Annotated in this window: 56 protein-coding genes, 3 tRNA genes and 3 pseudogenes; 26 read left to right on the forward strand and 36 right to left on the reverse strand. The window is 55.3% G+C overall.

What is annotated here, in order from left to right; genetic code table 11:
• A partial coding sequence (locus RT613_RS11270) for a dihydrofolate reductase family protein (RefSeq protein ID WP_313615387.1) occupies positions 1 to 772 on the forward strand: 772 nt, incomplete at its 5' end.
• On the forward strand, positions 772 to 1,392 hold the full coding sequence (locus tag RT613_RS11275; RefSeq protein ID WP_313615388.1) for a riboflavin synthase: 621 nt from the start codon (positions 772 to 774) through the stop codon (positions 1,390 to 1,392). The genes RT613_RS11270 and RT613_RS11275, both read left to right, overlap by 1 nt.
• Here RT613_RS11275 and RT613_RS11280 read toward each other — a convergent pair.
• A complete protein-coding gene (locus RT613_RS11280) occupies positions 1,355 to 1,888 on the reverse strand; it encodes a GNAT family N-acetyltransferase (RefSeq protein ID WP_313615389.1) in 534 nt (177 codons plus the stop codon). The two genes, RT613_RS11275 and RT613_RS11280, sit on opposite strands and share 38 nt — an antisense overlap.
• 160 nt (positions 1,889 to 2,048) lie before the next feature.
• Here RT613_RS11280 and RT613_RS11285 point away from each other — a divergent pair, with 160 nt between their 5' ends.
• The 5 genes from RT613_RS11285 to RT613_RS11305 all read left to right on the forward strand — a co-directional run bounded on the left by RT613_RS11285 (position 2,049) and on the right by RT613_RS11305 (position 7,703).
• Entirely contained in the window at positions 2,049 to 2,681 is a 633-nt protein-coding gene (locus RT613_RS11285) for a LysE family translocator (protein WP_313615391.1), read from the forward strand.
• A gap of 153 nt (positions 2,682 to 2,834) precedes the next feature.
• A complete protein-coding gene (ribH, locus tag RT613_RS11290; RefSeq protein WP_313615393.1) occupies positions 2,835 to 3,281 on the forward strand; it encodes a 6,7-dimethyl-8-ribityllumazine synthase in 447 nt (148 codons plus the stop codon).
• 3 nt (positions 3,282 to 3,284) lie between these two features.
• A complete protein-coding gene (nusB, locus tag RT613_RS11295) occupies positions 3,285 to 3,785 on the forward strand; it encodes a transcription antitermination factor NusB (RefSeq protein WP_313615394.1) in 501 nt (166 codons plus the stop codon).
• A gap of 24 nt (positions 3,786 to 3,809) precedes the next feature.
• The gene (locus RT613_RS11300) at positions 3,810 to 5,042 is read left to right on the forward strand and encodes an MFS transporter (RefSeq protein ID WP_313615396.1); all 1,233 of its coding nucleotides are present in this window, start codon (positions 3,810 to 3,812) and stop codon (positions 5,040 to 5,042) included.
• 522 nt (positions 5,043 to 5,564) lie between these two features.
• A complete protein-coding gene (locus RT613_RS11305; RefSeq protein ID WP_313615398.1) occupies positions 5,565 to 7,703 on the forward strand; it encodes a sodium-translocating pyrophosphatase in 2,139 nt (712 codons plus the stop codon).
• A 72-nt stretch (positions 7,704 to 7,775) separates the two neighbouring features.
• Here the strand turns inward: RT613_RS11305 and RT613_RS11310 are convergent, their stop codons facing one another.
• On the reverse strand, positions 7,776 to 8,312 hold the full coding sequence (locus RT613_RS11310) for an outer membrane protein assembly factor BamE (protein ID WP_313615400.1): 537 nt from the start codon (positions 8,310 to 8,312) through the stop codon (positions 7,776 to 7,778).
• 267 nt (positions 8,313 to 8,579) lie between these two features.
• On the opposite strand from RT613_RS11310, the gene RT613_RS11315 reads away from it, so the two are divergent.
• The 8 genes from RT613_RS11315 (at position 8,580) to RT613_RS11350 (ending at position 14,066) form a co-directional block, all read left to right on the forward strand.
• Positions 8,580 to 9,119 carry a ubiquinol-cytochrome C chaperone family protein gene (locus tag RT613_RS11315; protein WP_313615401.1) on the forward strand — a complete coding sequence of 180 codons (540 nt, stop codon included), beginning with the start codon at positions 8,580 to 8,582 and terminating at the stop codon, positions 9,117 to 9,119.
• Positions 9,120 to 9,127: 8 nt separating this feature from the next.
• Positions 9,128 to 9,691, forward strand: a complete 564-nt coding sequence (locus tag RT613_RS11320) for a DUF177 domain-containing protein (protein ID WP_313615403.1) — start codon at positions 9,128 to 9,130, stop codon at positions 9,689 to 9,691.
• Between the two features lie 99 nt (positions 9,692 to 9,790).
• Entirely contained in the window at positions 9,791 to 10,852 is a 1,062-nt protein-coding gene (gene plsX, locus RT613_RS11325; RefSeq protein WP_313615405.1) for a phosphate acyltransferase PlsX, read from the forward strand.
• Between the two features lie 4 nt (positions 10,853 to 10,856).
• Positions 10,857 to 11,828, forward strand: coding sequence for a beta-ketoacyl-ACP synthase III (locus RT613_RS11330; RefSeq protein WP_313615406.1), 972 nt, complete (start codon positions 10,857 to 10,859; stop codon positions 11,826 to 11,828).
• A gap of 163 nt (positions 11,829 to 11,991) precedes the next feature.
• Entirely contained in the window at positions 11,992 to 12,330 is a 339-nt protein-coding gene (locus tag RT613_RS11335) for an integration host factor subunit alpha (protein WP_192487499.1), read from the forward strand.
• Between the two features lie 248 nt (positions 12,331 to 12,578).
• On the forward strand, positions 12,579 to 13,118 hold the full coding sequence (locus tag RT613_RS11340; RefSeq protein ID WP_313615407.1) for a MerR family transcriptional regulator: 540 nt from the start codon (positions 12,579 to 12,581) through the stop codon (positions 13,116 to 13,118).
• Positions 13,119 to 13,211: 93 nt separating this feature from the next.
• Complete coding sequence (locus tag RT613_RS11345; protein ID WP_313615409.1) at positions 13,212 to 13,931, forward strand: nuclease; 720 nt, start codon at positions 13,212 to 13,214, stop codon at positions 13,929 to 13,931.
• 49 nt (positions 13,932 to 13,980) lie between these two features.
• A tRNA-Leu gene (locus tag RT613_RS11350) sits at positions 13,981 to 14,066 on the forward strand.
• Positions 14,067 to 14,140: 74 nt separating this feature from the next.
• Here RT613_RS11350 and RT613_RS11355 read toward each other — a convergent pair.
• Together RT613_RS11355 and RT613_RS11360 are read right to left on the reverse strand one after the other, a co-directional pair.
• The gene (locus RT613_RS11355) at positions 14,141 to 14,560 is read right to left on the reverse strand and encodes a hypothetical protein (protein WP_313615411.1); all 420 of its coding nucleotides are present in this window, start codon (positions 14,558 to 14,560) and stop codon (positions 14,141 to 14,143) included.
• 143 nt (positions 14,561 to 14,703) lie between these two features.
• A complete protein-coding gene (locus RT613_RS11360; RefSeq protein WP_313615413.1) occupies positions 14,704 to 16,161 on the reverse strand; it encodes a TrkH family potassium uptake protein in 1,458 nt (485 codons plus the stop codon).
• 75 nt (positions 16,162 to 16,236) lie between these two features.
• Between RT613_RS11360 and ilvA the strand changes: the two genes are divergently transcribed.
• From ilvA to RT613_RS11375, 3 genes are all read left to right on the forward strand, one after another.
• The gene (ilvA, locus tag RT613_RS11365) at positions 16,237 to 17,517 is read left to right on the forward strand and encodes a threonine ammonia-lyase (protein ID WP_409558810.1); all 1,281 of its coding nucleotides are present in this window, start codon (positions 16,237 to 16,239) and stop codon (positions 17,515 to 17,517) included.
• Between the two features lie 64 nt (positions 17,518 to 17,581).
• The gene (locus RT613_RS11370) at positions 17,582 to 17,899 is read left to right on the forward strand and encodes an HlyU family transcriptional regulator (RefSeq protein ID WP_313615415.1); all 318 of its coding nucleotides are present in this window, start codon (positions 17,582 to 17,584) and stop codon (positions 17,897 to 17,899) included.
• Between the two features lie 131 nt (positions 17,900 to 18,030).
• Positions 18,031 to 19,296 (forward strand): GGDEF domain-containing protein, encoded by a 1,266-nt coding sequence (locus RT613_RS11375; protein ID WP_313615416.1) that lies wholly within the window; start codon positions 18,031 to 18,033, stop codon positions 19,294 to 19,296.
• A gap of 72 nt (positions 19,297 to 19,368) precedes the next feature.
• Here the strand turns inward: RT613_RS11375 and RT613_RS11380 are convergent, their stop codons facing one another.
• The gene (locus RT613_RS11380; protein ID WP_313615418.1) at positions 19,369 to 19,983 is read right to left on the reverse strand and encodes an FMN-dependent NADH-azoreductase; all 615 of its coding nucleotides are present in this window, start codon (positions 19,981 to 19,983) and stop codon (positions 19,369 to 19,371) included.
• A gap of 137 nt (positions 19,984 to 20,120) precedes the next feature.
• On the opposite strand from RT613_RS11380, the gene RT613_RS11385 reads away from it, so the two are divergent.
• Complete coding sequence (locus RT613_RS11385; RefSeq protein WP_313615420.1) at positions 20,121 to 21,095, forward strand: LysR family transcriptional regulator; 975 nt, start codon at positions 20,121 to 20,123, stop codon at positions 21,093 to 21,095.
• Between the two features lie 108 nt (positions 21,096 to 21,203).
• Here the strand turns inward: RT613_RS11385 and RT613_RS11390 are convergent, their stop codons facing one another.
• From RT613_RS11390 to RT613_RS11400, 3 genes are all read right to left on the reverse strand, one after another.
• The gene (locus RT613_RS11390; protein WP_313615422.1) at positions 21,204 to 23,195 is read right to left on the reverse strand and encodes a bifunctional 2',3'-cyclic-nucleotide 2'-phosphodiesterase/3'-nucleotidase; all 1,992 of its coding nucleotides are present in this window, start codon (positions 23,193 to 23,195) and stop codon (positions 21,204 to 21,206) included.
• Between the two features lie 134 nt (positions 23,196 to 23,329).
• Complete coding sequence (locus RT613_RS11395; protein WP_313615424.1) at positions 23,330 to 23,665, reverse strand: PilZ domain-containing protein; 336 nt, start codon at positions 23,663 to 23,665, stop codon at positions 23,330 to 23,332.
• 85 nt (positions 23,666 to 23,750) lie between these two features.
• Entirely contained in the window at positions 23,751 to 24,218 is a 468-nt protein-coding gene (locus RT613_RS11400; protein ID WP_313615425.1) for a DUF1203 domain-containing protein, read from the reverse strand.
• A gap of 159 nt (positions 24,219 to 24,377) precedes the next feature.
• Between RT613_RS11400 and RT613_RS11405 the strand changes: the two genes are divergently transcribed.
• Positions 24,378 to 25,277 (forward strand): DUF4344 domain-containing metallopeptidase, encoded by a 900-nt coding sequence (locus tag RT613_RS11405; RefSeq protein ID WP_313615426.1) that lies wholly within the window; start codon positions 24,378 to 24,380, stop codon positions 25,275 to 25,277.
• 55 nt (positions 25,278 to 25,332) lie between these two features.
• Here the strand turns inward: RT613_RS11405 and RT613_RS11410 are convergent.
• The 9 genes and pseudogenes from RT613_RS11410 to RT613_RS11450 all read right to left on the reverse strand — a co-directional run bounded on the left by RT613_RS11410 (position 25,333) and on the right by RT613_RS11450 (position 32,289).
• Positions 25,333 to 25,867 (reverse strand): annotated as a pseudogene (locus RT613_RS11410) (OmpA family protein).
• Positions 25,868 to 25,984: 117 nt separating this feature from the next.
• A complete protein-coding gene (gene sseA / locus RT613_RS11415) occupies positions 25,985 to 27,406 on the reverse strand; it encodes a 3-mercaptopyruvate sulfurtransferase (RefSeq protein ID WP_313615428.1) in 1,422 nt (473 codons plus the stop codon).
• 19 nt (positions 27,407 to 27,425) lie between these two features.
• Positions 27,426 to 28,163, reverse strand: coding sequence for an alanyl-tRNA editing protein (locus RT613_RS11420; protein WP_313615430.1), 738 nt, complete (start codon positions 28,161 to 28,163; stop codon positions 27,426 to 27,428).
• 12 nt (positions 28,164 to 28,175) lie between these two features.
• Positions 28,176 to 29,213, reverse strand: a complete 1,038-nt coding sequence (locus RT613_RS11425; protein WP_313615431.1) for a cysteine synthase A — start codon at positions 29,211 to 29,213, stop codon at positions 28,176 to 28,178.
• A 195-nt stretch (positions 29,214 to 29,408) separates the two neighbouring features.
• A pseudogene (locus RT613_RS11430) lies at positions 29,409 to 29,711 on the reverse strand (flagellin); the annotation flags it as partial.
• A 999-nt stretch (positions 29,712 to 30,710) separates the two neighbouring features.
• A pseudogene (locus tag RT613_RS11435) lies at positions 30,711 to 31,370 on the reverse strand (hypothetical protein); the annotation flags it as partial.
• Positions 31,371 to 31,485: 115 nt separating this feature from the next.
• A complete protein-coding gene (locus RT613_RS11440; RefSeq protein WP_313615433.1) occupies positions 31,486 to 31,689 on the reverse strand; it encodes a hypothetical protein in 204 nt (67 codons plus the stop codon).
• Positions 31,690 to 31,722: 33 nt separating this feature from the next.
• The gene (locus RT613_RS11445; protein WP_313615435.1) at positions 31,723 to 31,986 is read right to left on the reverse strand and encodes a hypothetical protein; all 264 of its coding nucleotides are present in this window, start codon (positions 31,984 to 31,986) and stop codon (positions 31,723 to 31,725) included.
• 228 nt (positions 31,987 to 32,214) lie between these two features.
• A tRNA-Asn gene (locus RT613_RS11450) sits at positions 32,215 to 32,289 on the reverse strand.
• Positions 32,290 to 32,475: 186 nt separating this feature from the next.
• On the opposite strand from RT613_RS11450, the gene RT613_RS11455 reads away from it, so the two are divergent.
• Positions 32,476 to 32,790 (forward strand): hypothetical protein, encoded by a 315-nt coding sequence (locus RT613_RS11455; protein ID WP_313615437.1) that lies wholly within the window; start codon positions 32,476 to 32,478, stop codon positions 32,788 to 32,790.
• Here the strand turns inward: RT613_RS11455 and RT613_RS11460 are convergent.
• Entirely contained in the window at positions 32,750 to 33,397 is a 648-nt protein-coding gene (locus tag RT613_RS11460; RefSeq protein WP_313615438.1) for an exopolysaccharide biosynthesis protein, read from the reverse strand. The two genes, RT613_RS11455 and RT613_RS11460, sit on opposite strands and share 41 nt — an antisense overlap.
• 497 nt (positions 33,398 to 33,894) lie before the next feature.
• On the opposite strand from RT613_RS11460, the gene RT613_RS11465 reads away from it, so the two are divergent.
• Together RT613_RS11465 and RT613_RS11470 are read left to right on the forward strand one after the other, a co-directional pair.
• Positions 33,895 to 34,482, forward strand: a complete 588-nt coding sequence (locus RT613_RS11465; RefSeq protein WP_313615440.1) for a YqaA family protein — start codon at positions 33,895 to 33,897, stop codon at positions 34,480 to 34,482.
• Positions 34,483 to 34,615: 133 nt separating this feature from the next.
• Positions 34,616 to 34,692: transfer RNA gene (locus RT613_RS11470), tRNA-Pro, on the forward strand.
• A gap of 67 nt (positions 34,693 to 34,759) precedes the next feature.
• Here the strand turns inward: RT613_RS11470 and RT613_RS11475 are convergent.
• The 9 genes from RT613_RS11475 to RT613_RS11515 all read right to left on the reverse strand — a co-directional run bounded on the left by RT613_RS11475 (position 34,760) and on the right by RT613_RS11515 (position 43,812).
• A complete protein-coding gene (locus RT613_RS11475; protein WP_313615441.1) occupies positions 34,760 to 35,782 on the reverse strand; it encodes a glycine betaine/L-proline ABC transporter ATP-binding protein in 1,023 nt (340 codons plus the stop codon).
• Positions 35,775 to 36,662 carry a proline/glycine betaine ABC transporter permease gene (locus RT613_RS11480; RefSeq protein ID WP_313615443.1) on the reverse strand — a complete coding sequence of 296 codons (888 nt, stop codon included), beginning with the start codon at positions 36,660 to 36,662 and terminating at the stop codon, positions 35,775 to 35,777. Before RT613_RS11480 ends, RT613_RS11475 begins: the two co-directional genes overlap by 8 nt.
• Before the next feature lie 146 nt (positions 36,663 to 36,808).
• Positions 36,809 to 37,807, reverse strand: a complete 999-nt coding sequence (locus tag RT613_RS11485) for an ABC transporter substrate-binding protein (protein ID WP_313615445.1) — start codon at positions 37,805 to 37,807, stop codon at positions 36,809 to 36,811.
• A 291-nt stretch (positions 37,808 to 38,098) separates the two neighbouring features.
• Positions 38,099 to 38,797, reverse strand: coding sequence for a hypothetical protein (locus RT613_RS11490; protein WP_313615447.1), 699 nt, complete (start codon positions 38,795 to 38,797; stop codon positions 38,099 to 38,101).
• A 132-nt stretch (positions 38,798 to 38,929) separates the two neighbouring features.
• Positions 38,930 to 39,079 carry a hypothetical protein gene (locus RT613_RS11495; protein ID WP_313615448.1) on the reverse strand — a complete coding sequence of 50 codons (150 nt, stop codon included), beginning with the start codon at positions 39,077 to 39,079 and terminating at the stop codon, positions 38,930 to 38,932.
• Positions 39,080 to 39,160: 81 nt separating this feature from the next.
• Positions 39,161 to 40,339, reverse strand: coding sequence for an O-antigen ligase family protein (locus RT613_RS11500; RefSeq protein ID WP_313615503.1), 1,179 nt, complete (start codon positions 40,337 to 40,339; stop codon positions 39,161 to 39,163).
• A 50-nt stretch (positions 40,340 to 40,389) separates the two neighbouring features.
• Complete coding sequence (locus tag RT613_RS11505; protein ID WP_313615449.1) at positions 40,390 to 41,943, reverse strand: undecaprenyl-phosphate glucose phosphotransferase; 1,554 nt, start codon at positions 41,941 to 41,943, stop codon at positions 40,390 to 40,392.
• Positions 41,944 to 42,078: 135 nt separating this feature from the next.
• Positions 42,079 to 43,221, reverse strand: coding sequence for a glycosyltransferase family 4 protein (locus RT613_RS11510; RefSeq protein WP_313615451.1), 1,143 nt, complete (start codon positions 43,219 to 43,221; stop codon positions 42,079 to 42,081).
• Positions 43,222 to 43,239: 18 nt separating this feature from the next.
• A complete protein-coding gene (locus RT613_RS11515; protein WP_313615453.1) occupies positions 43,240 to 43,812 on the reverse strand; it encodes a polysaccharide biosynthesis/export family protein in 573 nt (190 codons plus the stop codon).
• 237 nt (positions 43,813 to 44,049) lie between these two features.
• Here RT613_RS11515 and RT613_RS11520 point away from each other — a divergent pair, with 237 nt between their 5' ends.
• Positions 44,050 to 46,290 carry an exopolysaccharide transport family protein gene (locus tag RT613_RS11520; RefSeq protein WP_313615455.1) on the forward strand — a complete coding sequence of 747 codons (2,241 nt, stop codon included), beginning with the start codon at positions 44,050 to 44,052 and terminating at the stop codon, positions 46,288 to 46,290.
• A gap of 14 nt (positions 46,291 to 46,304) precedes the next feature.
• Here the strand turns inward: RT613_RS11520 and RT613_RS11525 are convergent, their stop codons facing one another.
• Together RT613_RS11525 and RT613_RS11530 are read right to left on the reverse strand one after the other, a co-directional pair.
• Positions 46,305 to 47,540, reverse strand: coding sequence for a GNAT family N-acetyltransferase (locus RT613_RS11525; protein ID WP_313615457.1), 1,236 nt, complete (start codon positions 47,538 to 47,540; stop codon positions 46,305 to 46,307).
• Between the two features lie 102 nt (positions 47,541 to 47,642).
• On the reverse strand, positions 47,643 to 47,855 hold the full coding sequence (locus RT613_RS11530; protein WP_313615459.1) for a DUF2842 domain-containing protein: 213 nt from the start codon (positions 47,853 to 47,855) through the stop codon (positions 47,643 to 47,645).
• Between the two features lie 193 nt (positions 47,856 to 48,048).
• On the opposite strand from RT613_RS11530, the gene RT613_RS11535 reads away from it, so the two are divergent.
• Complete coding sequence (locus tag RT613_RS11535; protein WP_313615460.1) at positions 48,049 to 49,167, forward strand: COX15/CtaA family protein; 1,119 nt, start codon at positions 48,049 to 48,051, stop codon at positions 49,165 to 49,167.
• On the opposite strand, the gene RT613_RS11540 is transcribed toward RT613_RS11535, so the two are convergent.
• The 7 genes from RT613_RS11540 to RT613_RS11570 form a co-directional block, all read right to left on the reverse strand.
• On the reverse strand, positions 49,164 to 50,030 hold the full coding sequence (locus RT613_RS11540) for an aminoglycoside phosphotransferase family protein (protein ID WP_313615462.1): 867 nt from the start codon (positions 50,028 to 50,030) through the stop codon (positions 49,164 to 49,166). The two genes, RT613_RS11535 and RT613_RS11540, sit on opposite strands and share 4 nt — an antisense overlap.
• Positions 50,027 to 50,959, reverse strand: coding sequence for an N-acetyl-gamma-glutamyl-phosphate reductase (gene argC / locus RT613_RS11545; RefSeq protein ID WP_313615464.1), 933 nt, complete (start codon positions 50,957 to 50,959; stop codon positions 50,027 to 50,029). Before argC ends, RT613_RS11540 begins: the two co-directional genes overlap by 4 nt.
• A 72-nt stretch (positions 50,960 to 51,031) precedes the next feature.
• On the reverse strand, positions 51,032 to 51,985 hold the full coding sequence (speB, locus tag RT613_RS11550) for an agmatinase (RefSeq protein WP_313615466.1): 954 nt from the start codon (positions 51,983 to 51,985) through the stop codon (positions 51,032 to 51,034).
• A gap of 201 nt (positions 51,986 to 52,186) precedes the next feature.
• Positions 52,187 to 52,654, reverse strand: a complete 468-nt coding sequence (gene rpsI / locus RT613_RS11555) for a 30S ribosomal protein S9 (RefSeq protein ID WP_313615468.1) — start codon at positions 52,652 to 52,654, stop codon at positions 52,187 to 52,189.
• A gap of 2 nt (positions 52,655 to 52,656) precedes the next feature.
• The gene (gene rplM, locus RT613_RS11560; RefSeq protein ID WP_192487535.1) at positions 52,657 to 53,121 is read right to left on the reverse strand and encodes a 50S ribosomal protein L13; all 465 of its coding nucleotides are present in this window, start codon (positions 53,119 to 53,121) and stop codon (positions 52,657 to 52,659) included.
• Positions 53,122 to 53,349: 228 nt separating this feature from the next.
• Positions 53,350 to 54,186 (reverse strand): DMT family transporter, encoded by an 837-nt coding sequence (locus RT613_RS11565; protein WP_313615469.1) that lies wholly within the window; start codon positions 54,184 to 54,186, stop codon positions 53,350 to 53,352.
• Between the two features lie 559 nt (positions 54,187 to 54,745).
• A complete protein-coding gene (locus RT613_RS11570) occupies positions 54,746 to 55,078 on the reverse strand; it encodes a hypothetical protein (RefSeq protein WP_313615471.1) in 333 nt (110 codons plus the stop codon).
• A gap of 95 nt (positions 55,079 to 55,173) precedes the next feature.
• On the opposite strand from RT613_RS11570, the gene RT613_RS11575 reads away from it, so the two are divergent.
• Complete coding sequence (locus RT613_RS11575; RefSeq protein ID WP_313615473.1) at positions 55,174 to 55,605, forward strand: CoA-binding protein; 432 nt, start codon at positions 55,174 to 55,176, stop codon at positions 55,603 to 55,605.
• Positions 55,606 to 55,675 lie beyond the last annotated feature (70 nt).

Consider the following 55,675-nt stretch of genomic DNA (forward strand, 5'->3'; position numbering starts at 1 on the left):
ACGGGTTTCTGGCCGTGGTTACCAGATCCTGCGTGACGCGGGCATTGAGGTGGAAACCGGATTGCTGCGTGACGAGGCGCGGCGCGGACTGGCCGGTTATCTCATCCGGAAAACGAAAAAACGCCCGCAGGTGATTCTGAAACTTGCAGTTTCCTCCGACGGCAAGATTGGCCGGATGGGTGAGGGGCAGATTGCCATCACCGGGGCAGAGGCACGTCAGGTCGTGCAGAGATTGCGTGCGGAATGTGATGCCATCCTTGTCGGTATTCGCACCGTGCTGGCGGATGATCCTGAGTTGACGGTACGTATTCCAGGGCAGGAACATCGTTCTCCGGTCCGCATCGTCATGGACCGTAATCTGCAAATTCCGCTGTCCTCGAAGCTGGTTCGTACAGCGCGTGAGGTACCTGTCATCGTGGTGACAAGCAACCAGACCGCACGGGCAGATGAAGCCTGGCACCTGATGCAGGGCGGGCTTTTGGCCGGTGTTGGTGTTGAGCTTCTCGATGCTGCCGGTCCTGCCAGCCTGCTACAGACGTTGGGTGATCGCGGCATGTCCAATCTTTTGGTCGAAGGTGGCGCCGTTGTTGCCCGCTCTTTCCTGGAAGCCGGTTTGGTTGATCGCATTTTGCTGTTTGAAGGGCCTGACGCGATTGGTGACGGTGGGGTTGAAACACCGGTGTCGCGCAACGATATGCCCAAGGAATTTACGTTCGTCGGCGAGACGGCCTTTGGGGCCGACCGCTGCTTTGAATATGAAAGGCCGCTTTGATGTTTACCGGAATTGTCACGGATGTTGGAACCGTCGCTGAACTGTCGGAACTGCCGGAAGGCGTTCGTCTGCGCGTGGCAACCAATTACGATCCCAAAACCATCGACATGGGTGCCTCCATTTCCCATGGCGGCGTGTGCCTGACCGTGACCAAGCTGCCTGAAGATGGCAGCAATGAACGCTGGTATGAGGTGGAAGCCTGGGAAGAGGCCTTGCGTCTGACCACCATTGCCAGTTGGCAGAAGGGCACGCAGGTCAACCTTGAGCGCGCCTTGAAGATTGGTGATGAATTGGGCGGCCACATCGTGTCTGGCCATGTCGATGGCAAGGCTGAAATCCTGTCCGTCGAATCGGAAGGCGAAGCTGTCCGCATCCGTTTGCGGGCACCGGAAAACCTTGCCCGCTTCGTCGCGCCCAAGGGCTCGGTTGCGCTGGATGGCACATCACTGACGGTAAATGCCGTTGATGGTACGGATTTCGACGTTCTGCTCATTCGCCACACACTTGCCGTCACCACATGGGGTGAACGCAAGGCCGGTGACTTCGTGAATTTCGAAGTCGATACCATGGCGCGTTATGCCGCTAGGCTGGCAGAGTTCCCTTCCGGGAAAGCACAATAACCTCTCCGTGGTATTCGGCTCTGGCGCGTTCCTGAAAACCGAGTTTGGCCGCCAGTTTTAAGGATGGCCCATTTTCCGGATGGATGATGGCCGTCATCGTCATCGCGGGAAAGGTCAGATCGCCCCAATCGACAAGCGCTTTTACCGCTTCAAACGCATAACCCTTGCCGTGATAGGCAGGGGAGACAAGCCAGCCGGTTTCCAGCGTGCCCTCGATAGAGGGTTTCATGTCGCGCTTGGCCTCATGAAAACCGGTCTCGCCAATCATACGGCCGCTTGCCTTTTCCTCGATTGCCAGAAAACCGTAACCGAGATGGTGCCAGTGGCCTGCGGCACGCAACAGCCGTGCCCATGTCTGTTCAGGCGTCGAGGTGGAGCCGCCGATGTAACGCACGACATCGTCATTGCCCCAAAGTGCAGCATAGGTTTCGAAATCATCGAGACGGTGAGGGCGCAGGATGAGGCGCGGTGTTTCGATGGTCGGGAATTCTATCATGGTATCTGCGCCTGCAATGTTGGTTTCATGGGGCTTGCTCTTTAGAGCGGGTTCTGTGCGCCGTGACAAAATAAAAAACACTTGCCCCTTTTGCCAAACGGGTATTTTTGTTTCGGTCGCAAAATGAAGAGCGCTGCGCTTGCCGGTCGAGGGAAAACTCATGCCGTCCTATGAACTGCTGATCACCTTTTTCATAACGACTGTTGTGTTCGCCTATATTCCAGGGCCGGCCATGCTTTATGCCGCAGCGCAAACCATGGCACGGGGGCGTTCTTCCGGGCTGATGTCGGTTCTCGGTATTCATGTCGGTTGCTACGTCCACATCATTGCCGCCGCTGCCGGCATGTCCGTGCTGTTTCAGGCCGTGCCTTGGCTTTATATGGCCGTCAAACTGTGCGGCGCGGCCTATCTGATCTGGCTTGGGTTTTCCATGTTGCGCAGCAAGGTTGCCGGTGTTGAGGTCAATCTGGCCATTGCACCGAAATCCGCCAAGCGTGCCTTTTTCGACAGCATCATCGTTGATGTGCTGAACCCCAAGACAGCGCTGTTCTTTCTGGCATTTCTGCCGCAATTCGTGGACCCGTCAGCGGCCTTTCCGGTCTGGCTGCAGTTCCTGATCCTCGGCTTTCTGGTCAATGTCATTTTTTCATCTGCCGATCTGGTCTGTGTGCTTTTGGCCGGAGCGATGTTGGGTAAGTTGCAGCATTCCGGCGCCATGCAGCGGCTGGCGCGCCGTGCCGCTGGCACGGTGTTGATGGGACTTGGTGTGCATCTGGCCCTGCAAAGAAGCTGATTTGAATTTGCATTTTTGCAGATAAGATAGAGCACCGCTGAGGCGGCTAGTTAGAGTTTCGCATACGAAAATGCTTGCTAAACCACGCAAGCCATGGTTTGACCGCGCAAAAAGCCGGAATGTTTTCGGCAGAACCTTTTCAGGAAATCTCCCATGTCCAACCCACACCTTCTGATCGTCGAAGCCCGTTTTTACGACGATATGGCAGATGCGCTTCTCGAAGGCGCGAAATTCGCACTCGATGAAGCCGGTGCGACCTACGATATCATCACCGTTCCAGGCGCGCTCGAAATCCCGCCGGCAATTGCCATGGCGCTGGATGGTGCAGACAATGACGGCACTGAATATGACGGTTTCGTTGCCCTTGGCATGGTTATCCGTGGTGAAACCTACCACTTCGATATCGTCTCCAACGAATCGTCGCGCGCTCTGATGGATCTCGCGGTCAGTGAATCGCTTCCAATCGGCAACGGCATCATGACCGTTGAGAATGAAGAGCAGGCCTGGGCCCGCGTTCGCCGCTCGGACAAGGACAAGGGCGGTTTTGCTGCCCGTGCAGCCCTGACCATGATTGAACTTAAAAAGAAGCTGGGTGGCTGAGGCATGTCGAACACTGAAAACAGTTCCGAGCCGCGCCAGCCATCGACCAAGCCTGTCAACCAGCGTGGCGCAGCCCGTCTCGCGGCCGTTCAGGCTCTTTACCAGATGGATGTTGGCGGCACCGGCGTTATGGAAGTTGTTGCCGAATATGAAGCCCACCGCTTGGGTCAGGAAGTGGACGGCGACACCTATCTGAAGGCTGATCCTTCCTGGTTCCGCTCCATCGTATCGGGTGTTGTGCGCGATCAGACCAAGATCGATCCGCTGGTTCGCTCTGCCCTTCAGGAAGACTGGCCGCTGTCGCGTCTCGACGCGACCGTGCGCGCCATCCTGCGTGCCGGCACCTTCGAAGTGCTGGAGCGCAAGGATGTACCAACTGCGGTTATCGTCACCGAATATGTCGAGATCGCCCGTGCGTTCTTCGAACATGACGAACCAAAGCTGGTGAATGCGGTGTTAGACCGCATTGCAAAACAGGTACGCGGTGAGGCAAAGCGTAGCTGATCATATGTGACTGGGGTGAAAGACATGAGTGGCGCAGTTGTTCCGGGGCTTGAAAATCAACTCAGCCAGGCCAAGCGCAATGTCTTTCTCCTCACGATCGCCCAGGCCATTCTCGCCTCGGCACCGCCCATCGTTTTTTCTGTCGGTGCCCTGGCTGGTTACCAACTGCTGGGCGCAGACAAATCTCTGGCAACGGCACCTCTGACCGGCTTTAACGTCGGTGTTGCATTTGGCGCGATTGCCGTGGCCATGGCATCCCGTTTTCTGGGGCGCAAAGCCAGTTTCATTCTCGGTGCGCTGTTGTGCTCCATCGGTGGCGGTATTGCGGCACTTGGGCTTTTCCGCATTGATTTCTGGCTGTTTGTCACCGGTTTTATGTTGATCGGTCTGGCCGGTGGCTTTACCCAGAAAATCCGCTTTGCTGCGGCCGATGCATCACCGTCCTTTTATAAACCGCGTGCAATTTCCTGGATTCTTGCTGGCGGCATCATCTCGGCGGTGCTGGGGCCACAGATTGCCATCTTCACCAAGGACATGTTTTTCCCGGTGCTGTTTGCTGGTGCCTTTATCGCCATCATTCCGCTTGGGCTGGTTGCGGTTTTCATTTTCGCTTTCCTTGATTTGCCGGAACTCAATACCAGGCAGGCTTCGGATGAGCCGGCGCGACCATTAAAAGAGATTGTTGCCACGCCACGCTTTGCGACGGGCATGATCTGCGGCATCGGCTCCTACGCGTTGATGACCTTCATGATGGCCGGTGCGCCGCTGGCCATGGTGATCGGCTGTGGTTTCCCAACCGAAATGGCAACCCTTGGCATTCAGTGGCACGTGCTGGCGATGTTTGCGCCAAGTTTCTTCACCGGCGTTCTGATCGCCAGATATGGCGCTGAAACCATTGTTGCAGCCGGTCTTGTCATCCTGATGGCCTGCGCCGTGGTTGCCCACATGGGTATCGAACTCTGGAATTTCTGGGGTGCGCTGATCCTGCTTGGCGTTGGCTGGAACTTCGGTTTCATCGGTGCAACGGCAATCGTCACCTCCAGTTACCGACCGCATGAGGCCGACAAGGTGCAGGGTTTCCACGACATCATCCTGTTCAGCACAGTGGCCCTGTCGTCATTTGCCTCGGGTCAGGTGTTTACCGCCTGGGGTTGGGAGGTCATGAACCTCATGGTCTGGCCGATTGCCGGGACCTGCCTCATTATGGTTCTGTTTCTTATGGTGAAAAACCGCAAGATTTCTGCCGCGCAGGGCTAAACAGTAACCCTCTCACAGCGTCATTTTCGCTTATTCGACCTAACGTAACGTATGGGGCTTGACGCGAAGCGATTCGGCAACGCAATCTTGTCACAGATGGCTTTAGCCCTTGGGAGGGGGCGAGGGAGCCAATGAGAAATCGCAAACCGAACGCGATATACCCGCTCACCTAACCGAGCGGGCAAGGGACTGTACTGCATAACTCCTTAAATCGTACCCGATTTATGGCAAAGATTATGCAGCAATTTAAAATGTTAAAGCGTCCTTTGTGCGTTTTATAAAACGCTCGGCGTTTTAAGACAGATCTTTTGTTCTTCTCAGAAGGGCCTTCAGGTCTGCCAGCATTGATGAAACGCAATTCCTTTCGGAAAACCGTTCAACTCTTTTCCAGGGAATCGCTCGAAGGCACGTTGACGCTGGTCATGCCCGTGCAGCGTGTTTTCTCTTGGTTTGGTCGCATGTCGTAATCCCGGAACCGTTCGCCACTTTTGGGGAGACATGCTCTAGGGGAGGTAAGTGTGAATGACCGTAATTCCCGTTGTAATAGCATGCGGACTGCTTTCGATTATATATGCCATATGGGCCACCAGAAGCGTTCTTGCTGCCGATCAGGGCACGGAGCGCATGCGCGAAATTGCCGGATATATTAGAGAGGGCGCTCAGGCCTATCTCGCTCGGCAATATCTCACCATCTTCATCGTCGGCCTGATTGTTGCAATTCTCACATGGCTGCTTCTGTCTCCGGCAGCTTCCATCGGCTTTATCATCGGTGCCGTTTTGTCCGGTGCCGCCGGCTTCATCGGCATGCATGTGTCGGTGCGTGCCAACGTGCGCACGGCGCAGGCCGCGTCGCACAGCCTGTCTGCCGGTCTGGATATCGCCTTCAAGTCAGGGGCAATAACGGGAATGCTGGTTGCTGGCCTCGCACTGCTCGGTGTGTCGCTTTATTATTTCATTCTCACCATTGGCCTTGGCCATGAAAGCGGCTCGCGCGAAGTCATCGATGCGCTGGTGGCGCTTGGTTTCGGCGCATCGTTGATTTCCATCTTCGCCCGTCTTGGTGGTGGTATCTTCACCAAGGGCGCAGATGTGGGCGGCGATCTCGTTGGCAAGGTCGAGGCCGGTATTCCGGAAGATGACCCACGCAACCCGGCGACCATTGCCGATAACGTCGGTGACAATGTCGGTGACTGCGCCGGTATGGCGGCCGACCTGTTTGAAACCTATGCCGTGTCTGTCGTGGCAACCATGGTGCTTGCGGCCATCTTCTTTGCCGGCACGCCCATTCTCTCTGATGTGATGATCTATCCGCTGGCCATTTGCGCCGTCTGCATCGTCACGTCGATTGTCGGCACCTTCTTTGTCAAACTCGGTTCCAACAACTCCATCATGGGCGCGCTCTACAAGGGCCTGATTGCAACGGGTGTGCTCTCGGCCGCCGGCCTTGCCCTTGCCACATCAATGACCATTGGCTGGGGTTCCATTGGCACGGTTGCCGGTATGGATATTACCGGTACCAACCTGTTTATCTGCGGCCTGATCGGTCTCGTCGTCACGGCACTGATCGTGGTGATTACCGAATATTACACCGGCACCAACAAACGCCCGGTCAACTCCATCGCCCAGGCATCGGTCACCGGCCATGGCACCAACGTCATCCAGGGGCTGGCCGTCTCGCTCGAATCAACCGCTCTGCCAGCCATCGTTATCGTGGGTGGCATCATCGGCACCTACCAGTTCGCTGGCCTGTTCGGAACCGGCATTGCCGTCACCGCCATGCTCGGTCTTGCAGGCATGATCGTGGCACTCGATGCATTTGGCCCCGTGACAGACAATGCCGGTGGTATTGCTGAGATGTCGGGGCTTGACCCTGAGGTCAGAAAGGCCACCGACGCGCTGGATGCGGTGGGTAACACCACCAAGGCCGTGACCAAGGGCTACGCTATCGGTTCTGCCGGTCTCGGTGCACTGGTGCTGTTTGCTGCCTATTCAAACGATCTGGCCTATTTCGCCAGCAATGGCGACAAATATCCGTATTTTGCCGATGTCGGTGAAATCTCCTTCAGCCTTGCCAACCCTTACGTCGTGGCAGGTCTGCTGTTTGGTGGCCTTATCCCTTACCTCTTTGGCGGTATCGCCATGACGGCGGTTGGACGTGCGGCCGGTTCGATCGTGGAAGAGGTGCGTCGCCAGTTCCGCGAAAAACCGGGCATCATGGCCGGTACGGAAAAACCTGATTACGGCAAGGCAGTCGATCTTCTGACCAAGGCTGCCATCCGCGAAATGATCATTCCGTCACTTTTGCCCGTTCTGGCGCCGGTGGTGGTCTATTTCGGCGTGCTGTTGCTTTCTGGCTCCAAGTCTTCGGCCTTTGCAGCGCTTGGTGCCTCGCTGCTCGGCGTTATCATCAACGGTCTGTTTGTGGCCATTTCCATGACGTCAGGTGGCGGTGCGTGGGACAATGCCAAAAAGAGCTTTGAAGATGGTTTCGTCGACAAGGATGGCAATCGCCACATGAAGGGGTCTGACGCCCACAAGGCTTCGGTCACCGGTGATACGGTTGGCGACCCCTACAAGGATACGGCAGGTCCTGCGGTGAACCCTGCCATCAAGATCACCAATATCGTCGCCCTGCTGCTGCTGGCGATCCTTGCCGCCTGATCAGGCCGGGTGCTCAAACAAAAAGCCCGCGGAAATCTCCGCGGGCTTTTTTGTCTGTATGGTTTGAACCTCTTAGAAGCCGAGCGGGTCGCTGCTGCCACCAAGCAGGTTGCGGGCTGCGTTTGCGCCGCTGGCACCGCCGCTAAGAAGCTGCTGCAGGAAGGTGAGGTCGCGGCCACCGGTCGGTGTCGTGCGCGAGATCGTGTCGAACACCTTGCCATCCTGCATCGTGTAGTTGGCCTTGCGGTCAACAACGCCATCCTTGCTGAAATAGATCGCCAGAATGTTCTGTTCCACCAGCTTCGGCTTCATGAAGGCTGCCTTGCGCTCGCGCTTCTGGGAAATGTAATAGAACACTTCATTGTCGAATGTGGCTGTTGTGGACGGTGTGCCCATGGTCAGGAGAACCTGTTCACGGCTGGAACCAACCGGAATCATTTGCAAAGACTGCTCATCGACCACATAACCATTGTGGAAAATGTCCGTTGTGCTGGAGCATGCCGAAAGCAGGCTGGACGCGATGACGATGGCAATGGCAGTTTTGCCGAGAAATTTGACCCTGGTGGTGGATTTCTGGTTGCTCAACGATGTTTCCCCGACTGCAATCATATAGCACCTTCCGGCATAGCATGCTGCACAGCTTCTGTGCACACGATTATGTCTTTCCGGGGACATCTGCCCACGGATAATGCGAATTTACACACAATTGGCAGAATTCATTCCGGGAAACATATTGTGACATGTGTTTCACACCGAGATGAACGTGACCGCAACGGCATTGCAATTCGCGACTGCTTCGGTAAACCAGCTTTCATAATCATGCAACAAGGGCAACGGGAACAAGGCGATTTACTTCGCTCATATCCGGGAAAATTCATGATCTTCCGACTGTTCAAAAAGAAAAACAGCAATCAGGCCATTGTCGACCGGCAGTATGAGGCGTTGACATCTGCTGCGCGCCAACCGGGTTTTTACCTTGATATGGGCGTGCCGGATACGGTGATGGGCCGTTTCGAAATGCTGTCTGCGGTCATGATCCTGTATTTCCGCCGTACCCGAACATCAGGCACCAGCGGGCAGGAGATTGCCCAGGAAATTGTCGATGCGTTTTTTCAGGATCTCGATCATTCGATCCGGGAACTGGGTATTGGCGACCAGGGCGTGCCAAAACGCATGAAGAAGTTTGCCGGCATGTTCTATGGTCGCCTCGAATCCTACGCGGCAGCACTTGATGCCAGTGACGCGCAGGCACTTGCGGCAGCCCTCAAGCGCAATATATATCCGCAGGCAGATGCCGATACCCCCACGATGGAGGCATTGGCACACTGGATGATCAGGGCTGCGACTTCGCTTACCGATCAATCCGAAGACATCGTGGCGACAGGCGCCGTGACTTTACCGCTGCCCGCCCAATAGAGGTTCTCATGAGCGACTACAGACCCGACAACGACGACGTGCCATTTTCCTATCCGGTCAAGGTTGGCCATATTTCCGCCAATCCGGTCAGGATTGCTCTGGAAGCGGATAAGGACGAGTTGAAGGCGCTTGCCAAGGCGTGGAACGTGGTGTCGGTGGATGCTCTGAAGGCTGAGTTGCAGGTGGCGCGCTGGAAAAAGGACGGGATCAAGATTGTTGGCTCCGTGAAGGCGACCATTACCCAGGCCTGTATCGTGACGTTGGAACCCATCACCAGCCAGATCGACGAACCGGTGGAGCAAATTTTTGTTCCCGAAGGTTCCAAGCTGGCCCGGATTGTCACCAATGATGAGGGTGAAATGGTACTGGACCCGGATGGCCCGGATATTCCGGAGCAGTTTACCGGTGATACGGTGGATGCCGGTGCAGTGGTTGCCGAGTTCGTTGCCCTTGCCATCGATCCCTATCCGCGCAAGGAGGGCGTCGAGTTTGAAGGTTATGGCGCCGAGCAGGCGCAGGAAGAGCGTAAACCGTCGCCATTTGCTGTGTTGAAAGACTGGAAAAAGGACTAGGCGAGCCGCCACGACAAAGAAATTGGTTGTAACGGAAGGCGGAAACGGTATTTTCCCCGGCAATCCCGCCGCAGCGGCGGCCAGAAGGATCAGTGACGAGTGATCAGAATTTCAATTGACGTCATGGGTGGTGATTTCGGCCCTGATGTTGCCATTCCCGGTGCTGCAAAAGCACTGGAGCGGCACAATGACGTAACATTCATATTGTACGGCCAGAAGGAACGGTGTGAGCCGATTCTGGCGCAATATCCGAAACTGCGCGAGCGGTCTGTTTTCCATCATTGCGACGTGTCCGTCGGCATGGATGAGAAGCCAAGTCAGGCCTTGCGGCGTGGACGTTACGTCTCCAGCATGTGGCAGTCCATTGAGGCGGTAAAGGCAGGCGAGGCGGATGTTGTCGTCTCTGCCGGCAATACCGGCGCGCTGATGGCCATGGCGAAATTCTGCCTTCGCACCATGGCCCGCATCGAACGTCCGGCGATTGCCGGTATCTGGCCAACCCTTAAAGGCGAAAGCATCGTTCTGGACGTTGGTGCAACGATTGGTGCGGATTCGCAGCAATTGCTCGACTTTGCCCTGATGGGCGGCGCCATGGCGCGCGCGCTGTTTGATATTGATCGTCCGACCGTTGGTCTTCTCAATGTCGGCGTCGAGGAAGTCAAAGGTCAGGAAGAGGTGCGCGAAGCGGGACGCCTTATTCGTGAGGCAGACCTCGGCACCATCGATTACCGCGGTTTCGTTGAAGGCAATGACATTGGCAAGGGTACTGTTGATGTTGTCGTGACCGAAGGCTTCACCGGCAATATCGCGCTGAAGACCGCTGAGGGAACCGCACGCCAGATTTCGACATTGTTGAAGGAAGCGATCTCGCGCAGTTTCATCGCCAAGATCGGTTACGTGCTGGCAAAGAGCGCTTTTGACGTGCTGCGTGAAAAAATGGACCCTCGCAAGGTTAATGGCGGTGTGTTCCTTGGCCTTAATGGCATCGTCATCAAAAGCCACGGCAGCACGGACGCGCTCGGCTTCGCGTCGGCAATCGATGTCGGTTACGACATGGTGCACAACGGCCTGACCGCGAAGATAGAAAACGATCTCAAGATTTACCACGCAAGACGCTTGCCGCCACCTGGCCTCGAAGCGACCGTGGATGACGAGGAATAACAAAATGATCCGTTCAATCGTTCGCGGTTTCGGAGCGGCACTTCCAAAACGTGTCATGACCAACCAGGAAATCGAAGGCGTCGTCGAGACCTCTGATGAGTGGATCGTGCAGCGCACCGGTATCCGTCAGCGTTACATCGCAGGTGAAGGTGAAACCACCGCCTCGCTGGGTGAAGCAGCTGCCCGTGCAGCGCTTGCCAATGCCGGTATCGAGGCCGACCAGATAGACATGATCATCGTGGCAACCTCGACGCCTGACAACACGTTCCCGGCAACCGCCGTCAACATCCAGAACCGCCTCGGCATCACGGGCGGTTTTGCCTTTGATGTGCAGGCTGTCTGTTCCGGTTTCGTCTATGCCATGACGACGGCGGATGCCTATATTCGCGGTGGTATGGCCAAGCGCGTGCTGGTGATCGGCGCTGAAACGTTTTCGCGCATCCTCGACTGGAAGGACCGTACCACCTGCGTTCTGTTCGGCGATGGTGCAGGCGCACTTGTTCTGGAAGCCGGTGAAGGTGAGGGCGTTACAAGCGATCGCGGTATTCTCGCTTCACAGCTTCGCTCTGACGGCAGCCACAAGGACAAGCTCTATGTGGATGGCGGCCCGTCTTCGACAGGCACTGTCGGGCACCTGCGCATGGAAGGGCGTGAAGTCTTCAAACATGCCGTTGGCATGATCACCGATGTTATCGAAGCTGCTTTCGATGCCACTGGCACCACGGCTGACGATCTCGACTGGCTGGTTCCTCACCAAGCCAACAAGCGCATTATCGATGGTTCTGCCAAGAAACTCGGTATTCCGCTGGAAAAGGTCGTCGTAACGGTTGATCAGCACGGCAATACGTCTGCTGCGTCCATTCCGCTTGCTCTGGCCGTTGCCGCCGGTGACGGAAGAATCAAGCAAGGTGATCTGGTCATGCTGGAAGCAATGGGTGGCGGTTTCACATGGGGCGCGGTATTGCTGCGCTGGTAAGATGACTGCGAGGCGTTGTTTTTTCTTCGCCTTGCAATTATACCCTTTGATATCGTTTAGATTAGATAAAACAGATTCAAAAACAACCGCTTGACCGGTCGTCTTTAGGGAAATAATCTCTGGCGGCTTCATTGAGACCATATAAATTTTTGTGCGGGGAAAAATGGCCGGGAAGACAGTTACGCGTGCAGATCTTGCAGAGTCGGTTTTTCGAAAGGTCGGGCTTTCCCGTACGGAATCCGCCGAGTTGGTTGAAACCGTTATCGATGAAATTTGCAACGCGATTACCCGTGGGGAAGTTGTAAAGCTTTCGTCGTTCGCAACGTTCCAGATACGGGAAAAGAACGAACGCATCGGTCGCAATCCCAAGACAGGTGAAGAGGTTCCAATCTCTCCACGCCGCGTCATGACTTTCAAGGCATCGAATGTGCTCAAGCAGCGCATTCTCAAGGCGCACGCGTCCAGAAAAGCCAAGCAGAAGCCGCAAAATCCCGGCAACTAAGGGCTTTTGCATTTTGCCAAATGGGGGCTTTGCTCCCATTCGTTGATGGTAATTGTGAAAACGCATGAAATATGCGCTTCAAGCCATTGAAATAAGTACGACTCACATCATAATCCCGGACATGTTTTCAACATGCTGACCCGATACGGCATTGATGCCTGTATCGTCGGTCTTGTTCACGCGTTCAGCACTCTGGTGAGCGGCGTGAACCGGTGTATGCCGTTATGCGGTTTGAATGGAGTTGAAGTTTGGACAAGAGCCCTGACGCCTTCAGGACGATTAGTGAAGTGGCTGACGATCTCGATCTGCCGCAGCACGTCTTGCGCTTTTGGGAAACACGGTTTCCGCAAATCAAGCCGATGAAACGGGGTGGTGGCCGCCGCTATTATCGGCCGGACGATGTGGATCTGCTCAAGGGCATTCGTCATCTGCTCTACGATCATGGTTATACCATCAAGGGCGTGCAGAAGCTTCTGAAAGCCAATGGTAATCGCTTTGTTGCTGCCATCGCGTCTGGCGATATGGCGACCATGGAAGCCATTATGGCGGCAAGCGGCGAGAAGGATACCGCTGACCCGCGCGTTGCACATCCCGATGATGATGAAGTCGTTGGTCGCCCCAAGGCCAAGCCGAGCGGTCGCTTTTTCGGTTTCGGTGGCTCATCCAGCAGCGATACGCCGGAAATATCGATCGGCAAGTCCAGCATCAATAAGGATGACCGGGCACTGCTGCAGGAAGCGCTTTTTGATCTCCTGGAATGCAAGCGCCTGCTGGATCAGGTCAGATAATTTTCGGGACAAGGTTGGCAGAATGCCATTTGCCAACCTTTTGGAAACCCCTTTTGCCGGACAATGCGAATCGGACAAAAAGGGGTGTTGAGCGTGAGCAGCACAAAAAGCAGAACCCGCCGCAAGCCGGCAAAAAAGCAATCCAGCCAAAGCCTGTGGCCTTTGTTGGGGGTATGCGCTCTCGTCGTGGGCGGCATTCAGGTTTACGAACATCGTGACACGCTCATGCCGTCGAGCCGTTCGGCAAAGAGTAGCAGCCATACAGCGGCTGCGCCCAAAAAAGATGTCTCGACCTTCAAGACGGCAGCAATCACCCCAAGACCGCAAAAACCTGACGTATCGGCTTCACGTGCGGAAAAGAAGACTGCAAGCAATGGTCCTGTGCCACCGCGTGCTGTGCCCATGCCGGTTGCGCTCAATGCAACGGTGCCAGCAGCACGACCAACCGAGATCAAGCCGGCATCAGGCAGTGACGTGCAGAAGACGGCAAAGACCTCCTTTGCCTTTTGTGGCATGTCGGGTTTCAACAATTGCGTGGCCAGTGGTGATACCTTCTGGCTGAAGGGCTCCAAGGTCCGAATCGCTGGTATCGTTGTGCCGCAAACTGACAATGCCAGATGCTTGAACGAACGCCAGAAGGGTTTTGCCGCCAAGGTGCGGTTGCGTGATATGTTGAACCATGGCGCGTTTGATGTGGCGCCGGGTGCCGCAAATGGCAAGGTTATCAGCCGTTCCGGCAGCTCTTTCGGCGAACAGTTGATCCGCGAAGGCCTGGCACTTCCAGCCAGTGCAAAAAATCAGTCCTGGTGCTGAAAAGCAGGAGTTGACCAGAATGCTTGTGGCTGTGTAGATGAAGCCGCAAGCAGACGTGGCGAAATCGGTATACGCAGCAGACTTAAAATCTGCCGACCTCTGGTCTTGCGGGTTCAAGTCCCGCCGTCTGCACCAAACACCGATCGATGTCGATCATAATTCCCGGTCTAATTTGCTGTTCGTCGACGAGTCTTGCTACCAGCTGGAAGTCATGGGTCGTTGCTGAGTTCTTCGAAATCAGGGAACTTGTAGTAAGTGCAACCACCCAAGGTGTAATACGCCAGCGACTCGCCCAAATCTTGGCGCGACAGCTCCCACTCAAAGCTGCCGTGGCCTTCAACTCCATATAAAAGTGCCATCATAACCAGTTCTTTAAATGGTCCGGGTGAAAAGCTTGTGCCGTAAACAACGACTGCTTTTTGATCGAGAGTACCTTTTACAACGCGGTCTATTTCAAATTCGGCCTTTACGGCTTGTATTGGAGTGTTGTCCTCATCCAACAAACCTGATGGACTTATTGAGAAAGACCTTACGCGGGCCTCAACAATCGTTCTTGCGTAAGCTTTGAGTTCGTCTTGCGGTGGGCAGGGAGAGAGCGCGAATGGCGAACTTGCGTTTAGTGCCAGCATCGCAAGGCTGCGTGACGCAGAGTGTGAGACGAGACGACATAAATAACAGCCTCAGAAAGCGAATTGGTTGAGCTTATGCGTAAAAGCCAGCTCTTGCGTGGAGGTTGAGTTTTCTAAACCCGTTGTCTGGCTGTTGTCGCCTGTCAGTTCTTCCAGAAAATCGGCAGCATGATTACCAGCACGGTCAGGATTTCCAGACGGCCCATCAGCATCATGATTGACAGCACATACAGTGCCGGGTCGCTGATCGTGGCAAAATTGCCAGCGGGTCCAACGATCGGTCCAATACCGGGACCCACGTTACCCAGTGCTGTTGCGACGGCGGAAGTTGCCGTCAAAATATCGTAGCCCATCGCACTCAGTGCCAGGCTGCCGCCGACCCAAAGCGCAATGAAGCAGCTTAGAAACAGAAATACGGTACGTATCGTTTCTACGTCGACAACCTGATCGCCATAGCGAACCGAGTAAACCGCGTTGGGGTAAATCAGTTTTTTCATGCCTGTTTTGGCAACATTGAAGATGATAACGAAACGATAGGCCTTGATGCCGCCCGCTGTCGAGCCGGAACAGCCCCCCATGAAGGTGGCGAAAAACGCCACCACCACCACAAACGGTCCCCACAGCGTGTAGTCGTCGCTGGTAAAGCCGCCAGTCGACAGAATAGACGTGATGTTAAAGAACGAGTGGCTGAGGGCCGAATCCAGCGGCACGCCGTTTCGCAGGTGGTGATAGACACCGACAGCAATCGAAATGACGGTCAAATATCCGAGAAACACGACAATCTGTGGATCGCGCACAATGTTCAGCCGCCGTTTCACCGCCAGCAAAATCATGATGGAGAAGGGCAGGCTGCCCAGGATCAGGAAGATGGTGGCAATCCACAACAGGGCAATACTGTCGAAATAGGCAAAGGATGCGTCATGCGTCGAGAAACCGCCGGTTGCGACGGTGGACATGGCGTGGTTCAGCGCATCAAAATGGCTCATGCCTGCCATGTCATAGGCAATCGTACAGGTCAGCGTCATCAGCAAATAAATGCCAACAAAGGCGCGAGTGAAGTGCGCCAGTCTGGCAAACGGGCGATCATTGCCTGTGTCTGATGATTCCATACGGAAGAAGGTCATGCCACCGACTCGCAGCAGCGGCAGGATGAACAGGCCAAGAGCGACAATACCGATACCGCCAAGCCAGCAGAGCAGCGAACGCCACAGCAAGATGCCCTGCGGTGCGTTATCAAGTCCTGCGATCACCGTGGAGCCTGTTGTTGTGATGGCAGACACCGATTCAAAGACCGCTTGGGCGAAACTCAAATTGAGTTCTGAGAGATAAAGCGGAATTGCGCCAATGACTGAAAATACCAGCCAAAGCACATTCACCAATAGAAAACCGAAGCGTTTGTTGAATTGTGGCGTCTGCCCGCGGGTGGCAAGCGCGCAGGCAAGGAAAAAGCCGCCGCACATAAAGCCGGACAGCGCAAAGACTGACCAGTCACTGTTTTTGTAATAGAGATCCGCCATCGCCGGCAGGAACATGGCCGTTGCCATGTAAAGCCCGAAAATGGACGCGACATAAATCACCGAGCGCAACAGATTTGTATTCAAAAAGGAAGCCTCGGCTGGTTGAATTGCAAAGAGTCTTTGTCTCTGACGTTTGCATATGGCATAGCGGGTGCCATCGTGAATTTCAATGGAACGATAATCGTGAACAAGAAGCATGTCGAGGAAGCACGGCAGGCGGTAAGGGCACTATTTCCTGAAACGCCTCTGCAATTGAATGAATATCTCAGCAACCGTTACGGCGCACGAATTTGGCTGAAGCGGGAAGACCTGACCCCTGTTCGCTCTTACAAGATTAGAGGCGCGTTCAACTTTCTGCGCAAGGCTATGCAGAATGGGGACGCGGGCAGCCAGAAGATATTCGTTTGCGCTTCCGCAGGCAATCACGCACAGGGCTTTGCCTTTGCCTGCCGCCATTTTGGCGTTCAGGGCGTGGTGTTCATGCCTGTTACAACACCGCAGCAGAAAATCGACAAGACCCGCGCCTTTGGCGGCGAGTTCATCACCATTCGTCTGATTGGTGACATTTTCGATCAATGCTATGCGGCAGCCCGTGAACATGTCGAAGTGATCGGCGGCCACATGGTGCCGCCTTTCGATCACGAAGACATTATCGAAGGCCAGGCGACGGTTGCCGACGAAATTCTCCAGCAGTTACCTGAGGGCACCGTGCCTGATCTCGTTGTGCTGCCGGTTGGTGGTGGTGGACTGGCGGCCGGCATCACCGGTTATTTTGCCGATCTCGTGCCGCAAAGCGGTTTCCTGTTCACCGAACCGCAGGGCGCACCAAGCCTCAAGAAAAGCCTTGAGGCCGGCCATCCCGTGACCCTGAACAAGATCGACAATTTCGTGGATGGTGCTGCCGTTGCCCGTATCGGTGATCTGAATTTCGAATCGCTGAAGCATTTCCCCATGGAACAGGTTCACCTGATTCCTGAAAATGCCATCTGCGTCACCATTACCGAGATGTTGAATGTCGAAGGTGTGGTTCTGGAGCCGGCTGGCGCACTGGCCATCACGGCGTTGGAGGGGCTTGGACGTGAGCAGCTGGAAGGCAAGACGGTGGTTGCCGTTGTCTCCGGTGGCAATTTCGACTTCGAGCGCCTGCCTGACGTTAAGGAACGCGCCATGCGTTACCGCGGCGTGAAGAAATACTTCATTCTGCGCCTGCCGCAGCGCCCCGGCGCACTGCGTGACTTCCTTGATCTTCTCGGACCAGACGACGACGTTGCCCGTTTCGAATATCTCAAGAAGTCGGCACGGAACTTCGGTTCGATCCTGATTGGTATCGAAACCAGTTCGCGCGAAAACTTCACCGGTTTGCTTGAGCGTTTCGAGCAGGCGGGTCTGGGCTATGAGGATATCACTGAAAACGATATACTCGCGAACCTGATTATCTGATGAAACATCCCTGTGCAGGCGACGAAAACCGCCGTCTGCACACTGCTTGCGAAAGTGAAGGCATATGGCTGGTTTTTTCTCGAAAATCTTTTCGGCATTCGGTTCGGGCAATGCCGATGCGGCATCTCCTGCAGCATCGACTGTCGAGCCTGAAATCTATGGCGACTTCGCCATTTACCCGACGCCGCTGAAAGAAGGCTCGCAGTTTCGACTGGCAGGCCGCATCGAGAAAACTGTCAATGGCGAAGTGTTGACACACAACTTCGTGCGCGCCGATGTCTTTACATCACTCGACGATGCCAATGAATTCACCATCCGCAAGGCCAAGGTGATCATCGACCAGAGCGGCGCAACATTGTTTACAAACAATGGTCACAGCTAAGCCAATTGTCTGCATCGCATAAATGGCCTCGACGTCTTTCTTAATAATCCGTTTGCCATCCTGCGCTACCCTGCGCAGGCGCGATGTTTGCGTGAAAAGAACCGGCTGAACGGTTCCCAGGATGGTTGGCGATGGAATTCATTAATCTGGCGCTTTTCCTCGTTGAGGCCGTTCTCTACTTTTCCGTGATGACCTGCTTCCTGCATTTTCGCCACAAGCTGGGGCTTGGGGTGTTTCTGACAGCGCTTGGTGTCATGCATTTCATGGAAACCTATCTGGCAGCGGTGTTTTATATTCCCCTGCCATTCGGTGTCGCCTCACCAGGGTCTTCCGTCCTGTTTGCCGGCAAGCTGATGATGATCCTCATGCTCTACATGAAGGAAGATGCAGCCATTGTCCGCCAGCCGATCTACGGCCTTTTTCTCGGCAACCTGCTGACTGTCGCCATCGCCCAGCTCGTTAAATTTCATCATGTCTCGACCCTGACACCGGGCCAGCCGATCAACACCGGCTTTCTGGATGAGATGGGAATTCTGATGGTGTGGGGAACGGCGTTCCTCTATCTTGATTCCATCGGCATCATCCTGCTTTACGAAAAGCTTGGAACCTATCTGCGCAAACGTATTGTGCTGCGTTTTGCCATCTGTGGCGCAACCATCCTGACATTCGACCAGGTGGGCTTCTATGCCGCGCTGAACTATCTCTATGACGCGCCCGCGCAGGTGTTCTTTGATGGTCTGAAGGCCAAACTGTTTTCCGTGGCGCTTTATACGCTGATGTTCGCCGTCTACCAGAATATTACCTCGACCCGTGCCTTCATGAGCAACAACCGCAATGTGGGTGATGTCTTCAACGACCTGACGTTCCGTGAGCGTTACGAAGACCTGTTGTCGAGGTCCGGTGTGGATGTTTTGACCGGTATTCCCGACCGCGCGCGCATGGAAACGGAAATTCCAAAGGCGCTTGATGCGAGCCTGCGCGACGATACGCCAGCCAGCCTGTTGATAATCGACATCGACCGCTTCAAATCGATCAATGACAGCTTCGGCCACCTGAAGGGCGATGAGGTATTGAAGGCCGTTGCCGGCGTTCTGTCACGCAAGACGGAAGCCTTTGGACGGCTTTACCGGTTTGGTGGGGAGGAGTTCGTTATCTTCCTGCCGTCAACCAACCACGATAAGGCCATGGCCTTCGCCCGTTCCGTGCAGAGCAGCTTTTATGAAGGGGTCCGCCGCCCCGATGGCACCTTGCTGACACTCAGCATCGGCGTGGCCACCTCGCAGGAAGATGGCCTGAGTTTCAACACGCTGCTGGCGCAGGCTGATGTTCGCCTCTACGAGGCAAAAAATAACGGCCGCGATCAGGTTCGCGGCCGTTATGAAGTTTTGCAGGACTGATTATCTCTAAAAAAGAAGATCTTGGAGCGTTCCGCTGAATCAATCAGGCAAGAGAACGCTCCAGAGACTTCATCAGGCAGCCTTTGCCAGTTCTTCAACCTTTGCCTGGGCAGAGGAGAGAGCCTTTTCAACAGCTTCTGGACCGAAAGCCAGGCCTTCGACGTAAACGACTTCAATGTCGGTCATGCCCATGAAGCCGAGAACGGTCTTCAGGTAAGGAACAGCGTGGTTCATGGCGGCAGCTGGGCCTTCGGAGTAAACGCCGGCAGCAGCGAGAACGACGTAAACTTTCTTGCCAGTTGCAAGGCCGATCGGGCCGTTTTCAGTGTAACGGAATGTCTGGCCAGCGCGGGCAACATTGTCGATCCAGGACTTCAGGCCGGAATAGATGTTGAAGTTGATGAGGCCGGTGCCGATGACGACGGTGTCAGCAGCCAGAAGTTCTGCGACCAGCTTGTCGGAGTAATCGGCAGCAACAGCTTCTTCCTGCGAGCGGGCTTCGGCAGGCTTGCGGATGGCAGATGTGGTGACCGTGTCGAGGTGCGGGATTGGCTCGGCAGCGAGGTCACGGCGCACGATGGCGTTGCCGGACTGTGCCTTCAGCTGTTCAGCGAGATCAGTCGCAACCTTGTTGGAAACGGATTCGTCGCCACGTGGGCTGGATGTAATGAGAAGAATATTGGACATGTCATTTCCTTTGAGTAAGTCTTGGGAGGTCAGAATGGGCAGGGAGAACCCCTCTGTTTGGCCCATATATTGTTGAATAGAGCCATCGAAAAAACTGTGATAATATAGAATTGAATTATCGATGAAATGGATAAGAGATGGACGCCAACCCCACGCTTGACCAATTGCAGGTTTTTTTGACGGTTGCAGAAACCGGAAGCTTTTCAGCAGCTTCGCGTGCGCTCAATCGTGCGCAATCGGTTATCAGCTATACGATTGCCAATCTGGAGGCGCAACTGGAAGTCAGCCTGTTCGAGCGCAATGGCGTGCGCCAGCCAAAACTGACCGATGCCGGCAAGGCAATGATCGAAGATGCAAGGCGGATCGTCTCTGATCTTCAGGTCATGCGCGCCCGTGCAAAGGGGTTACGGCAGGGGCTGGAGGCGGAAGTTTCCGTTGCCATCAGCACCATGGTGCCGAACCGCGCGGTTGTCGAAGTGTTGCGCCAATTCAGGGACGAGTTTCCCTCCGTATCGCTGCGTCTCAATGTTGGTGAGCTTGGGATGGTCACCGACATGGTGGCAAGCGGGCAGGCAACGATTGGACTTGGCGGGGCGGCCATCAAACCGCAGGACGACATTTTCTCCGAAAAGGTCGGTCATTCCTTCATGTTGCCGGTTGCCGCGCCCAACCATCCGCTCGTGTTGCTGGGCCGTCCGCTGACGCTGGCCGATGTGCGCGACGAGGTGCAGCTGGTGGTCACTGACGCCTCCGGCCTGACCGGCAGTCGCCAGTTCAATGTTCTATCCTACAAGATCTGGCGGGTCAGCGACATCGCCACCAAACACAATCTCATCCTCGGTGGGCTTGGTTGGGGTGGCTTGCCCGCCTCGGTGCTGCAGGATGATCTGGCGGCTGGCCGCCTCGTGCATCTGCAACTTGAAGCCTATGAGCAGGGCGAATACCCGCTTTATGCCATGCGCAAGGTTTCGACCCCGCTTGGGCCCGCATCAAGCTGGATGGTCGAGGCGTTCCGCCAGCGTCTTGGCATGTGCCTCAACCATCAGGATTTCACCAAGATGATCAGCCGTAAAAAATCGACAATCACTGTTGTGGCAGCCGCCGCTGAATAGAGCCTGACGCCGCTGGAGGGCAGTGGGTCTCCATCCAGAATCGTTACAAAGAAAAAGGCAGAGCACATCAATTGCTCTGCCTTTTCTGTTTCTACTCGTCTGCCTCAATCAGAGGATCAGGCGGAACTTCGCAAAACCTTCGGCACCGTCGCCGGCTTCCTCGATCTTTGCGCCCTTCACGTGGTCGGCGTATTGGCGGCCCTTCGGACCGGTTTCGAACGTCGCCGTGGTGTTGGCCACCGGTGCGAAGGACCAGTTGGCGTCAGCCTCTGGATCAATCGTGCCCTGTTCCACGATGTAACGCACGATCACGTCGCGGTTGGTATCCGGTGCCTCGAAGATGATCTTGTCAGTGGCAATTTCGGGGAACTTGCCGCCACCGCTGGCACGGTAGTTGTTGGTGGCAACCACGAACTTCTGCTCAGGATCGATTGGCTTGCCGTTGAACTGCAAGTTGACAATACGGTTGCTCTCCGGTGTCACGGCCTTGCCGTCCTTGTCGAATTTCGCCGGCTTGGAAATATCGATCTGGTAGGTCACGCCGTCGATCACGTCGAAATTGTAGGACGGGAATTCCGGATTGAGCAGCGGCACATCCTTGGAGCCAGCTTCAACCGTGTTGAACATGCCGGCAGACATTTCCAGCCAGTTCTTGACCTGCGCCCCGGTGATCAGTACGGCCTGAACCGTGTTGGGGTAGAGGTAGAGATCGGCAACGTTCTTGATGGCAATGTCGCCTGCCGCGACATCGGTGTAATATTCCGCGCCACCACGACCGCCAGCCTTGAAGGGCGCTGCCGCCGACAGAACCGGGTAATCCTTGTATTCTGTCTCTTTCAGCATGTCCTTGATGTACCAGGTCTGCGCATTCGAAACGATCTGCACAGACGGATCGTCAGCCACCAGTGCGAAATAAGAATAAAGTGGTGCAGAGGTCTTGCCGACCGGACGGCGAACATAGGCAAGCGTTGCTTCGTGATCTGCCTTCACGGCGTCCAGCACGTCCTGCTTGCTCTCGACATCGGCCACGATCTTGCGGTTATCGTCGCGGTGGTAGATCGGGCGTGCTTCGGTGGTGAAGTCAACGATCTTCCAGGCATTGCCGTCCTTTTCGAGCAGCAGGTCGATCAGGCCGAGATGCGAACCCCAGAAACCGCCCATAACAGCTGGTTTGCCCATCAGCGTGCCCTTGACGGGATCAACACCTTCAATGCCATCCCAGGTTTTTGGGCCCGGAAAAACCAGATGCTGGTGACCGGTAAAGATAGCATCGATGCCTTCAACGCCAGCCAGATACAGCGAGGCGTTTTCCATGCGCTCGGACTGTCCCTTGCCATCAATACCGGAGTGCGACAGCGCGATAACAATATCCGCGCCTTCTTCCTTCATGGCCGGAACCCAGGCCTTGGCTGCCTCCACGATGTCGCGGGTCTGCGCCTTGCCTTCAAGGTTCTTGGCGTCCCACTGCATGATCTGCGGTGGGACGAAACCAATGATACCAATCTTGATCGGGCTTTCCTTGCCGGCGCCATCCTTGATCTTCTTTTCAAGAATGACATAGGGCTTGAAGAACAGGTCATCCTGCTTTGGGTCGCTGGCCAGCTGGCCCTTGGTCACGTTGGCGCACACATAAGGGAAGTTGGCGCCCGCCAGCGTGTTGGACATGTAGTCCAGGCCATAGTTGAACTCGTGGTTGCCCAATGTGCCACAATCATAACCCAGCACATTCATGGCGTTGATGACGGGGTGTTTGTCACCCGCCTTCATGCCACGCTCATAGGCAATAAAGTCACCCAGCGGGTTGCCCTGCAGGAAGTCGCCATTGTCGACCAGCATGGAGTTGCCAGCTTCGGCGCGAATTGCGTCCATGATCGATGCCGTGCGCGCCAGACCCATCGTGTCGTTCGGCTTGTCTGCATAATAGTCATACGGGAAGACATGGACGTGAATATCCGTGGTTTCCATAATGCGCAGATGAGCCTGATTACCCTGAGCACGTGCCGCAAACGGGTGCAGCATGACGAGCGCGGAGGAGGCGGCTATTCCCCCCAGTAGCGACCTCCGTGTGATGGGATGAAGCGCGAGCAGCGACGAAGACATGGGAACTCCTTGATATGATCTTGGGCTGGGCGAGGCCGTGATAACGGTTCAACCAGCCTAAGGCCAATCCCAGATAAGTACATCAGGAAAATGACGAAATGCGTTTTTCCCTGAATTATTGGGTGTGGATGAAACTATCGGGCGAGGGTTGGTTTGACTTCCTGATGGAAGAACCGGAAATAGGATGACACCTGCGCCAGCGTGTTGGTGGACATTTTGAGCTGAACACCCAAACGGTTCATGTGGTGCCACTGCACGACGCCTTCGATGAAGCCCAGATCCTCGCTTTGAATTTTCACACGGCTGCCCTTGTCGGCCTTGAACGACCCCTGCAATTCAATGGCAATGCCAGTCGCGGACAGGTCTATGACGCGCCCGGGCACCGACTGGCTGAAATAATGCACTGTGGCATAGATACGGGTTTGTTCGCGCTTTGCACTGCGCGTCTGCATGGTCATGTTACCTGTCATCGTGTTTACCTGAACACTGTTTAAGCTACGGGTATCATTGCAGATAAGTCTTACATGCCATTTAGGGGGAAGCGTAAAATTAAACCTATCCGCGATCTATTCGGCATTGATAGCAATTGTTGCGCGCCGAGCGGACATGCACATAGGCAATGTCGTCCCGCTCAAACAGGCTTTTTGCCCGCGCGCCAATCTCTGTTGTCGGTGTGACAGCACCGGTGCCGTATACGATGCGGTCATCGGCGCTGTAGCCACGCACGATGTAATCGGGGCTGTCGAGCATTGGCGGTAAAACCTCGCTTGCTTCGTAGCGCGGGCATACGCGGTCATGAATAAAGATCGGTCCCGTTTCCGCATAGGGCTGCAACGCACCAAATGGCCGATAGGCGAGAAGAAGCATGGCTTCGCCCTCGGTAATTTCGCCAAGGCAGTGGCGGCAAGGCATGCCACCGGGAGACAGGGATTTTTCGGGATGCCTGCCATAGGCATCGGGCTCGCCATTGCGAAATGCCTCGGCCTGGCTGGTTGGTATGGCGGTAAACTGGATGTCGGTCATCGCTATTGCTCCAAATGCGTTGCTGCTTTGTCGCTATGCGCCGCAAAGCATCGCCCAGCCACCCGATTCTTGTGTGTGAGCGACAAATGCCCATTGTCAGACTCATGTGCTTTGATGCTCTATTTGCAAAACTTCCATGCACGGCCCCCGGAGTGCCTTATGCCGCACAGTATTTTTGTGTTTTTTATTTCTGCGTTGGTAGCTGTATTTCCCGCATGGAGCGTTTCGGCACAGGAAAGCCCCGACTTTGAAAAGCTGACGGATCAGCAGATCGAGGAAATGGTACAGTTTGTCGTCGGCAACGGTATCTTTATTCTCTACCATGAAGCCGGCCACATGCTGGTGTCCGAGTTTGATCTTCCGGTTCTTGGCCGCGAGGAAGATGCAGTTGATACGCTGTCATCCATCCTGATGCTGGAGGCCGATGATGACCTGCTCGATCAGGCGATCATTGATGCCGCTGACGGCTGGTTCCTGTCCAGTGAGGCATCGGCCGCTGCCGAAGAAGAACAGGCCTTCTGGGGTGCTCATGGGCTTGACGAACAGCGTGGCTGGGCCATTGCCTGCTCGATGGCCGGTCACGACTACAAGAATTTCAAGGAATTCATCGATTCCCTGGAGTTTCCGGAGGATCGTCGGGAGGAGTGCATTTCGGAATATCCGCAACAGGTGCGCAGCTGGAATACGCTTTTGAAGCCGCATGCGGCAGATGCCAATGCCATCACCAAGTTTGAAATCACCTATGGGCCGATCACCGACCCGAACCTTGAGCTTTTTCAGACCATCGTCAAGGAATCGAAACTGCTGGAACTGATCGGCAATTCCTTTTCCGGCCTCTACAAGATCAAGGACGGTATCAAGCTGACGGCCAAGCAATGCGGGGAGGCCAACGCCTTCTGGTCGGCAAAGGACCGTGAAATTACCTTTTGTTATGAATTTGCGAAGTTTCACGGCGAGCTGGTGGCCAATTACTTCCTGAGCAATGCTTCGGACGAGGTATCGCCACAAAATGAAACCGAAAGCGACGACGCAACTGTGGTTGGCCTCACGAGACAGTAATGTCATTCGTCACGCACAGCACATTGCCCGTGCGTGACGATGTTTGCGATAGCGATTAGCGCAGGAACTCGTCGATACGACGCAGCGTAACGCGGCGGTTGCGCCATTCTTCAAACTGCGTGTTAACAAGCAGATAGCTTTCACCATAACCGGGACGGAATGCGGAATTCCTGCACCAGCAACCATTTGAGCGAGTCGGCGCGACGCTCCGACAGGACCTGGTTGGAGGCTTCAGAGCCAACCGCATCTGTGTGACCTTCAATCAGGAAACGGGCACCACGACGGCGGCGCAGGATCTGTTCCAGTGCAACACCGATCTCGCGCACCTTGCGATATTCCGAGCGGGGAATTTCAGCCGAACCGAATGCGAAGTTGATGGACTGGATATCGATGGACGGCGCAACACGGCGCAGTTCCGGCCGGCGCTTGAATTCCTGGATGGTGACCCGCTCTTCCGGGCGCATACGGCGCTGTGGAGCCGCTTCAAGACGGCGCATGATTGTGCCGGAAGACGGTGTTTCCTGCGCACTGGCGACTGCCGGAACGAATGCTGTGGCAGCAAGTGCAGTCAGGAAAGATCGACGGTTCATGGCTGGTTTCCTTTACCTCATTGTTGTCGCGGGCAAACTGCCATTCACAACCTGAAGGAAACCTGAACCGGCGGTTGCCGCCGGTTCAAACTGATTAACAAGGGGGGGAGAAGCCGCTTAGCTGTGGATGGCAATATCCAGCAGTTCTGCCTCGCTCAATGGCTCTACCCAGGCCTGGAAGGTGCCAACAGGCGAAAAGCCCATCATCTGATAGAGTTGCAGTGCGCGGGGATGGTCAAGCGTGTTGGTGCTGACCGTTATCTTTTTCGGATTGTCCTGCCAGGCGGTGTAAAGCGCCTGTAGCAGGAACCACTTGCCAATGCCGGCACCGATCGCCTCTTCGAACAGGCCGAAATAGGAAAGCTCGGTCACATCCTCATTGCGCTTGTTCAGCTCGAAGAAACCGGCTGGCGAACCGTTCATGTAAAGAACGCAGACGCTGTTCTTCGGGTCGTTCAATATGCCGCCCAATTCGGCGTCGCTCATGCGCATGCGCTTTTGCCAGTGCCAGCGTTTGCCGACCCGCCAGTAGAGGTAACGATAGAAGTGCAGGGGAATGTTCGGCGCCCGCATGATCGCGGTCTGGATATTGACCGGCACGGGAATGCTGACCTTTGGCGGTGCCGTCATTTCAAGCAGTGTCACATGCGCCTTCAATGGGTCACCGGTTTTGGGGGCGACGGGTTCTGCCTGGCCAGTCACAACTGGTGTGTCCTGCAGGCTGCCCCACTGCGACCACGAACCGTCAAACAGGCTGTTGTTCTTGTGACCAAGCGATTCCAGCGCCAGCGTGATGACGGCTGCCGTCACGCCGGAGCCGCAGCTGGTTACGACGGGTTTCGACAGGTCGATGCCGGCGTCGAGCACCATTTTGCGCAGGGTTGCCAGATCCTTGAAACGGCCGTTCTCGGAAAAGGCTGTTGCTGGCAGGCTGCGCGCACCCGGCATATGGCCGGAACGCATGCCGGCGCGCGGTTCGGCTTCGTCGCCGGTAAAGCGGCCTGCGCCACGCGCATCGGCAATCTGCTTGTCGCCACTCTCGACAACGCCACGCATGTCCTCAAGCGAGGTGACACGGTTCTTCTGGAAATGCGGTTCGAAGGTCACAACAGCAGGTTCGGGCAAATCCGTTTCGAGCGGCAGGTTTTGGGCTTTCCAGCCATCCAGACCGCCGTCCAGAACGTAAACGCTTTCAGCACCCATCACCCGCAGCATCCACCACACCCGTGGTGCGGAGAAAAAGCCGGGGCCGTCATAAACAACGATTGTATCGGTGTCCTGAATGCCGAGCTTGCCAACCTGTTCGGCAAAAAACTCCGGCGAGGGCAGGGAGTGCGGCAGGCCGGTGGTGTGATCGGCAATCACATCCTGATCGAAGAAGACAGCGCCGGGAATATGGCCAGCGGCATATTCTTCCGCGCCATTGCGCTTGTGCGCTGGCAGATACCAGGAGGCATCAACGATACGGAACTCAGGCGCGCCAAGCTGTTTGCTCACCCAATCCGCGGAAACGACGAAACGGCTTTTTTCGTTGCTCACGATCTAGTCTCCCTGCTGCTCAGGCTGCGGAAGCCGGCGCACCGAAACGGATGCGAAAACGCCGGTTTTCCTTACCCTTCTTTTCAATCTTGGCGATGTGTATCTCACCGATTTCCTTGGTCGTTGAGACATGTGTGCCACCGCAGGGTTGGCTGTCAATTGCCGAGTTTTCACCTATGCACACAAGACTGACGCGACCAAGGCCGATTGGCGGGCGGACATTCTTGGATTTGACGATGCCGGGATTGGCCAAGAGCTCTTCGTCGGTGATCCACTCCACGAAAACCGGATGGGCAGCATTGACCAATTCCATCATCTTGGCGGTGACTTCGTCCTTGTCGATGATTTCTGACATGTCGAAATCGACGCGCGATTCGTCCTCGCCAACTGCCGCGCCAGTAATGGGCCACTGGCAGACAACGGACAGAAGATGGCAGGCGGTGTGCATGCGCATCAGCTTTTGGCGACGGTCCCAGTCGAGATGCAGGGTGATCTTCTCGCCAGCAGAGACTTGTGCTTCCCCCTCCAGCGGTACGTGGATGATGATGCTCTTGTCCTGCCCGTGTTTTGTCTGGCCGAGCTGGACTTTGGAACCGTCAGCGCGTTCCAGAAAACCGGTGTCGCCTGGCTGGCCGCCGGACGTCGCGTAGAAACAGGTCTGGTCCAGCTCAATGCCCCCGTCTTCGTGAATTGCTGTTACCGTTGCCTGACAGGTCGAAAGGTAAAAATCATCACGAAAGAGGGCATTCACTGGCATGTTTCACTGACCTTATGTGGTTTCATACGGGACGGATATATCTCTTTTTTCTGTGAGCCAGGCCGGAACAGGAAGCCCCTTGGACCGCAGGAATGCGGGGTTATAAAGCTTCGACTGATAACGATTGCCGTAATCGCACAGAATGGTGACGATTGTATGCCCCGGACCGAGGTCGCGGGCAAGGCGAATTGCGCCTGCGATGTTGATGCCGGTCGAGCCACCAAGGCACAGACCTTCGCTGGTTACGAGATCAAACAGCACGGGCAAGGCTTCGGCATCGGAAATGCGGTAGGCGAAGTCAGGCGTGAAATCCTGCAGGTTGGCGGTAATGCGACCCTGACCGATACCTTCGGTAATGGAATTGCCTTCCGACTTCAGCGCACCATTCTTGTAATATTCATAGAGAGCCGCGCCATCGGGGTCAGCAATGCCGATCTTGATGTCAGGGTTGAAATCACGCAGGCCGTCGGCAACGCCTGCCAGCGTGCCGCCAGAGCCGACTGCGCAGATGAAACCATCGACCTTGCCGTCTGTTTGGTCCCAAATTTCAGGTGCAGTGGTTTCGATATGGGCCTGACGGTTGGCAATATTGTCGAATTGGTTTGCCCAGACGGCGCCATTCGGGTCGGTTTCCGCAAGCTGCTTGGCCAGACGTCCGGACACCTTCACGTAATTGTTCGGGTTGGAATAGGGGGCGGCCGGCACTTCCACCAACTCAGCACCCAGCAGTTTCAGGGCGTCTTTCTTTTCCTGGCTCTGTGTCTCGGGGATAACGATAACCGTGCGGTATCCGAGCGCTCTGGCAACCAGCGTCAGGCCGATGCCGGTATTACCTGCCGTGCCCTCGACAATCGTTCCGCCGGGGCGCAGCAGGCCACGCTTTTCCGCGTCGCGGATGATGTAAAGCGCCGCGCGGTCCTTGACGGACTGGCCGGGATTGAGGAATTCCGCCTTGCCCAGAATTTCGCACCCTGTCGCCTCGGATGCAGCATTCAGGCGAATGAGTGGCGTGTTTCCAATGGCACTCAAAACAGAGGTATGTATCGTCATGGGTCGACCTTCTTTCGGACGCGTATGATTACCGTTGCTTTGAGCGGATTGACCCCTGTTGTGGCAAGAAATTCTGTTTCTGTGAATGCCTCAAACGGGCAAAATTCATCTTATGGGGGAGGTTTTCGCCCACACGGCTCCATCGGCAGTGGAGACCGCCGGGAGGAGGTCGTTGAAATTCATGCCGCTTCTGACTTAGCGGAACAGTGACAGCAGGCTTTCGCTGTTGGAGTTGGAAATCGACAGGGATTGTACGGCAAGCTGCTGTTGTGTCTGCAGTGCCTTGAGCCGTGTCGAGGCTTCATTCATGTCGGCATCAACGAGACGGCCAATGCCGCTGTCGATGGAAACGCTGAGTTTTGAGGCGAAATCCAGTTGCATGTCGATGCGGGTCTGAATTGATCCGAGAAGCGAGGTTGCATCGACCACCTTTTTCGTCATGCCTTCGATCACTCTGATGTAGCGATCGAGATCAACCGATGATGCAGTAATGTCCATGTCGACGAGGTTCACATCCGGCGGATTGCCGATATTGTCCCAGACATCTGATATCTTGATGGAGGAGCGATAGCCCATGTCGGGATACATGCTCTGGTCGATGTCGAGTGTGATGCGTGAGCCGCTTGATGTGACGCTGGAGATGCCTTTACCGGTCAGTACGTGCTGAAGAACAGCGGCCATGTCGGCTGCATTCTTCACTTCACCCGTCGTAATGCCCAGTGCCGCATCGACATCATCCTTGGTCACCTTGATCATCTGCGGTGTGCCGCGGTTCAGCGTAAGGTCGAAATAGAATTCGACATCGGTCTTCATTCGAAAACTGTCGCCGAAATTGAAGCCGAAATCCGTGTATTCTCCGTCGGCATTGCCGGTCGGGGCATCCAGACCGAATGCATAACCGCCAGCGAGCGTTGATGTGACGTTGGTAATTCTGACCGACGAGCCGGGAAGACCTTGTGCTTCTGGCGAGAAAAAACCATAGGTTTGCATCACGCCACCAATACTGTGGGCCTGCCCCAGCCCACCGCCACTCGGCCGTGGTGGGTTCCAGGTCGCTCTTGATGTCACCGACATCCAGTCTTGAACCGTGCTGATATAGCCATTGGCGCCCGCGCCCAATGCATCATCGACAGTGCTTCTGTCGATTGTCACCGTATAGGTGTTGCCCGCCCCAAGTGCACTGCCGTCCAATGTCAGATCAAAGGTTATGACGTCTGCGGCACCAAGCGTGGCGTAGGTCGGAAAGGTGAAATATTGCCAGCCGGGATTTTCATAGCTTTCCCAATCCACATCACGCAGCCCCCCAATATCGCCGATGGCACGTGTGTCGAGTTGTAGCAAGCCGTCGCCTGTCGTATTGAATAAAGTGAGCTTGGACACGTCGACATCGGTTGTCTTGACGCTGACGCCGCCATTGCTATTTCGCACAAAGGACGAAACGACGGTGTCCATTGACTGAGCTCTGTCGAAAATGTCGTCGAATTCCGTGTTCAGCCAGTTCTGACCGCTGAAACTTGCCGATTCAGAGACGCTTTTGGCCTGATCGATAAGTTGTGACAGCTCTTCCTGAACTTTGGTTCGGTCGACACTGTCTTCTTTTGCCGTGACGAGTTTTGCCTTGAACTGCTTGAGAATGTCGACGGTCGATTCCAGGCCTTCATAGGCCGTATCAACCTTGGCTGCCCCAAGATTCAATGCATCGGTCACAGCGTCAATCGCCATGTTGTCGGAACGCATGGTGGTGGAGATGGACCAATACGCGGCGTTGTCTGCCGCTGTCTCTACCCGAAGGCCGGAACTGACCTGATTTTGCGAACGGTCCAGGTTGGAACCGATCGTTCGCAGGGTCTGAAGCGCGGATGTCGCTCCGGCGTTCGTGAGAATGCTCGTCATTGCTATGCTCTGTTCGGGAGATTCAAGGCGCTCGTCATGAGCACGGAGGGGGCATCGCATAGAAGTCCGCCTATGGTTAACGCATGGTGTATGATCATTGCCAGAAATAACAGTTGCTGGATTTTTACGTATGGAAAACCAAGGCTTTGCCTCGAAAGGCGAGGGTGGATCACCTATCTCGATCGTCAACGCGAGCCGCTCGTTATTCCAGAAGCGAACGTCAAGAACTTCCGGAACCAATCGGCGATGACATCGTTCTGTCATCAAGCTACGCTAGGGGTAGCACCAGTTGACGTCTTTGACCGCGGATGTACCGGCACTGACAGGATCAACAGGCGAGAAGGTCGGCACCTGGTGTCCGGCCTTTTTTGTTGTGTCGCTAACGGAAAAGCTTTCGAATAAGCAACCAGATACTAATCGTCTTCTTGTTATAGGATTTATTGTAGGCCGCTTTTTTGGGGTTCGTTAGCCAGCCTGCACCTCGCGGAGCTTTAAGTCCGAGCGCATTTTTAATAATGCGTTTTCCCGACGTTCGTGCCGCGATGCTTTTCTTCAGGCTGGGCTTGCGAATGCGTATCTTCATGAATGCCTCCTCCAAGCACAAAGACAAGCCTGCTTAATGGACTGATGGCTCTTCTTCGCCATCCAGGAAGCTGCGAATGCCATCCTTCTCACAGGTGGCCAGAAACTCCTCCCAGGCGTCCTTGTCGGTCGCAAAGGGCTCATCCCACGTCGTTACATCGTCCTGCTCGCTGATGACCTCGAGAATCCAGTCCTGCTGCGTGCCGGCAGGGCGGAAGATATCGACCAATACGGTGATGCCATCATCTTCAAACTCGCCCGAAAATTCGGAGTGTTCCATTTTTTGTTTCTTGGGCATTCTGAAATTCTCCGATTCCGGGTTTGACCGGTCCACACTGGGCCACCTGCAATAAGGCGAATGCCGTTTACGGGAGTGTGACGACCTGATCGCGAAACTATCCGCAATGCCGGATAAAACGCAATATGACCGACCTTCGCACTGAGGCGTGGCGTGCAATCGCGTTTATGAACTATTTGATTTTATTTTGATTTGTTAGCGGTAGCCATTTTTCAGCTTTGAGAAAAATGGCTCCCCGGGCCGGATTCGAACCGGCGACCTGTCGATTAACAGTCGAATGCTCTACCGCTGAGCTACCAGGGAACGTCCACCGCTCGTCGCGGTGTGAGCGGGGTAATACAAATGCTTTTCCGATTTGCCAAGTGGTTTTTTCAAAAAAAATGCATTCGTCTTGTTTTATTCACAAAAGGTCCCATTTTGCAGGGTGTGTAGAGTGAAACTTTTTTTTGAGTATGCGGGCCGGGATCGAGTGAAAGAAGCGATAAGTCGATGAAATTTGGAATCGATTCCAAAAGTGGCAGGTTGAATCTCGGCAAAACCAGTGTCGTTATGCCGAAATCGCGCTACGGGCGCATCGCGGCGGGCTCATTGCTCGTCGCCGGCGGGCTGCTTGGTTTTCTGCCAGTGTTGGGTTTTTGGATGTTGCCGCTTGGCATTATCGTGCTGTCGCATGATTTGCACATCGTGCGGCGCAGCAGGCGCCGCATCACCATCTGGTGGGCGCGGCGCAAATCCTCGTCAGTGCCTGCAGAGAACCTCAGGCCTATTCAGCAAAAAGACCACCTATCCCCTGACCAGCGATAAGCGCGAGGTAGGCAAGGACAGAGAAATACACCACCGTGAGAACGAGGAAGGTGTAACCGCCAACCACGAAAAATCCGTCGCGCTGGATCATGCCGGCTGAAAACAGCAGGATGGCGATGGCGGGCAAGGTGTTGGAAAAGGGGATGAGGCCAAGCGGCAACATCAGCAGAACGCCTGCGGCCATGATGGCGAGGCCATTGATGCGGTTGGCAACATGGCTGCCGGTCAATGCAGGCAGGCGCGGGCGGATGTAATTATCCAGCTTCGAGACGATGGCTATACCTTTCTCCAAGGCGGGCAGCAGCTTCGATGTCTGCATCTGCTTGTCAAGAATGCGTGCAGGCAGCCATGGCATGCGGTTCAGGGTAATCGCGATGCTGATCATGATGATGGCGGCACCGAACACCGTGCTCACACCTGGGATCGACACAGGAATGAGAAATGGCAGCGATGCAATGGCACAGACAAGCAGCAATCCCTGTTCGCCGATTGTGGCCATCAGTTCCCTCAGGGTAATCGTATGGCCATCGAGTTTGCCGATCAGTTTTCCAAGCGTCGCGCTCAACTTTTCGGACGTATCGGTGAAGGTAAAATCGTTTGCCGTCATGTTTTATCCCGTAAATTAAAATCAGGGATTGATAACAGCTATGGAGCGAATTGCCTATGAGAAAGCAGGCACGCGTACTACCCTGCCATTCACATGGCTGAGATTTTACCAGATGTTTGCCTCAAACTATTCGCGATCTAATGCGAAACCCACTTCGTGTAGGCGCCCGCCAACAAGACGACCATCAACACGCCAATGATGAATGGATTAAGCGAAGTGAACAGACCTACAATGTCCATAACATTTCCTCCTCAGTTCTCCCGATGATGATTATATGACACTTCTAGAATATATGCTAGAAAAACAAGGTTTTGGTTGCGATGCAGCATTGACTTTTCTAAAAGAATTGTAGTTTTGCGTTTACGCATTTCCCAACGGGTGCGGCGCTTCGCGCCAAATGACGCACCCGATGACGAATGGATATTTGAGTGTTTTTGCTGGCGGGTTTCTCAACCTGACGTGCCAGTTATTCAGTTTTCTCAGGAAGGTTTTTGAAAATGCTGCGTGGCTTGTATGAATGGACCATGGCGCTCGCGCGCCGCAAAACCGCCGTCTGGTGGCTGGCAATTGTCGCCTTCGTGGAAAGCTCGGTATTTCTGGTGCCGGCAGACGTGCTGTTCCTGCCCATGGTCCTGGCAAAGCCGCACAGGGCGATGCATTATGCCTTCATCGCAACGCTGTTTTCGGTGCTGGGTGGTATCGCCGGCTGGTTCCTCGGCCATTACGCCTTTGAAAGCATCGCGCGCCCGGTTCTGGAATTTTACGGCAAGCTGCATGCCTTTGAAGAACTGCAGCATTCCGTCAATTACGAAACCATTGTGCTTCTGCTGATCACCTCGGGCCTGGCGCATCTGCCGCCGATCAAGGTGGTAACCATCCTGTCGGGTGCGGCCAATATCAGCCTCAGCCTGTTCATCATTTCGGCTGTCATTACCCGTGGCGCACGTTTCTTCATTCTGGCGGGCCTGTTGCGCCGCTATGGCGAGGACATCAGACACTTCATCGAAAAGCGCCTTGGCCTGATCAGTGCCGTTGCTGCGGCTGCCCTGATTGCTGTCTATGCGAGCTATGTGTTTTTGAAGTGAATAGGCTTGAGCGATGATTCAGCTGCACTGGGTGCGGCTGAATCAATAGGCTCCAATTTATGTTTCAAAATCGATTTTAAGCTTGCATCGGTATTTTAAAAAGACTAATCGAACCAAGCCTTTTTAGGCACATCGGAGCGTAGCGCAGCTCGGTAGCGCACTTGCCTGGGGGGCAAGGGGTCGCAGGTTCAAATCCTGTCGCTCCGACCATTTATCTCAATCACACCCCCATTTGTGATTGCATTCAACGTTCCTGAAACCACCTTGTCATCTCGGCTCACCCATGGCCGACCATGCAATCGACGAGCTTTTCCTTGGAAACGCTGCCGACAGGGCGGCCTTGTGCACAAACGATGTCGGCATAGGTGGCGCCGGCCTTGGTCAGTTCCCGAAGCGACTGTTCAACGGTCAGATCCTCCAAAAGTCGCAGGGCAGGGCCGGTTACGGGCTTTTGTTCGGCGACGGATTTCAGGCGAATGACACGGCCACGGTTCACCTCCTTGACGAAGGATTCGATGTAGGCGTCGGCCGGGTTGAGCACGATATCGGCGGGCGTTCCCTGCTGAATGACCTCGCCATCGCGCAGTATGGCAATCTGGTCACCCAGACGAAGCGCTTCGTCGAGATCGTGGGTGATGAACACCACGGTCTTTTTAAGCTCCTTTTGCAATTCCAGCAGCACGCCCTGCATGTCGACGCGGATCAGTGGATCGAGCGCCGAATAGGCCTCATCCATCAGCAGGATTTCGGCATTGTGGGTCAGCGCACGCGCCAGGCCAACGCGCTGCTGCATGCCGCCCGAGAGCTGGTTGGGATAATGGTTGGCAAAACCTTCCAGGCCCACGCGGTTGATCCATACCTTGGCGCGTTCTTCGCGTTCTTCCTTGGCCACACCTTGAATTTCAAGGCCATAGGCGGTGTTATGAAGCACGTTGCGGTGGGGAAGCAGCGCAAATTTCTGAAACACCATTGCCGTTTTATGGCGGCGAAATTCCCGCAATTCGTCATGGCTCATGCGACAGACATCGCCATCCCCATAAAGAACCTCGCCCGAGGTGGGGTCGATAAGACGATTGATGTGGCGGATGAGTGTCGATTTTCCCGAACCGGAAAGCCCCATGATGACGGTGATGCCGCCGCCGGGAATGGTGATGTTGATGTCACGCAACCCCAGCACATGGCCATGTTTCTGGTTCAGTTCGGTTTTCGACATGCCCTTGGCGACGGCATCCACAAAGTCGGCGGGCCGAGGTCCGAAAATCTTGTAGAGATTGCGGATCTGGATCGATTGGCTAGTCATGCGTGATTTCCCTGTGCTTCTGGAGGCGCAGGCCATAGGCTTGGCTGATACGATCGAAAATGATGGCTATGCCGACAATGGCCAGCCCGTTGAAAATGCCGAGGGTGAAATACTGGTTGGCAATGGCTTTAAGAACCGGTTGGCCAAGTCCCTGAACACCAATCATCGAGGCAATCACCACCATGGCCAGTGCCATCATGATGGTCTGGTTGATACCGGCCATGATGGTCGGCAGGGCAAGCGGCAACTGGACATTTTTGAGCTTCTGCCAGCCCGAGGAACCAAAGGCATCCGCGGCCTCCAAAACGTCGCGGTCCACCATGCGAATACCGAGATTGGTCAGACGGATCATAGGCGGTATGGCATAGATCACCACAGCGATCACGCCGGGTACACGGCCAATGCCAAGCAGCATGACAACAGGGATCAGATAAACGAAACTCGGCATGGTCTGCATCACGTCAAGCACCGGGTTGACGATGTTTTGCAGCCGGTTGGACCGTGACATGGCAATGCCGATCGGTAGACCGATGATGATCGACAGCACGGTACAGACGAGGATCATCGACACAGTTTTCATCGTGTCGGCCCACATGTCGAAATAACCGATGATGAACAGCGTCACGATACAGCCAATAACGATGGCAAGACTGCGGCTGGCAAGCCAGGCGATGGCTGCGATCACCAGAATGACCACCGGCCATGGCGTGCCGGTCAGCAATCGCTCCGACCATATCAGGAAACTCTGTAGAGGGCTGAACAATGCCTCTATGTCGCTGCCATAGGCGCGTGTGAAGGCACGAAACCCTTCATCGATACTTTTCTTGACGGCACGAAGTGTGTCGGCGTCCATTGTTGGAAACTTCCAGAACCATTCCATAAACATTTCCCCATGACCAAACGGGCAGTGACAGCCAGCCTGAGTCCCCCGGATTCCTTGTAAAACGGGGCCTCAGGCATAAGGCTGTCTCTATGGCTGAAACGGCGGCATCTGAGATGCAGGCCGTTTCCTATGGTTTTTAAAAATCAGAGCGATGCCTTGATCTTTTCTGCCACGTCAGGAGAAACCCATGTGGTCCAGAGCGCTTCATTGTTTTTCAGGAAGTATTTTGCGCCTTCCTCACCGGTGGCCTGGTTGTCGCTCATCCATGCAATCAGCTTGTTGACTGTGTCATTGGTCCATGCCCGCTTGTTGAGGTAATCCATCACCGGGCCAGAACGATCGGCAAAGCTTTTGGCAACAACGGTTTCAACAGTGTCGGTCTGCCATGCATTGAGCTTGGGGTCGGCGCAATCGGCAACGGATGTGCAGCGCTTCCACTCGTCGGCGTCGTAGCTGGTATCAAAATCCAGTTTGACCATTTCATATTTGCCGAGCAGGGCGGTGGGCGCCCAATAATAACCAACCCATGGCTGCTTGGCTTCGTAAGCCTTGGCAATCGCGCCATCAAGGCCAGCGGCCGAGCCGGTATCGACCAGCGTGAAGCCAGCTTTTTCGCCGTCATAGGCTTTGAAAAGCTGTGCTGTCACCACGGTACCACCCCAGCCCTGTGGGCCGTTGAACACCGCACCCTTGCTGCTGTCTTCCGGTGCCGGGAAAAGCTTGGGGTTCTTCATCAGGTCGCCAATGGTCTTCAGTTCAGGGTTAGCGTCAGCCACATATTTCGGGATCCACCATCCCTGAACGGCACCGTCAGAAAGAATTTTGGCGGCGCTGACAAATTTTCCTTCCGAAATGCCACGGCTGACGATTTCTGGCTGAAGGCTCACCCAGGCTTCAGGCGCGATATCCGGCTGGCCTTTTTCGGCCATGGATGTCAGCGTTGGCACGGTGTCACCGGCAACGAGTTCTGCCGTACAGCCGTAACCGGCCTCAAGAATGAGCTTGTCGACATTGGCCGCAACTTCGGCGGACTGCCAGTTCATGTTGGCGATAGTAACTGTGCCGCAATCGTTCGCGGAGGCTGTTGTCGCGAGCCCGGCGAGGCCCACGGCAAGAACGGTGGAGGCCAAAAGCATTTTCATTTTTTTGTTCCCTCTGGTCGCGGTGTTTACGTGAACCCGGGCGTCTGCGGCACCGCGTCCACAGACGTGCCTATTGAGCCTTCATTTACCATTGGGGGGCATTCCGATTGCGTCAGATCATGCCGCATTGATGCATATTTTCAATTTTTCTGATGGCAGAAAAACGCAAAAGCCCGGAAAACCACCAAGGTTTCCGGGCTTTGTGGAGTACGCAATCGCCTGACGCCATGCGCTGAGTTGGACATCAAGACTGACGGGCAGGGCAGAGCGCCTGTGGCGCGGCCATCAGTCTCAGTTGGTGTCGCTGGAACCGGAGGATGAAACCGTCTTGTCGGCACCTGATGACGCCGCGTCTGCATTGGTAGCTGGCCAGGACAGGTAATAATATCTGTTGCCGACGGTGCCGAAATAGGCGTTTTCACCGGTCGTTTTGTCGATGTAGCTGCCGTCACTGGACTTGGCGTAGGACACATCCTCACCTCGTGTCAGGCGCTCTTTCAGGAAGTCGCTCCAATTGTTTGTCGCAATTGTCGTTGCCGCGCCTGTCGCGGTGTCCTTGTGTTTTTCGTCGTCCACATCCCAGGCGGCAATCTTCTGGCCGCTAACCGGGTCGGTCACCGTCAATGTACCGGCCGTCAGTGCAGCCAGCATGGCGTCTGCTTGTTTTTTGCCTGCCGCCGTATCGGCCATTTCTTCAAGGCTGTCCTTGAGGCTGCGCATGAAGGAGGCGGTGGTCACATCATCAGACACTGTCGTCGTCGTGGTGCTGGACGTCGTGTCATCAGTTGAACTGAAATTTTGGGTGGCCAGCGTTGTCAGCAACCGCGTCAACGTGTCGTTGGAGGAGCTGGTGGACGTGTCCAAGCCATATTGCTGCAAGATCGAGCTGGATGCGGAGCTGGTCGAGGTTGTGCTTTCCTCTTGCTCCTTCAGGGCTTTAAGGGCGATTTGCGTCGTCATCAGCCGGATGGATTGAATCGAAGAAACCATGAACTGCGCCTGTATGCTTCGCGGAATGGGCTTCCGCGCGGTTATTGGACAAGCAACAGTTTATCACCGTCGCCTGTCCGCAAACTAAAGGTGCATCCATGCGCGAGGCTTGAGGGAAAAGCCCGCAGCACATCAGTTTTCCTGAATTTTTACCCCGTCTGGGCCGATCTGCATTTCAATGCCGGCCGGTTTGCTTTCTTCATGCCAGATATAGGCGCCCAGACCAATCGCCAGAATGGCCAGTGCTCCGACTAAAAAATAGAGATTATTGGTTTTCGTCATTCACGTCTCCCGTAATACTTGCGACATTGAAATGCGCAGGAATGCCAACGGGTTCCATGAATTTGGACGGCAGAATAAAATTTATCGCCGCAGTTTGCGCTGCCACTGCACTTCCAGCGCCATGCAGCCCCAGATGATGCCAAGCAGCAGGAAGAAATGCCGCCAGTGATCGGTGTCGATGACATTGCCAATGATGACGTGGCCGACAAAGCTGACCCATGCAATCATCAGAAAGGGCTGCCAGGGACGATCGCGCAGCAGATATCTGAAACCTTCGGCAATGGTCCAGCACATCAGCGTCACGTAGCTGACGAAACCAAGCCAGCCATGGGTCGTCAGGCTTTTGAGCCAGATATTGTGTTCTGCTTCCGGGAAGATGGTGGCAAACACCATCGGGCCAATGCCAAGCGGATTTTCCATGGCCATCATGAAGCCTATCCGGTGGCGGGCAAAACGGCCGAGATGACCACCGTCATAGTCCTGAACGGCCTTGGTGCGGCTGGAAAACAGGTTCGCCACCTGCTCGAATTGCAGTGCAACCATCAGCGCGACCACCAGAAACACCACGGCAATCAGCGCAATCACCAGAATTTTCAGACGAAACGCCGTCGAGCGCTCTTTCAACAGCATCAACAGCACCAGCATGACGGTGGCGATGACGAACAGACCCCAGGCGGCACGCGAGAAGGACAGGAAGATGCCGAGCGCCAGAATAAGCAGACCGAGGATCTTCAACGGCATGCCACTGACCTTGCCGGTCAGCAGGCCATAGACAAGAAACAGCGATGGCGTGACAAGGAACGGCCCGAAAACATTGGGGTCCTGAAAGGCACCCTTGGCGCGGTCATAAAGCGTGAACACCTCAAAACCGGGAATGGCACCGAAATATCCTAGAATGCCGAGCATCGAGGTAATCAGGGCAGCCACCACCCACGCCTTGAAAATCAGTGCCAGGCGTCTGTAATCATCCTCGGTGACAGCGGCATAAAACACCGATGTCAGTGCCAGAAAGGTCGACACGGCCAGATACATCGGCCCTTCGCCAAGGTCGGACATGACCAGCAGCGACAGAAAGCCACCGGCGTTAAACACCAGCAGGATGGCAAGGAGTACAATGACGCGTTTCGACAGACGAAGCCCGAGCAGAAACCAGACGGCAACCTGAGCCACCATCATCAGTTCGTAAGGTGCAGGTTCGGAAATCACGAAGCCGGACAGAAACACGCCCACGGCAATGCCGAACGCGCCGATCATCCGCATGGCGGCAAGTGGCGCATTGAAACTGCGGGTCTCTGTCAGGCCAAGGTCGCTCAATAGGCGTTTTCCGATTTGAGCAGCCGGATCGGTGTCAGGAACAGGATCTTGAGATCGAACAGCAACGACCAATTTTCGATGTAATGAAGATCGAACGCCGTACGGAACTTGATCTTGTCGCTATTGTCGATTTCGCCGCGCCAACCGTTGATCTGCGCCCATCCGGTCACACCAGGCTTGACCTTGTGGCGGGCAAAATAGCTTTCAACCACATCGGCATATTTCAGGTCACCGGTCTGGGCCAGCACCGCATGGGGGCGAGGGCCGACCAGTGAAAGGCTGCCATTCAAGACATTGAACAACTGCGGTAGCTCGTCGATGGAAGATTTGCGCAGGAAACGTCCAACCGGCGTGACGCGCGGGTCATTTTTGGTCACGGCCTGTTTCGCAGTCGGGTCACTCAGCTCGGTATACATCGAGCGGAATTTCCAGACATTGATTGTGTCGTTGTTAAAACCGTGGCGTTTCTGCTTGAAGAAAACCGGCCCCTTGGAGGTGGCTTTCACGGCAATGGCAGCACCTATCATCACCGGCCACAACAGCAGCAGGGCAACAACGGTAAAGAACAGATCGAAGATACGCTTGGCAACCGAGTCCCAGTCACGGATCGGTTTGTCGAACACATCAAGCATCGGCACATTGCCGACATGCGAATAGGAGCGCGGGCGGAAACGCAATTTATTGGCATGGGCTGCAATACGGATATCGACCGGTAGCACCCAGACCTGTTTCAGCAACATCAGAATGCGTGCTTCGGCGGTGATCGGCAGTGAAATGATCAGCATGTCCAGCCGGGTCAGGCGGGCAAATTCCACCAGTTCGGCAAAAGTGCCAAGTTTGGGGTAGCCAGCAACGATATCAGGCGAACGGTCGCTGTTGCGGTCATCGAAGATGCCGCAGATGCGAATGTCATTATCGGGTTGTTCTTCAAGCGAACGAATGAGGTTTTTGGCGGCATCTCCACCGCCAACAATAACCGCACGGCGCTCCATGACACCATTGCGGCCCCAATGGCGGATTGCGACACCGGTAATGAGGCGTGTTGCAACAAGAAAAACGGCACTGATCGCAAACCACACGGCGGTCATCGACCAGGAATTGCCACCGGTTGGATGAAATGCCAGAAGCAGCAGCACGGTAAGCGCAAAACCGGTCGTGTAAGCAACCAGAATACGCGGCATTTTCGCGACCGGTGTGCGCAGTGACGGCAGTTGATAAAGGTCGAGCACATAGAGCAACAAACCGGTCAACGCACCGCCAGCACCCATGATGGCCAGAAGCGCAAGAATGCTGACGATGGTATGGTCGGCGGCAAAGGTGTTGATCAGGCAGCCCAAAAGCACAAGGCCGACAAATTCCAGCAACTGGATCTGGCCGATAATGATGTTGGGCGAGTGGTTGCCGCTTCGTAACTGACTGGCGACCTGGCGGGCCAACGGATTGAGCTTGACCGGCGGACTATCTGCCTCACCACCGCTACGACCGGCAATTTCGGAGACCTTTCGGCGCAGTTCACTGATATCGAGTTGCTGATTTTGAACATTGCTCATGGTCGCATTCCGTTTTTGCAGATTGCGGCAACCATAGCGGCAACATGCTAAGAAACGTTTATGGCGATGTCCAAGTGTTTATACAGTCTTGCCGTCCTGACATGACTTCTGAGCGAATGTATAATTTCAACACTCTTAGGCCTTTGCCAGTAATTCCCGGTAAAGCGAAAGAATCTGCCCAGCCATCACGGGCGTCGAAAAACGTTGCCGAAATTCATTGGCATCCGGCAATGTCTGCTGTTTCCAGTCGGGAGACCGAAGGCTTTTGATCATGGTCTGGGCCAGATTGCCAGCGTCACCCGCAGTGACCAGCGCCTGGCTTTTTTCACCAATGATTTCCGGAATGCCACCGACGCGGGAAGCAATAACCGGCTTTTCAGCCGCAATCGCCTCAAGAATGATATAGGGCAGGGATTCGGCACGGGAGGGCACGATCACCGTTTCGGCCAGCGCAAATGCCTTGCGCGCCGGCATCGAGGGATACATCGTCATGCGCTCAGACAAACCGGCAGCGGTGATCGCTGCCTGATATTTGTCGCGTTCCGGTCCATCACCGACAATGATGCCGGTGAGATGATTGCCGGTCAATTTTTCGGCCTCGACAAAGGCATCGATGAAAACATCAGGACCTTTGAGGTCACGCAACATGCCGATATAAAGGAACTGCCGGGCGTCCGCATTGAGCGGCACCGGGGAAAATTCACTTTCTTGCACGCCGTTATAAATCATGCGGGCTTGTGTACGCGGTGTTCCAACCTTCTCTGCATAGGTTTTCTGCTCGTAATGGCACACGAAGCACAGCGCGTCGGTGAACCGCTCCAGCAGGCGCTCCACATTAAAAAACACATGGCCGCGCAAGGAATTGCGGTCATAGTGCAGGCTGCCCCCATGGGGCGAATAGAGGCGGGCTACGCGATACCTGTTTACCCGCAGGGCTGAGCCGATGAGACGGGCGAGAACGCCACCCTTGGCGCTATGGCCATGGAGTACATCTGGCTGCAAACTTCTGATATGTTGATACGCTTTCCAAAGAGCAGCGAGGTCGGAAGGCCCGACGGAACGACCGATTGGCAAGCGGATAAGCCCCAGCGACAGCATGGGCTTGATCTGTTCGAACAGTTTCTCCTCGTGTTCACCACCGGTCGAACTGTCGCATAAAATTCCAACCTCATGGCCATGCTTCACATGCTCTTCGACGAGGTCGCGTACGTGACGAAATACGCCACCGACCGGAGAGCGAAAGCAATGGAGAATGCGGAGAGGTTTTTCTGTGCTCATTGTATCCGTTACTGGCAATCAGAAGAAGCGTTCACGGACATAAATGGTGTCACCGGCGAGAATGGGGCCCGATATATTGATGCGACCTGTCACGATTTCCCCGTTGATCTTGCGGGTTACATCCACATCACGCTGGTTTGCGCGGGTGGAGAAACCGCCGGCAATGGCAATGGCATTCTGCACCGTCATTCCAGGCACATAGGAATACTGTCCAGGTCTGCCGACTTCACCCATGATGAAAACGGCGCGGTAACGGTCAATCTCGATGGTGACGTCAGGGTCACGCAGATAGCCTTGGCGCAGTTTCTGGGCGATGGCGCCTTCAAGCTGCGGCAAAGTCTGTCCACGGGCCGGAACCGGACCAATGAGAGGGAAGGCGATGTAGCCTGCCTGATCCACGGTGTAGCTGTTGCTCAGGCCGGTCTGTTCGAAAACCGTGACGCGCAGCCTGTCGCCACTGTCCAGCCGGTAAGGCTGGATGGTCGCTTCGTGAAAGGCTTTGGGGGCGGGCTGATATGCCGAACAGCCTGAAAGCGCCGCGGCAAAGGCGGTCACGACGATAATGGCGGTACGGTTCAGGGCGCAGGACATTCGCGCATCGGCTCCACAAAGCGGCAATTACAGATGTTATCGATCTGTTAGGGTTAACGTGGAGTAAAGAGCGTTGAAAAAGTGCAAATTCGGGCTCTGAAATCTACAGGCGCAGTTAACTGTTGGGTTACCATAAAGTCTTAAAATTACCGGCTACAGGAATGTAATGGGCAAGATGCGTCAAAAGGTGGCGGTCTCGTCCAGCCTGCCCCTTGGGGTCACGATGCAGGAGTTTGCATGTCAGCGACAGGCCGTAATGACAAAGACGTGGATATCGATCTCGCGCGGCTGGTGCTGGCCATTTGGGAGAGGCGGGGAAAAATTGCTGCAGCGACGTTGATCGCCGGCGGTCTTGCCTTTGCTGCCTCCAGCGCCATGTCGCCGGTCTATCGTGGCGAGGCACGCGTTCTCATTGAAACCCGCACTGCCTCCTTCGGCAATGCAGATCCGAACGGCGCCAGCTCTCAACAGGTGCTGGATGATCTGAACATCGTCAGCCAGACGCAGCTTCTGCAATCGGTAGACCTAATCAAGCAGGTTGCCCGCAACATGAAGCTTTACGAACTGACCGAATTCGATCCCGACGCCAGTCCTTCGCTCCTGTCGCGCCTGCTCATTCTGGCCGGAATGAAAAAGAACCCGCTGGAAGTGGCACCCGAAGAGCGCGTCATTTCGACCTTCCGTGAAAAATTGCAGGTTTACCGTGCTGAAACCTCGCGCGTGATCGCAGTTGAGTTTTCCTCAAAGGATCCGGCGCTGGCCTCGGCCATTCCCAATGAAATTCTCAAAGTCTATCTGTCGCAGCAGAGCGGTGCGAAGCTCGATGCCAATTCAGAAGCGGCACGCTGGCTGGAGCCGGAAATTGCCAGCCTGCGCGAAAAGGTGCGCGAGGCTGACAAAAAGGTGGCCGACTATCGTGCATCCGCCGATCTGTTGACGGTGGGTGAGGGCACCAATTTTGCCACCCGCCAGCTTGGCGACATTTCATCGGAGCTGGCGCGTGTGCGCGGCGAGCGCGCCAATGCTGAGGCGCGGGCGGAAAATGTTCGCAATGCGCTGTCATCGGGACGCCCGACGGATACTTTGCCAGATATCATCGCGTCACAGATGATCCAGAGGTTGAAGGAAACCGAATCTGGCATCCAGTCGCAGATATCAGACCTCTCCACCACAATGTTGGACGGTCATCCACGGATCAAGGCGCTGCGTGCGCAGCTAGGCGGCATTCGCAGCCAGATTGAAACGGAAACCCGCAAGGTTCTGGCGAGCCTGGAAAACGAGGCAAATGTGTCCCGCCTGCGTGAACGCCAGATCGTGCAGCAGCTGAACACGCTGAAAGCCGATGGCGCGCGCGCCGGTGAAGATTCGGTCGACCTGAACGATCTCGAACGTGATGCGACTGCCCAGCGCCAACTGCTGGAAACCTATCTGGCCCGCTACCGTGAAGCGACCTCGCGCACGGCAAGCATGGATTCCAGCCCGGCCGATGCCCGTGTCATCTCGGCAGCGGTTGAGCCGCGCCAACCCTATTTCCCGAAGGTCGGGCCGATTGTCGTGGTCGTGTCGCTCGTCACCTTCCTGCTGTCCTGCGTCGTCGTGATGCTGGTTGAACTGTTTACCGGCCGTGCCTTGCGGCCGGTCGGCGCCTCACGGAATGAAGAGCTTGAGGCCCAGGAAACAACCATCGAACCGGTGGTAACACCGGTTGCTGTCACCCAGGTTGTCGCCACTCCGGTCGCGCCTGTTGAAGTGGTTTCCGCAGAACATATGGCTGTCGAGGCCGATGAGGCGCTGGCGACGGAAATGGAAGAGACGCTTGTTCTCGACGAAGCCAAGACAGATGACGATGCGCAGGCCGAGGATGATGAACCCACTGGCCTTGAGACATTCTCGATTGAAATGGTTGCCGAATATCTGGCCATGAAGGGCGTTGGTCCCGTGGCAACTGTTGTCTCGCCGGCGGGTGATGCCGGTTCCACCGCCACCGTCATGCTGGCACGTGCGGTCTCGGAAGGCGGACGGACAGTAGTGATTGTTGATATGACGGCATCGGCGTGCCCAACCCGCCTGATGGCACCGTCTGTCAATCTGCCCGGAATTACCGACCTGTTGGCCGGTGAAGTGAACTTTGCCGAGACGATCCACAATGACCGCCTGTCCAGCGCCCATATCGTGCCGCAGGGTAAGACGCCGGCCCGTGAGGCCATGCGGGTTATCGACCGTCTGACCATGGTGGTGAGCGCCTTGGCCGATGTCTACGATACGGTGCTGATTGAATGCGGTGCTGTTGATGTGGTGCGTGCAGCCGGCATTTTGAAAAACCTGTCGACGGATATCATCGTTTCTGCGCCAGACCCAGACGAGAAGGTTCTGTCAGAGGTCATGCAAACCTTAGCCGATGACGGTCATTCGCGTGTGCTTGTGATGTCTGGCATGAACAGCCAGCGTCAGCAGCAGGGCAATCGTACAGCGGCTTAAATGCCGCCCTGCCATCAATCGCTGTCGGTTTCCGGCTTGGCGGTTTCTTTCCTGGCGCGCAGGGACTGGATGAACCCATAGAGTTTCGGATGCGCCTTGATGAATGTCTTGGCAGCCGCCAGCGCGCGGTAGCCAAGGGCTGGCAGATATCCTTTCACGGACAAGGCTCTGAACATGTCATGCTGTACGGTCACGACCGTGCACCAGCTTCTTTTATAGAGCTGATCGCCAATGCCGAAGTCAAAAACCGCAGCACCTTCGGTGCAGCTTTTTTCAATCATCAGCCAGAACAGCAATTCGCCGGGGCTCGCGTCGGCGGCAAGGTGTGAATGTATGGAGCCGAACTGACAGATCACGTGGTCGCCCTTGCGCGACAGTCCGGCAATGGCGGCAACGGCATCGTCATGGCCGGGTAGGCGGATCGCGTGAAGCTCCAGCGGCACGTTGTCGGCCTGAAAGGCTACATCGACCAGCCCATGGAAAAACCGCTGCACATCCTTGGCCTGGAAGACATCAGGGATTTTCTGGCTCGCAAACCGCTCTGCCTTCTGCTGGAAGAACGTATCGAGCAATTCATGCTGTTTGGCCGGATCGCGCGTCAGATAATATTCATAACCGCCAATCTCATTCAGGCGTTTGGTCTGCACGCGAAACTTCTTGCGGCGCCGTTTGGCGTTGACCTGCGCCAGCGTGTCTTCAAACTGCGGATGCAACGGAAGCTGAAAGGAGCGGTTCTGGTTTTCACTGGTGGCAAACGCGCTTAACGGATGGCGACGCCCACGCCAGTTGAGCGGAATGTTCTGCAGGGCAAGCACATCGACCCGGTCGCGTAACTGATGACGAATATCTGTCAATATCTGTCTGGCATCATCTGTCGTCGCAATCTCGGCGAAGGCACTGTCGAACAGGCCTGTGTTGATATTGTTGAAATTGCCACCGGGAAATCTGGCAATACGAAACGGGCCTTTACGCCTAATTTCCAGCGGAATCAAAAAGACTGTCTTGCCTGATATCTGGCCGCGAACAATGATCAGCGGCGTGCCCATCGCCTGGCTCCAGGCGGCACACCACGCGTAACTCTGGTGCAGGGAATTGAGCGGATCGCGCTCCAGCGCAAGCCAGTCGGTCTTGGCTGACGCCATGTCTGTCAGAATGTCGACGGAAAGCGGACCGCTTGCCGCGCGTGTCAGCGCGGGCAGTTGGTCCTTATCTGTCTCTGTTTCCGGCAGGGTCGGCTGTACCGTTCTCATTCAAAACTCCGCTCATCAGCGGCAGGATAACAGCAACGCCAGCAAGAAAGAGTTTATCGGTCCGTTCTATCCGCGAAAGTTACAAGTGCAGTTAGCACAAGGTTACTTGGTCGGTTTGCGTCCAGCCATCCATTTGATCAGTGCCATGGCTGGCAAAACCCACAGAAGACCCGTTCCAATGAAGTACAGCAGATGAACCCACCAGGGTGATTCTGCGAGATTGGCTGCCGCATATGACGTTGCCAGAATGGCATAAACAATCACCATGATAATGATGATGATGGTTCCGATAAACGAACGCAGGCGAGCAGGCATGAGCTTCTCATTGGTTAACGTGTTGTGCCGTGCGACGGGTTGCCGCAAACATGCAGGGCTTGTTTTGCCTTAACGGTTGGGGCAAATCAACGTTATAGCTTTCGCTACAAGGTCTTTCCTGCCTTGGCCATGCGTTTGGTCAAGAACACCGGCCTTCTTTAACAGGGTGAAAAACCCTTGTGGAGTTGAGAATATGAGCCTGAATACCGCAGCATTGGCTGGGAAATCTCCTGAGGCTGCTCTTGAAAACACCCTTGCAAAACAGGACCGAAACCGCCGCATGCTGCGCATCTGGCTGGGCGTGGTCATTTTTACGCTGTTTTGCCTTGTGCTGGTGGGTGGCGCAACGCGCCTGACAGAATCGGGATTGTCCATCACCGAATGGAAGCCGATCCATGGCGCTATCCCGCCTTTGTCGGTTGAGGAATGGCAGGAAGAATTCGAGCTTTACAAGCGCATTCCGCAATATCAGGAAATCAACAAGGGCATGAGCCTTGATGAGTTCAAGATGATTTTCTGGTGGGAGTGGGCGCACCGGCTGCTGGCGCGCGGCATCGGTATCATTTTTGCGCTGCCACTAGCATTTTTCTGGATCACCGGTCGTGTGGAAAAACGCATTCGCTTGCCGCTGGTCGGCCTGCTGGCGCTTGGTGGTTTTCAGGGTTTCATTGGCTGGTGGATGGTCTCATCAGGTCTCGTCAACCGCACTGATGTGTCGCAATATCGCCTGGCAACCCACCTGACGATAGCCTGTCTTATCTTTGCAGGCTGTATGTGGATCATGCGCGGCCTGTCGCACCATTCGTCTGACGCGGTAGGGGAAAAAAAGGGACGCACCTTTGCAGCCGTGCTGTTCTGCCTCTGTCTGTTCCAGATCTATCTTGGTGCGTTGGTCGCCGGTCTCAATGCCGGTCTATCCTACAATACCTGGCCACTGATGGATGGTGCGGTGGTTCCCGCTGATCTGTTCATGCAGCAGCCCTGGTGGATCAACCTGTTCGAGAACCCCAAGACCGTGCAGTTCATCCACCGCCTCGGCGCCTATACGCTGTTTGCTGCGGCTTTGTGGAACATGATCCGCATGTGCCGGGAGATGCCTGGTTCACCGCACACACGCCGCTCCATCCTGCTGTTTGTGCTTGTCTCCATGCAGGCTGCCCTCGGCATCATCACGCTGCTCATGCATGTGGATATTCACGTTGCTCTGGCCCATCAGGGCATGGCGCTGGTGGTGCTGGGATTTGTCACGGCCCATTGGCGCGGTTTTATCGGCGAATATTCCGCGCCGGTTACCGTCGAGGTGAGGGACTAAAGCTCAAGCAGTGTGCGGGCGATCTGGATGAACGCCAGTCGCTCGTGAGCGTTCTCGCTGTCTTCGAAAGGCGTACCGTCTTCCAGTGACCAGCAAATCGATAATCCTGCGTGCGCGATGGCGTAACGCAGGATTTTTTGTTCCGGGCAGGTGAGGATCTGCGAAAACAAAACGATAAGGCTTTTGATGCGCTGCGGATTGATGATGTCGGGCAGGGCATTCAGCGGATTGCCGAATATATTGGCCACATCATAGGCCGCATCGCCAATCAACCCCTGCGGGTCGATCGCAAGCCAACCGCGTGCGCCACCCGATACGATGTTGTCGTGATGCAGGTCGCCATGCAACGGTTTGACGTTGTCCTGTGTTGCCAGAAGCTGCGAGGCCAGCTGACGGGCAAAGTCGAGCGGTTCGCCCAGCGCCGGTTGATGCCTGTCAGGCGACGTCTTGAATAGCGCTGCGAAATGCCTGTCGAGTGGCGTTAGCTCTGATGGTGCTGCGCTGCCGGCAGCGTGAAGCCTCGTCAGGACATCTGCCACAATAACGTTGCTGGCCGCTTCGCCGTGCTGCAGGCGATAGTGCCGCAGAGTGGTGTCGCCGGCATCTTCCAGCAGGCAGCTCATGTCATGGCGCTCAAGCAGCCTGATCGTGCCATTGCCGTCCCTCCAACTCAAGAAGGCCATGCCAGGCAGCTCACCGATGCCACGTGGCTTCAGTGTCTTCAGAACGGCCTGTGTCCCGTCAGCACGGGTAACGCGGTACACAAGGCTGCTTGGGGTGTCGGCAAGAAGAAAGGCGGAGGATATGCTCCACCGCCTTTTGATGTCGTCTGAAATGACGGTTGAGCTTGTGCCGTCGGTCATACCGAGAGCATCAGCTCCATGTTCTGCACGGCAGCGCCGGATGCGCCCTTGCCAAGGTTATCGAGCAGCGCCACGAGGTTGATGTGCTCGCCGCCTTCGGTGCCGAACACGAACAGCTTCATGGTGTCCTTGCCCGCCAGTTCCTCGGCGTCGATGCGCGACAGACCCTTGCTGTCTTCCAGCGATACGACGGTGACGATGTCCTGACCGGCATAATGAGCAACCAGCGCCTCATGAATGGTCTTGATGTTCGTGCCGTCCTTCAGGTCAGCGGCAAACAGCGGCACCTGAACGATCATGCCCTGTGCGAAACGACCAACCGATGGCGAAAACAGCGGTGCGCGGTCCAGCAGGCCGTGGGTCTTCATTTCAGGAACATGCTTGTGCTTCAGCGGCAGGCCATACAGGAAGTTGTTGGCGGTGATGGCATCGTCGCGGCTCAGATCTTCCATCTGGGCAATCATCTGCTTGCCACCACCGGTGTAACCGGACACGGCATTGACGGACACCGGATAACCGTCCGGCAGCAGACCTGCAGCGCGCAGCGGACGGATAAGGCCGATGGCACCGGTTGGGTAGCAGCCGGGATTGGCGACAAAACGCGCAGAGCTGATCTTGTCGCCCTGTGCCTTGTCCATTTCGGCAAAACCATAGGCCCAGTCAGGCGCGATACGATAGGCGGTCGACGTGTCGATGATACGCACATTGTTGTTGCCGGCCACCATGGACACCGCTTCCTTGGAGGCGTCGTCCGGCAGGCACAGAATGGCGACGTCGGCATTGTTCAACATGTCTTCGCGCATGGCGGCATTGCGTCGCTCTGCCTCGGGAATCGACAGCAATTCGATATCGCGGCGGTCGGCAAGGCGTGTGCGGATCTGCAAGCCCGTTGTGCCGTGTTCGCCGTCGATGAAGATTTTCGCTGTCATGCCCTTATCCTAGCTTTTCAATGGGTTATGGAGATTGGCGGAATCACTCTGCCAATCGCTTGAATCAATTCGTCAGCGCGCCTTGGCAAGCCGTTCGGCACGCAGGCCAAGCATATACATCGCAACTGTGGCACCGGCAATGGCGGTAATGTCTGCATGGTCATAGGCAGGTGCCACCTCCACCACGTCAGAACCCCTGATGTCGAGCTGGCCAAGGCCGCGCAGGATCGACAATATCTTGGCGCTGGTTGGCCCACCGGCAACAGGCGTGCCCGTGCCGGGCGCAAAGGCCGGGTCGAGGCAATCAATGTCGAAGGTGAGGTAGACGGGCTGGCCAGCCGTGCGGTTGACGATCAGCGAGGCAATGTCACTTGCCCGCATGTCTTCGACATCATGACCATAAACGATGCGGATGCCGAAATCCTCCGGTGCATGGGTGCGGATACCGATCTGGATGGATCGGTCAGGATCGATCAGACCGTCACGCACCGCACGCGCCACGAAGGAGCCGTGGTCAATGCGTTTGCCGTCATCGAACCACGTGTCCTGATGGGCGTCGAACTGCACCAGCGCCAGCGGTCCATGTTTGGCAACATGGGCTTTCAGCAGCGGCCAGGTGATGAAGTGATCGCCACCAAGGGTCAGAAGATAATCCGAGCGGGAAAGGATCTTGCGCGCTTCCTTTTCGATCTTGGCAGGGGTCTGCCAGTGGTTGCCGTAATCGAGCAGGCAATCACCGTAATCAATGGTCGGCATGCCCTCGAACAGATCACGGTGAAACGGATATTGCGGGTCGTTGTCGAAAATCGCTGAGGCACGGCGAATGGCCTGTGGTCCGAAGCGTGCGCCGGGGCGGTTGGAGGTGGCGGCGTCAAAGGGAATGCCCCAGACAACGGTCGATGCGCCATTCAGGTTCTTGGTGAATTTTCGCCGCATGAAGGACAGCGTGCCGGCATGGGTGGGATCGGTTGCTGCTGAGGTGAGGGAAGAAGCCGTGAATGCGTGGTCGATCGTTTTTCCCGGCATGCGTCAGTCTCCGTTTTTATCGAATCCGTAAGCCTGTTTTATGCGCGCGATGTGTATGTCCCATGATGGAGTTGGTGCTGTCGATGACATCGCTGTGCGGCAAGATGCTCGACATTGTGCTTTCATGCAACTGGCACAAGCAGAAACGAAAAAAGGCGGAACCGAAGTCCCGCCTTTTCGAAGTCTGTATTCCAGTAGCGATTAACGCTTGGAGAACTGGAAGGAACGGCGAGCCTTGGCCTTACCGTACTTCTTACGTTCAACGACGCGGCTGTCGCGGGTCAGGAAGCCACCCTTCTTCAGAACAGAGCGCAGGCCCGGTTCGAAGTAGGTGAGAGCCTTGGAGATACCGTGACGAACGGCACCAGCCTGACCAGAGAGACCACCACCAGCAACAGTTGCGATAACATCGAACTGGCCTGTACGTGCTGCTGCAACGACTGGTTGCTGCAGAATCATCTGCAGAACTGGACGTGCGAAGTATGCAGTGAAGTCGCGACCGTTGATGATGATCTTGCCAGTGCCAGCCTTAACCCATACGCGGGCTACGGCGTTCTTGCGCTTGCCGGTTGCGTAGGAGCGACCGAGAGTGTCAACCTTGCGGACATGTACAGGAGCCGAAGCTTCTGCTGCCGGAGCGAGGTCTTTCAGAGAGGAAAGATCGGCCATTATTAGGCGCTCCTTACGTTCTTGCTGTTGAGCTTGGCAACGTCGAGAACGACCGGCTGCTGTGCTTCATGTGGGTGGTTGGAACCAGCGTAAACGCGCAGGTTCTTCATCTGGCGACGGCCGAGCGGGCCGCGCGGGATCATGCGTTCAACTGCCTTCTCGAGAACGCGCTCCGGGAAGCGGCCTTCGATGATCTGGCGAGCTGTACGCTCCTTGATGCCGCCTGGGTAGCCGGTGTGCCAGTAGTACTTCTTGTCGGAATACTTGTTGCCGGTGAAGACAGCCTTTTCCGCGTTGATGATGATGACGTTATCGCCGTCGTCAACGTGCGGTGTGTAGGTTGCCTTGTGCTTGCCGCGAAGACGGTTTGCAACAACGGTGGCGAGACGACCAACAACGAGGCCTTCGGCATCGATGATGATCCACTTCTTCTCCACCTCAGCGGGCTTCTGAACGAAAGTCGACATGTTTCTGTCTTTCTGTATGGACCCATGGGCCATAAGGCTCTGGGCGTTTTTTGTTGCTTGGTGTTCTTGCGCCAAAACGCAAGGGCAGGCCGCATTTGCATGAAATACGATCTGCCGCGGCTTATACGTGGGCGCTGATAAACCGTCAAGATTTCAAAATCGGACAACGTTAGAAAAAGACGTTGTAAATCAATTGTTTATTTATGTGGTAAAATGTTACCACATTTTTTATCCCAATCGCATCACCAAAACGCCTGCTGCAATGATGCCGCCAGCGATGTAGCGCCAGATACTGGCCCTTTCCTTGAGGATGAAAACCGAGATGACGATGGCAAACAGGATAGAGGTTTCCCGAAGTGCTGCGACGATGGCGACCGGCGCCTTGGTCATCGCCCAGAGTGCCAGACCATAGGACAGGATGGAGCCGCCACCGCCGAGAATGCCGCGCCACCAGTTGCCGCGCACATGGTTGATGACCGCGCGCCCGCCGCGCATGTAAACCGCGTGGCTGAACAGCAGCACAGGCGGCAACAGAGACATCCACAGCGTATAGGAAATCGCGTTTCCAGCCTCGCGGGCGCCCACACCATCAACGAAGGTGTAACTGGCAATCACGGCGGCATTGAGCAGTGCAAAGATCGTGGCCGTGCGTCCGCCATGGCGCGCCTCAAACGCCAGCGTCATGATGCCGGCGCAAATCACGAAAATGCCGGTAAGCGCGATGGGTGACAGATGTTCGCCCAGAATGAAGCTGCTGCTGGCCGCGACGATCAGCGGTGCGACACCGCGCATCAGCGGGTAGACCAGTCCGATGTCGCCAATCGTGTAGGCGGCGGCAACCAGTCGGAAATAGATGAACTGCAAAACTGCAGATGCCAGGATGAATGGCAGAGCCGTTGCTTGCGGCATGGGCAGAAATGGGAGAAAGGGCAGGGCGCAACATGCACCACCAGCGGCAATCAGTGCGGCATCGAGTGATTTGTCCTTGCCGGATTTGACCAGTGCATTCCAGCTTGCATGGAGCAGTGCTCCGAAGAGAACCAATAATAGCACATCGATGGACAAGGTGATGATCCGCTTGCGAGAAAAACCGGCTGGTTATCTGCTGTTCTATGCGCAGTGAAAGTGACTTCGCAAGCGCTTGTCGATGGCATCGGTTTTTTGTGGTTTTTTGGGTCAGGAAAAACGTCATCTCAAATCGGGCATTTTACCACATCGAAAAGCTGTGCCAGCCTAAAAATTCGAACTCAATAATTGAGGAATGCAACCATGTGGTGATTTTGTAACCCTGCAATTTTCACAGGGTTTTGTGACCCGTTTTCGCGAAAAAATAGATAATTCGGCAAATGTTGCAATTTGCGATATATCTGAAGTGTCGTTGCGCGGGCTTCGTCACTTAATGCTGGATGTTGAACTGCCAGATCAGGCGAAAATTACGCTGTAGATTTCGTACAGTTGCGTTTTCTAATTAAACTATAAGTAGTCGCTAAAATGCCTATGAATAAATAGCGAACTTACGCAAAACGAAAAGTGAACATTTTTCGCGCGTAAAGTTTATTTCGGCGCATGCTAAACGGCATTGCAAAAACAACGCGCCGAAAAGATCGGTCAAGATTTTACGTGGTCAGCAGTCTCTGCCGAACGAAAATGGGCTGCAGCGATCATTGGTGCGCGGTTCGCATTTGTAGACCGGGCAGTTTTTTGCGTCGCGGGTAGGTACGCTGCTGTCAGCTGCATATTCGCCAGTATTGCACTGACGGTCGCCTCGCACATATCTGTCGTAAAGCGTCATGTTGCGCACGCGCGTCGACGGGTAGCGCAGAATAGCCGCACCTTCACGGTCGATAGCACTTTGAACCGCAGCGCAGGTCATGCCCGTCGTGTTGTAGCGGGAAATAGCCGAAGCAGGGGAAACTGCGAGCGTGACAAGCAGGATCGCGAATGTTGTCTTGAGCATCGTCTGCTCCTTTTCTTTTTGTTGTTAGATCCCATATGCAAATCTGCATATCGCAGCCGATCAAAAAGATAGCCTATCCATTCAGGAGCCGGATCATGCAGCATGATACTTACGACAATGATTATATAGCAGAAATTCTGCGTTCGGTGAAGACAATCGCCCTGACTGGTGCCTCTCCCAACCCGGACCGTCCAAGCTATGGTGTCATGCGGTTCCTCTTATCCAAGGGATACCGGGTGATTCCCGTTAATCCAGGGCAAGCGGGTAAGGAAATTCTCGGCCAGAAGGTTTATGCTCACCTTGCGGATATTCCAGAAACGGTCGACATGGTCGATGTGTTCCGTGCCAAGGAATATTTGTCATCCGTCGTCGATGAGGCCATTTTGATGTCACCCCGTCCAAAGGTCGTGTGGGGCCAGTTGTCTGTGCGGGACGATGCCGCCGCAGCAAAGGCTGAAGCCTATGGAATCAATATGGTCATGGATCGTTGCCCGGCCATTGAGTATCCGCGCCTGAATATTGCGTAATAGTTGTTCGCAACAGACTTATCATTTGCCGACAAGCGGTTATGATCCCTCCAAAGTCCAGTTCAAGGTC

This window comes from Agrobacterium sp., from assembly GCF_032092815.1.
Taxonomy (GTDB): domain Bacteria; phylum Pseudomonadota; class Alphaproteobacteria; order Rhizobiales; family Rhizobiaceae; genus Agrobacterium.

Excerpts from the sequence above, each read along its gene's own strand:
- RT613_RS11275 (WP_313615388.1), top strand. The coding sequence starts at position 772 with ATGTTTACCGGAATTGTCACGGATGTTGGAACCGTCGCTGAACTGTCG.
- RT613_RS11280 (WP_313615389.1), bottom strand. The coding sequence starts at position 1,888 with ATGATAGAATTCCCGACCATCGAAACACCGCGCCTCATCCTGCGCCCT.
- RT613_RS11285 (WP_313615391.1), top strand. The coding sequence starts at position 2,049 with ATGCCGTCCTATGAACTGCTGATCACCTTTTTCATAACGACTGTTGTG.
- ribH (WP_313615393.1), top strand. The coding sequence starts at position 2,835 with ATGTCCAACCCACACCTTCTGATCGTCGAAGCCCGTTTTTACGACGAT.
- nusB (WP_313615394.1), top strand. The coding sequence starts at position 3,285 with ATGTCGAACACTGAAAACAGTTCCGAGCCGCGCCAGCCATCGACCAAG.
- RT613_RS11300 (WP_313615396.1), top strand. The coding sequence starts at position 3,810 with ATGAGTGGCGCAGTTGTTCCGGGGCTTGAAAATCAACTCAGCCAGGCC.
- RT613_RS11305 (WP_313615398.1), top strand. The coding sequence starts at position 5,565 with ATGACCGTAATTCCCGTTGTAATAGCATGCGGACTGCTTTCGATTATA.
- RT613_RS11310 (WP_313615400.1), bottom strand. The coding sequence starts at position 8,312 with ATGATTGCAGTCGGGGAAACATCGTTGAGCAACCAGAAATCCACCACC.
- RT613_RS11315 (WP_313615401.1), top strand. The coding sequence starts at position 8,580 with ATGATCTTCCGACTGTTCAAAAAGAAAAACAGCAATCAGGCCATTGTC.
- RT613_RS11320 (WP_313615403.1), top strand. The coding sequence starts at position 9,128 with ATGAGCGACTACAGACCCGACAACGACGACGTGCCATTTTCCTATCCG.
- RT613_RS11330 (WP_313615406.1), top strand. The coding sequence starts at position 10,857 with ATGATCCGTTCAATCGTTCGCGGTTTCGGAGCGGCACTTCCAAAACGT.
- RT613_RS11335 (WP_192487499.1), top strand. The coding sequence starts at position 11,992 with ATGGCCGGGAAGACAGTTACGCGTGCAGATCTTGCAGAGTCGGTTTTT.
- RT613_RS11355 (WP_313615411.1), bottom strand. The coding sequence starts at position 14,560 with ATGCTGGCACTAAACGCAAGTTCGCCATTCGCGCTCTCTCCCTGCCCA.
- RT613_RS11370 (WP_313615415.1), top strand. The coding sequence starts at position 17,582 with ATGGCTGGTTTTTTCTCGAAAATCTTTTCGGCATTCGGTTCGGGCAAT.
- RT613_RS11375 (WP_313615416.1), top strand. The coding sequence starts at position 18,031 with ATGGAATTCATTAATCTGGCGCTTTTCCTCGTTGAGGCCGTTCTCTAC.
- RT613_RS11380 (WP_313615418.1), bottom strand. The coding sequence starts at position 19,983 with ATGTCCAATATTCTTCTCATTACATCCAGCCCACGTGGCGACGAATCC.
- RT613_RS11385 (WP_313615420.1), top strand. The coding sequence starts at position 20,121 with ATGGACGCCAACCCCACGCTTGACCAATTGCAGGTTTTTTTGACGGTT.
- RT613_RS11390 (WP_313615422.1), bottom strand. The coding sequence starts at position 23,195 with ATGTCTTCGTCGCTGCTCGCGCTTCATCCCATCACACGGAGGTCGCTA.
- RT613_RS11395 (WP_313615424.1), bottom strand. The coding sequence starts at position 23,665 with ATGACAGGTAACATGACCATGCAGACGCGCAGTGCAAAGCGCGAACAA.
- RT613_RS11400 (WP_313615425.1), bottom strand. The coding sequence starts at position 24,218 with ATGACCGACATCCAGTTTACCGCCATACCAACCAGCCAGGCCGAGGCA.
- RT613_RS11405 (WP_313615426.1), top strand. The coding sequence starts at position 24,378 with ATGCCGCACAGTATTTTTGTGTTTTTTATTTCTGCGTTGGTAGCTGTA.
- RT613_RS11420 (WP_313615430.1), bottom strand. The coding sequence starts at position 28,163 with ATGCCAGTGAATGCCCTCTTTCGTGATGATTTTTACCTTTCGACCTGT.
- RT613_RS11425 (WP_313615431.1), bottom strand. The coding sequence starts at position 29,213 with ATGACGATACATACCTCTGTTTTGAGTGCCATTGGAAACACGCCACTC.
- RT613_RS11440 (WP_313615433.1), bottom strand. The coding sequence starts at position 31,689 with ATGAAGATACGCATTCGCAAGCCCAGCCTGAAGAAAAGCATCGCGGCA.
- RT613_RS11445 (WP_313615435.1), bottom strand. The coding sequence starts at position 31,986 with ATGCCCAAGAAACAAAAAATGGAACACTCCGAATTTTCGGGCGAGTTT.
- RT613_RS11455 (WP_313615437.1), top strand. The coding sequence starts at position 32,476 with ATGAAATTTGGAATCGATTCCAAAAGTGGCAGGTTGAATCTCGGCAAA.
- RT613_RS11460 (WP_313615438.1), bottom strand. The coding sequence starts at position 33,397 with ATGACGGCAAACGATTTTACCTTCACCGATACGTCCGAAAAGTTGAGC.
- RT613_RS11465 (WP_313615440.1), top strand. The coding sequence starts at position 33,895 with ATGCTGCGTGGCTTGTATGAATGGACCATGGCGCTCGCGCGCCGCAAA.
- RT613_RS11475 (WP_313615441.1), bottom strand. The coding sequence starts at position 35,782 with ATGACTAGCCAATCGATCCAGATCCGCAATCTCTACAAGATTTTCGGA.
- RT613_RS11480 (WP_313615443.1), bottom strand. The coding sequence starts at position 36,662 with ATGGAATGGTTCTGGAAGTTTCCAACAATGGACGCCGACACACTTCGT.
- RT613_RS11485 (WP_313615445.1), bottom strand. The coding sequence starts at position 37,807 with ATGAAAATGCTTTTGGCCTCCACCGTTCTTGCCGTGGGCCTCGCCGGG.
- RT613_RS11490 (WP_313615447.1), bottom strand. The coding sequence starts at position 38,797 with ATGGTTTCTTCGATTCAATCCATCCGGCTGATGACGACGCAAATCGCC.
- RT613_RS11495 (WP_313615448.1), bottom strand. The coding sequence starts at position 39,079 with ATGACGAAAACCAATAATCTCTATTTTTTAGTCGGAGCACTGGCCATT.
- RT613_RS11500 (WP_313615503.1), bottom strand. The coding sequence starts at position 40,339 with ATGCGGATGATCGGCGCGTTCGGCATTGCCGTGGGCGTGTTTCTGTCC.
- RT613_RS11505 (WP_313615449.1), bottom strand. The coding sequence starts at position 41,943 with ATGAGCAATGTTCAAAATCAGCAACTCGATATCAGTGAACTGCGCCGA.
- RT613_RS11510 (WP_313615451.1), bottom strand. The coding sequence starts at position 43,221 with ATGAGCACAGAAAAACCTCTCCGCATTCTCCATTGCTTTCGCTCTCCG.
- RT613_RS11515 (WP_313615453.1), bottom strand. The coding sequence starts at position 43,812 with ATGTCCTGCGCCCTGAACCGTACCGCCATTATCGTCGTGACCGCCTTT.
- RT613_RS11520 (WP_313615455.1), top strand. The coding sequence starts at position 44,050 with ATGTCAGCGACAGGCCGTAATGACAAAGACGTGGATATCGATCTCGCG.
- RT613_RS11525 (WP_313615457.1), bottom strand. The coding sequence starts at position 47,540 with ATGAGAACGGTACAGCCGACCCTGCCGGAAACAGAGACAGATAAGGAC.
- RT613_RS11530 (WP_313615459.1), bottom strand. The coding sequence starts at position 47,855 with ATGCCTGCTCGCCTGCGTTCGTTTATCGGAACCATCATCATCATTATC.
- RT613_RS11535 (WP_313615460.1), top strand. The coding sequence starts at position 48,049 with ATGAGCCTGAATACCGCAGCATTGGCTGGGAAATCTCCTGAGGCTGCT.
- RT613_RS11540 (WP_313615462.1), bottom strand. The coding sequence starts at position 50,030 with ATGACCGACGGCACAAGCTCAACCGTCATTTCAGACGACATCAAAAGG.
- argC (WP_313615464.1), bottom strand. The coding sequence starts at position 50,959 with ATGACAGCGAAAATCTTCATCGACGGCGAACACGGCACAACGGGCTTG.
- speB (WP_313615466.1), bottom strand. The coding sequence starts at position 51,985 with ATGCCGGGAAAAACGATCGACCACGCATTCACGGCTTCTTCCCTCACC.
- rpsI (WP_313615468.1), bottom strand. The coding sequence starts at position 52,654 with ATGGCCGATCTTTCCTCTCTGAAAGACCTCGCTCCGGCAGCAGAAGCT.
- rplM (WP_192487535.1), bottom strand. The coding sequence starts at position 53,121 with ATGTCGACTTTCGTTCAGAAGCCCGCTGAGGTGGAGAAGAAGTGGATC.
- RT613_RS11570 (WP_313615471.1), bottom strand. The coding sequence starts at position 55,078 with ATGCTCAAGACAACATTCGCGATCCTGCTTGTCACGCTCGCAGTTTCC.
- RT613_RS11575 (WP_313615473.1), top strand. The coding sequence starts at position 55,174 with ATGCAGCATGATACTTACGACAATGATTATATAGCAGAAATTCTGCGT.